Here is a 57,671-nt window from a genome sequence, read left to right on the forward strand (position 1 = left end):
TTGAAACCGGACAACCTGCCACCTGGGTGTCAGAAGGAGCCATCAGCGACTTCAATGGAAAGGCTCACACCGCCTACCTCGGTAAAAGTTCTTCCAGCTACCCGGCAGGAGGCTACTGCTACCAATACAGTACCAGCGGCAAATCGGCAGGTGAATGGTATTTACCGTCGGCAGGCGAGTTGACTTTGTTGTGGGAACTTCAAAAAGCCGGAATCATTTGCAAAGACAAACAAGATTGTTTCAATGATTTCGCACGCAAAGCGTACTGGTCTTCTTCCGAACACTCGGCAGAATCCGCCTGGCATCTGAATTTTGTAAGTGGTGCGATAGTTGCCAACAGTAAAGCCAGCAACTACGCCACACGCCCTGTCGCACAATTCTAAAGGTCCGATGGAGGCACAGCAGTTCCCATTGGCTATAAATGGTTGACAAATTGATTGTAAAGCCCGGTCCGTTCACCACCAAACGGACCGGGCTTCTTTTTTTTCATATTTTCCACTCTTCCTTTATCAACCCGGACATTTTCCGATCTTTGCAACACACTAATTCTTATGCCCATGAAAATACGCCCCACCTGTAAATTACAAGCAATCATGAAGAAAACGGAAAGATTGGCAACAAGCATGGGAACCAGCCTGAAGAGATGTAACGTATCATCGCCCGCAAACTGAACATGCCCGTATAGAAAGTGTATGGCATGGTTACTTTCTATACGTTCTTTGCCATGATCCCCAAAGGAAAACATCCCATCTCCGTATGCATGGGAACGGTCTGCCGTGTACGCGGCTCCGAAAAACTACCGGAAGAATTTAAACGGATATTGGGAATAGAAGCAGGAGAAACAACTCCCGATGGTAAGTTCTTTCCGGACTGTCTGTGGTGTGTAGGCGCCTATGGATTGCCCCCTGTAATAATGATAGAAAGTCTATGACCGACTGCAACCTGTGGATGTGGAGAAGATTATTGAAGACTTGGAATGAAATGCAATCTTTTTTTCTTATTATTAAAATCTTTCTTTTTAATCATTAAGCGTTTTCTTCCTTTTATGTTCTATCTCCCAAGCTTGCGGAGTTAACTCCATAGCCTTTGGAGTTATCTCCATAAGCTTGGGAGTTAACTCCAAAGGCTTGGGAGATAGAACACATCCTTTCAAAAAGGCTTACTCTTACGGTCAAAAAGAATTAGCTATTCCTATACTATCACTAAACCCTACAATAAAGTTAAATGAGGAAAAGCCGCATAAACAACGAATAATGCAAAAGTTTGATAAACCGGTGAAAGAATACCACAAGATATCAGAAGAGTTCCCCGTTTTCCAAACAGATGGAAAGCGGGGAACTCTTCTGCATTAATAAATGCATTCAGTTTAAACAGGTTATAAAAACAAATATAAACTATTTTATAATGAAACGCAGACAAGTTATTCTTTATCCTGGTCTGCCGGAAGCCTTTCTATCCGAACTCTGCCTGCCTTGCCCTTGTTTGCTTTGAGCCTGTTTCTTCCTGCGCCAATAATCACCATTGCTTTTGCTGCCCCGGTACACCTTATTGGCTTTTGCTTTTTCTTTCAGTTCTTCGGTCTTGCCGGCCTGCGCTTTTTCCCCTTCCACGGTCACCCAAGGATGGTCTTTCACAACAGGAATCTGTAGTCCTATCAGTTTTTGGATATCCTTTAAATAAGGCAATTCTTCCGATTCACAAAAAGAGATGGCTATTCCGTCGTGTCCGGCACGCCCGGTACGACCGATGCGGTGCACATAAGTTTCCGATATATTGGGCAGCTCATAGTTGATAACGTGAGAAAGCTGGTTCACATCAATGCCTCTGGCTGCAATATCTGTGGCTATCAGCACTCTTGTGGTATGATCCTTGAAGTTTGTCAACGCCCTTTGGCGTGCGTTCTGCGATTTGTTTCCATGAATAGCTTCCGCCCCGATCTCACTCTTGTTCAAAATCCTCGCCAATTTATCCGCACCATGCTTGGTACGGGTAAAAATCAACACTGACTCTATCTCAGGATTCTTCAGCAAATGCAGCAACAAGTCCTTCTTTTCCTTCTTCTCTACAAAATAAACACTCTGCCGGATAGTATCAACAGTAGATGAAACTGGAGTCACCTCTATCTTCTCCGGATTAGTCAACATGGAATCTGCCAGCTTCTCTATTTCAGAAGGCATGGTAGCCGAGAAAAACAAAGTCTGTCGCCGGGCAGGAATCAGTTTCAATACTTTCTTGATATCGTGTATGAAGCCCATATCAAGCATACGGTCTGCCTCATCCAATACAAAATACTCCAACCCCTTCAATGAAATACAGCCTTGCGACTGCAAATCAAGCAAACGTCCGGGAGTGGCAATCAATACCTGCACACCTCGTTTCAAAGCATCAACTTGCGCCTTTTGGGGCACTCCACCGAAAATGACGGCATGCTTCACTCCGGTATATCCGGCATATTGGTCAAAGTTCTCGCCTATCTGTATAGCAAGCTCACGCGTCGGGGTGAGTATCAATGCTTTGATACCTTTTTTATGGTCTGATTGATAAAGTCGTTGTATAAGGGGGATAGCAAACGCTGCTGTTTTTCCTGTTCCTGTCTGGGCGCATCCCAGCAAATCTTTACCTTTTAATAATACAGGAATTGCTTGTTCCTGAATGGGGGTCGGCGTTGTATAGCCGGTTTGTTGTAAAGCCTTCAAAATAGGCTCTATAAGATCTAATTCTTTAAATGTCATGTGAAATAATTAAATTGGGCCTCACGGCCTGTATCTATTTTATGGGAACAAAGGTACAGTAATGATTCTGCCCGGAAGTATTTCCGGGCAGACTTTATGGTTATTTAACTACACCGAATGATATTCTTTACAACTACCTGAATGATACCTATAGATGCGATTATCAAGTTCTGTTTATCTATGATTTCCTCTTTAAGCGTAAATTCCATTCTGCTCTATTCTTTTAAGCAGTAAATCACGAAGATTGTCACGCAAATGAAACACATCAATCTTAGACTCACAACTCTTCTCCAAAATGTCCCGAATATCAAACATGATAAACAGGTCTGCTTCTTCCAGTTCGACAAAGACATCCAGGTGTCACTGCCAAAGGTAGCAATCGCAAGATTTGGAATCGGAAATGTTAACGAATACATAAGATTTTCTTATTGCTTCAACCGCGACTTTACTTCCTCCACTATCTTTTCGGCATGCCGACAACTCATTACATATTTTTCCCTATTATTTATTTTAATCAAAAAGGCTTGACTATAATCTCCTACATATGCTGTATAAAACCCTATTTTACTATTATAGAATTTTCCTATATACCCACCTAATCCACCTATGCCGAAAATACGAATTTCTGCTACATTTTCCCTATGGTATAAGGAAATATCAGTTATATCGGAATAGAGATATACACCTGCCCCAATATACGTTCCATAATTATATGCGTTTCTGACAAGATAAGTTTCCGTGGTTGATAGGCAACAGTAAAAATCAAAGTAAAAAAGATAAGACATAAAACGGAGGCACCAATAACCTTTGACATCATATCCTGATTTACCCAAAGTATTAGGACAGGAAATACTATTCCGGCCATAAGAATAATAAAAGAAACTATCCAAGTTATCAACTTGACATATTGACTACGTTCTACTCTTTCTTCTATAATCATACTATTTTAATCGAATCTTCTACTTACAGAACAAATAAACATTTCCACCAAAGTCCGAAACCACCAATGCATTACCCGACAGGGCTACCGACCCGAACATAGGAGCTCCTGTAGCATGTTTCCATACCACCTTGCCATCCTCTTTATTAATTCCGTATACCGTACCGTCCGAAGCGGCTACATAAACAATATCTCCCGCCCATACCGCACTGGTTTCAATCGTAGCGGAAGGCTGACGGCTATAAGGACAGGTATAAACCAAAGCATCCCCCACAGGACAAGTCCATTTTTCTTCCAATGTCTCACTATCCAAGGCTATCAGCCCTTTCTGTGCAGAACCAAAGATAATCTCCTTGTCAGTGAGTAAAGGAGTAGAAGTAACGTCCACATTATAAGGTAATGGTTTACGGACTATCACTTTTCCGGTAGCAGCCTCTAATATAAAGAAAGACTTATCTGAGATCAGATACAACAAGGCACCATGCATGGCAGGAGATGCTCCCCGATTACGCAAACCGTTATCGCTGACCGCCCAAAGTTTCTCACCTGTTTTGGCATCATTGCCGTAAAGGGCATTCCATTGTGCACCGGCAACCAGCAGGTTGTTACCCAAAGTCAGCGTGCTCGTAGTCCCTTCTCCTTGTCCCCAGCCTTCATTTTTCCAAAGTTGTTTGCCCGTTCGGGCTTCAAAAGCACAAAGCCCCTTTCCGGTTCCCGCATAGACCACTCCTTCACCGGCCACCAGTCCGTCAATAAGGGCCGGCAAGCCATTTACGGGCAATTGCTTTTCCCAACACAATTTACCGGTTTCGGTATCAATGGCATACAAAAAGCCTTGGGCATCCTGGGCAAACACGATGTCACTATCAACCGCAATGGAGTTTTTAATAGAATTACGAACAGGACAACTCCAAAGAATTGTACCGTCCTTCCCATTCAAAGCATACACATGGCCTGCACCTTTCAGATCCTCATCCACAGAGGCAACAATTACTTTTCCCTTGTGTATCAGTGGAGAAGTCATATAAAGATTAGCTCCGACATTGTTAGTCCATGCCAGCTGCAAAGGCAAATTCAATGGAGCGGAAACGGGGGCGGAATGTTTCGCATTGCCTGACAGATTATCCCAGTCAGCAGAAAACAAAGGAACGGTCTTTTCAGTCCGGCAGATAAAATTACTTTCTGCTTCAGCTATCTCTCCGTTATTAAAACGGGCTGTTACCCGCAAAGTAAGTTCCTTACCCACATATTTATGAGACAAGGGAAGCTCCCCGTTCCATGACCAGTCAGTACTTTGCAGCAATCGCTTGTTTTTCAGCACAGGTTTCCCGTCGGCCAGACAAGTATAGAGCACTTCTCTCACCGGCGACACGGAAGAATACACATTGACAGCCACCGGAAGGACACCCGAAGCCATTACTCCGGCAGGCGAAGCGATACAGATATTCTTGTCCAAATAGGTATAACGGAGCTCGGAAGTGAAATCTCCTTTACTATCTACGTGCATCACACGAAAAGCAGTAGTGGAATGATCTATGCCTCCTTTATCCAATGAAGAGGTACAAACACTGTAAACATCTCCCTGTTTCTTCATATAGTTAATATGCCAATGACCATATACCCATGCTTTCAAGTTGTACTCATTCAGATTAATGCTTCCGGCATTCTTGCTCTTAAAAATAAAGGTATCTTCGTATGTCAGCAAATCATGATTGAAAACAACAACAGGAGTTCCGGGGCGGATATGAGCCAGGTCGTTCTTCAACCAACGACAGACGTCATCGGAAGTATAGCCTGGAGCATGGTCTCCTCCGGGCATCGGCGTAACAACATAGTGCACATTACCTGCATCAAAAGAATAATATACCGGCCCATAAATGCTTTCAAAAAGTTCTTCGCCATACTTCCCCTTTACCAAATCATGATTTCCGATACAATAAAAGACAGGACAGTCCATATTTTCCGTATTCATCAGTTTGATATGAGCCTTCAAGCCTTTTTCATAGCAGAGATCCCCGGTATGAATGATAAAAGCCGCCTGTTCATTCCTGGCATAGTCATGCACATTATTCACCCAGTCTGCATGATTTTCCGTATTAAATATCTCTGTATCAGTAATATGAATATACCTGTGGGAGCCGTCTTTACGAATCCGTCCACTGTAAGGGATCAAACCGAAATCATAACCGGACTGTTTCTTTTCTATTTTATGATAATGACGGTTAAATGTTTTATACCCCGAAGGAGTGGTAATGAAAATAAAACGTTCACGCTCATGACCGGGTAAAGTAAAACTACCGTCGGCAGCCGTTTCAACCACATTCAAGCCATCGGATACTTTGATGCCCGCCAGCGGTTTTTCACTTTGGTCAAATACGCCATTCTTGTTTTTATCTACATATACATGGCCCGTGTAAGCAGCCATCACCGGCATTGCGGCCAACATCAGGCACGATAATAAAAAGGTCTTTTTCATGAATATCTATTTTTATCAACTCTTATTTTAATCAAGTTCGAATTTCGAAAGGACAAAACCATGATCTGAAGGATAGAAAAAATCTTCTCCTTTAAAAGTAAAAGTTTTACCCAAACTATTGTCATAACACTCAGATGCTATCGCCTGAATGGTTTTTCCCTGATAATAAATAAAATCAATGCGGTCCATACGACACTCGGTTTCCAACGAATCCGCATCTGTCAGCCACGTTACTCCCAGATTGGCCACCGGATTGGGGTTCATCTCACGGAAACTATCTTTAAATCCCGCCTCTTCCATAGCAATGGAAACAGGCCAATCCACCACTGCACCACCATGAAGATACAGGTTACGGGTAGCTTCCGTCCAATCCAGATGAGAATGCACGTTAAAATCACCGCCCATTATAATTGGAATACTGTCGGCCTCTGCCAACAAGGGTTGAAGAACAGACAAAATCTTATGTATTTCCTCATCACGTGTTCCCTCCATCTCCCAAGCCAATATTTCTTCCTTGGATTTATCCGTCGGGACCAAACGCATATCAGGAAGATAATGCAACCAAGTATTAAAAACACGGACAGGTTTCCCATCCACATCTATCATCACTCCGCCAAAATTAAAGGTACTTATGCTGTCGGCAAAAGCATATTTCCGAATAATGGGATAACGGCTATAAATAGAAAGATTATCAGAAATGAGATTGTACGAATATCCCAATGAGTCGGCTACCATCGGGGCAGCTCCATAAGTTTCAATCATCAAGACCACATCAGCCTCACTTTTTTTCAGAATATCAATAGTTCCCTCACACCCTTTTCCGGAATAAGTTTTTGAATGACCGCCATGCCATACATTCCATGAAAGGACAGTCAGCGTCTTTTTCGACTCTTTTGAAGATGTGCAAGCTGCCAATGCACACAAGCAAAGGGCTAGTACCCCAATAAAATTTCTTGTTATCATCATAGATTAGACTTGTTAATTCCGGACAAAGATAGTGAATTATTCAGGAGACAACACTATAAAATATACCCTAAATAGGGTATTTCCGCCATGAACATCTTCCCCTATCTTTGCATTATAAAATCAGAACCCACTAAATGAAAAGATTATGGCAAGAATAAAAAAAGAATTGACCGAACTCATCGGAGGAACTCCCTTGTTGGAACTGTCACGCCTTAGTAAAAAACACGATGCGAAAGCGCAAATAATTGCCAAACTGGAATACTTCAATCCCGGAGGAAGTGTAAAAGACCGTATAGCCCTGGCAATGATAGAGGATGCAGAAGCCAAAGGAATCTTGAAACCCGGAGCGGTTATCATTGAACCAACCAGCGGCAACACCGGCGTAGGGTTAGCATGGGTTGCCAGCGTGAAAGGTTACAAAGCCATACTGACCATGCCCGAAACCATGAGCGAGGAACGCCAGAACCTGTTAAAAGCCATGGGAGCACAATTGGTACTGACCGAAGGTGCAAAAGGAATGAAAGGAGCCATAGAAAAAGCGGAGGAATTGCGTGACCGGACTCCGGGAGCCGTCATTTTGGGACAATTCGAAAACCCGGCGAATCCCGCCGCCCATGCACGTACCACTGCACAGGAAATATGGAACGACACGGACGGAAAGGTAGACATCTTTGTTGCCGGAGTCGGTACAGGCGGCACTTTAAGCGGAGTAGCGGAAGGATTAAAAAAACAGAATCCCCATATACAGATTGTAGCTGTAGAGCCGGATAACTCCCCCGTCCTTTCGGGAGGAAATCCGGGACTGCACAAGATACAAGGTATCGGAGCCGGATTTATCCCTCATACCTACAATGAAAAATTAGTAGACAAGATAATCCGGGTGAAAGACGATGACGCCATCCGCACAGGACGCGAACTCTCTCTGACGGAAGGGTTATTGGTCGGAATATCTTCGGGAGCAGCCGCCTATGCCGCATTGGAACTGGCCAAACTCCCCGAAAATGAAGGAAAACAAATTGTAGTGATCTTGCCCGATACGGGGGAACGATATTTGTCTACCGTGCTTTATGCTTTTGAAGAATACCCATTATCATAAAATGAGATGAACATAGCTGCATTAATTTCAGGAGGAGTAGACAGCGCGGTTGTCGTACATCTCCTCTGCGAACAAGGATACAAACCGGATCTTTTCTATATTAAAATCGGAATGGACGGTGACGAAGATCTCACCTGCACGGCAGAAGAGGACATTGAACTATGTACCGCCACCGCCCGCAAATACGGTCTGAGCCTGAATATCATTGACCTGCACCGACAGTACTGGGATAATGTAGTGGCATACGCCATCGATAAAGTGAAACGCGGTCTTACTCCCAACCCGGATGTAATGTGCAACAAGCTCATCAAATTCGGATGTTTTGAGCAGGAAGCAGGGCATTTATATGACAAGACAGCTACCGGACATTACGCCAGTATTCTTGAAAAAGACGGGAAAATATGGCTGGGAACCGCACAAGACCCCGTCAAGGACCAAACAGATTTCCTGGCACAAATAGATTATCTGCAAATTTCAAAACTGATGTTCCCTTTGGGAGGTCTGATGAAGAATGAGGTCAGGGATATCGCCCGCATTGCCAAACTGCCCAGTGCACAACGCAAGGACAGTCAAGGTATCTGCTTTCTAGGAAAAATCAACTATAATGAGTTCCTCCGCCGTTTCTTGGGTGAAAAAGAAGGGGATATCATTGAAATGGAAACAGGAAAACGGATTGGCACTCACAAAGGATATTGGTTTCACACCATCGGACAGCGCAAAGGATTGGGATTAGGTGGAGGACCATGGTTTGTTATCCGCAAAGATATAGACGAGAATATCATTTATGTCTCACACGGTTATGATACAGACAAACAATATGGGACAGACTTTGCCTTGCATGATTTTCATTTCATCACAGAGGACTTATGGAAGGGAGCACCTTCCGCAGATGTTTCTTTCAAGATCCGGCATACAGACACTTTCATGAAAGGAATATTGACACGGGAAGATAACTTGTTCCGAATCCACAGCCACGTCCCCTTACAGGGTATAGCCCCCGGACAGTTCGGTGTGCTGTATGACAAGAATGCGGAAATCTGTGTGGGAAGCGGTGAAATCACTTTATCCTAAATATAATATTCCACCACATCCACAATCCCTGCACGAAGGGCATATTTTGTTGCTTCGTGCACATTGTTCACTTCCAGCTTGCGAAAGATATTTTTGCGGTGAGTCATTACCGTATATACACTTAGGAAACGCTCAGCCGCAATCTCTTTCGTAGTCTTGCCCAATGCCATCAGTTTCAGAATTTCACGCTCCGTGACCGTAAGCGGTGAAACTAACTTATCTTTTTTGTCTTCTTTATGCTGCAACAGCCAGACTGCACGCGTACACATGTATTGTAAATGCTGTTTTGCCTTCCGCAGCCCTTCCTCTATCTCTATCATCGGCGCATCTTTCATCACCACGCTGAATGAAGTTCCGCTAAAAACCATACGCCGGATGAAATCCTCACTCAGATTATCGCTGAACAGAACAAAATGTGCCTCCTTAAACCGTTCCTGCAATATAAGCAAATATTCAGCCGAAGTATCAAACAATGTATAGTCCAACACTGCAACGGCATTGGGATTATCGACAAGAAGCCCGGTTAATTCACTCTGACTGCCGGCTTCCTTTATTGCGGCGAACCCTCCTATCCGACCGGCCACCGTTTTCATACCTTCACGGGTAATATCCTGATTATCGATAAGTAGCAATGTTTTCATGCCCATACATTTTAACTAGGGAAACTTACTGAAACAAAAAAGCCTTGCATCATTGTGTGCAAGGCTTCATTCTTCGGTGGGCGTTGACGGATTCGAACCGCCGACCCTCTGCTTGTAAGGCAGATGCTCTGAACCAGCTGAGCTAAACGCCCGATAGTGCTTTCTCGTGCAATATTTAATTTCTTTCTTCGGTGGGCGTTGACGGATTCGAACCGCCGACCCTCTGCTTGTAAGGCAGATGCTCTGAACCAGCTGAGCTAAACGCCCGAAGGTTGCTTTTTATAAAACAAGAGGTGAAGATGGAGTGGGCGTTGACGGATTCGAACCGCCGACCCTCTGCTTGTAAGGCAGATGCTCTGAACCAGCTGAGCTAAACGCCCGATAGCCTCTTGTTTCAAAAGCGTTGCAAAGATACGGCTATTTCCGATAACTGCAAATTTTATGCACACTATTTTTTCATTTATTTTTCAATTAAGCACTTAACACACTGAAATACAGAGGATAAATTACAAATCCTGTCTTATCATTCAAGAAACAAAAAAGGGAAACTATACCTTATTATATATAGTTTCCCCTTTTTCCTTTTGAATTTATTTTATTCCTGCCCGAAACGCTTTGCCTGTTCGGCAATCAATTCCACATCATCAAAATAGTTAATCTTCATCGCCTTGCGTACTTCATCCAATGTAGCGGTTGCCGTAGCACGGGCTGTTTCGCATCCCTTACGTAACATATCGTAAATAGCCGGAATATCCTTTTCAAACTCTTTACGACGTTCGCGGATAGGCGTCAATTCTTCTTGCATAATAGCGGCAAGGAACTTCTTCACCTTCATGTCTCCCAATCCACCACGGGTGTAATGTGCCTTCAGTTCATCCAAATTAGGATAATCGGGCAAATAACGTCCAAAATGCTCAGGCTTACAAAAAGCATCCAGATAAGTGAATACTGTATTTCCTTCCAATTTACCCGGATCGGAAACTTTCAGGTGAGTAGGGTCGGTATACATGCTCTTCACTTTCTTTTCCACCTCGTCGGCTGTGTCCGACAAATAAATACAGTTACCCAATGATTTGCTCATCTTAGCCTTTCCATCCGTACCCGGCAGACGCAGACAAGCCGCATTGTCCGGCAATAGGATTTCGGGTTCTACCAACGTATCACCATAAATATGATTGAAACGACGTACAATTTCACGGGTCTGCTCAATCATCGGCTCCTGATCTTCACCCACCGGAACGGTAGTTGCTTTGAAAGCGGTAATATCAGCAGCCTGACTGATAGGATAAGTGAAGAACCCTACCGGGATGCTGGTTTCAAAATTACGCATCTGGATTTCGGTTTTCACTGTCGGGTTACGCTGCAAGCGTGACACTGTGACCAAATCCATATAATAGAAAGTCAATTCGCACAATTCGGGAATCTGAGACTGGATAAAGATGGTGGACTTCATCGGGTCCAGACCGACAGCCATATAATCAAGCGCCACCTCAATCACATTCTGACGCACCTTCTCGGGATTTTCTATATTATCGGTTAATGCCTGCGCATCGGCAATGAAAATAAAAGTCTTGTCATACAGTCCGGAATTCTGAAGTTCAACTCTGCGCTTCAACGAACCTACGTAATGACCGATATGCAATCTTCCCGTAGGACGGTCACCGGTCAGTATGATTTTTTCTTTTCCCATATCTCTTAAATATTATCTTATATTAAAAATTACGCAAAGATAGGAATATTCTGACACAAACACTTAACTTTGAACCGCTATTTCACATATAATAATTGTTTCGATGAATAAACTAAGACCGACCATTAAACTAGCTCTATTTATTTCTGTAGCAAGCCTGTTCTTTGCCGCATGTTCCGATGATGACGATAAAAGTATTCCCGTACCGGAACCTTCACGGATGATTACCGGAATTAAAGTGCATAAGATTTCGGATGTTATCACTTATCAGGGAATGATAAGCCTCACTTACGACAACAACAAACGGCTGACCCGCATTTATAGCAGTTCACCGTTAGCGGCAGTAAATTACACGTACAAAGAGAACTCTGAAGTCAGTTATACTTACTCTACGGAAAATTCTCCTTTGGTAGAAATAAGCACCTCGTTGGAAAACGGCAGAAGTTATGTATGCAAATTCTCCAACCGGGAAAATCCGGTAACCTATTCTTATGACAATGAAGGTTATCTGAAAAGCTGCAATAACAATGGAACCGTATTGGAATACAATTGGGAAAGCGGAAATCTATCTTCCATAACCACTACTCCAAGAGGAACTTACAACAGTGATTACAGAGTTTCCAATATCGCCAATGATTATAGTCTGGACTTGAACACACTGGCACAATGGATTGATGACCGCGAAAACTATACCACCGTAATGAACACTTTCGGACAGATGGCCGAAATTCTAGGGAAAAGAAGCGCCAATATTCTGGAAGACACTTATTATATATACGACTATAGTTTCCGGCAGGATGGAAGACTAAAAGATATGACCCTGATGGGCGGATCGGAAAATATAGGATATTCATTCCGCTTTTCGTATGCCGATGATACAGAAGTATCCGAATAAATATACAAAAAACAGAACATTCGGAGAGGATTTCAGACTTTTATTTTAATTTGTGTTGACAAAGATCTTGATTTATTTTGTTATCTTGGAAATAAGTCGTTACTTTGCACAAAATTTAGTAATGCTATGTATCCTACAGGAACAAAGATAATATAGACATACGAACAAATGCGTTAGTCCTCGTACGAGGATGGACGCATTTTTTTTAATATTTAGCGACATTAAAACAACTATTATAATAAAAGAAACTTTCAATGAAAAAGGATTTAAAGAAAGTCCTGGTATTGGGTTCGGGTGCACTCAAGATAGGCCAGGCAGGAGAGTTTGACTACTCAGGTTCACAAGCGCTGAAAGCATTGCGCGAAGAAGGCATTCATTCGGTGTTGGTAAATCCTAACATCGCAACTATCCAGACTTCGGAAGGCATAGCCGACAAGGTTTATTTTCTTCCTGTCACTCCCTTCTTTGTTGAAGAAATTATCAAAAAAGAACAACCGGACGGTATTTTATTGGCTTTCGGTGGACAAACTGCATTGAACTGCGGTACCGAACTTTACCTGAACGGTACACTGAAGAAATATGGTGTAGAAGTATTGGGTACTTCGGTAGAAGCCATCATGTACACTGAAGACCGTGATTTATTCGTAAAGAAGCTGGATGAAATTCCGATGAAAACCCCGAAGAGCCACGCCGTGGAAAGTATGGAAGAGGCTCTGAAAGCTGCCCGCGAAATCGGTTATCCGGTTATGGTACGCTCCGCATACGCACTAGGTGGTTTAGGCAGCGGCATCTGTCCGGATGAAGAAGCTTTCATCAAACTGGCTGAAAGTTCATTCGCATTCTCTAAACAGATCCTGGTTGAAGAGTCATTGAAAGGTTGGAAAGAAATAGAATTCGAAGTAATCCGCGATGCCAACGACCATTGTTTTACAGTGGCAAGCATGGAAAACTTCGACCCGCTGGGAATCCATACCGGTGAATCTATCGTGGTGGCCCCCACTTGCTCTCTGACAGAAGAACAAGTAACAATGTTGCAAGATTTGTCTACAAAATGTATCCGTCACTTGGGTATTGTGGGTGAATGTAATATCCAGTATGCTTTCAATGCAGAAACGAATGACTACCGTGTTATCGAAGTAAATGCACGCCTGAGCCGTTCTTCTGCCCTGGCTTCTAAAGCAACCGGATTCCCTCTGGCATTCGTTGCCGCCAAAATCGCTTTAGGCTACACACTAGACCAGATTGGCGAGATGGGTACTCCCAACTCAGCCTACGAAGCTCCCCAGTTGGATTACTTGATTTGTAAAATCCCCCGTTGGGACTTGACTAAATTCGCAGGTGTATCACGCCAGATTGGCTCCAGCATGAAGTCTGTGGGTGAAATCATGTCTATAGGCCGCTCTTTCGAAGAAATCATTCAGAAAGGTCTTCGTATGATAGGTCAGGGTATGCATGGTTTCGTAGGAAATGACCATACTAAATTTGAAAACCTGGATGAGGAACTGGCCAACCCGACAGACCTCCGTATTTTCTCCATCGCCTCGGCATTGGAAGAAGGATACAGCATTGAACGCATCCACGAACTGACCAAAATCGACCCGTGGTTCCTGGGTAAGTTGAAAAACATCGTTGACTATAAGGCCAAACTTTCGACTTATAATAAGATTGAGGATCTGCCCGAAGATGTGCTTCGCCAAGCTAAAGTATTAGGCTTCTCCGACTTCCAGATTGCACGCTTCGTATTGAAAGCCAGTGGCAATATGGAAAAGGAGAACTTGGCTGTACGCGCCCGTCGTAAAGCTTTGAATATCCTTCCGGCTGTCAAGCGTATCAATACCGTCGCATCTGAACATCCCGAATTGACCAATTACCTGTATATGACATACGCTACTACGGGTTATGACGTCAATTATTATAAAAACGAAAAATCGGTAGTTGTATTAGGTTCAGGCGCTTACCGCATCGGTTCATCCGTGGAATTCGACTGGTGCTCTGTAAATGCTATCCAAACCGCACGCAAGTTGGGTTACAAATCCATCATGATTAACTATAACCCCGAAACAGTTTCTACCGACTATGATATGTGCGACCGTCTGTATTTTGACGAACTTTCATTTGAACGTGTACTTGACGTGATTGATCTGGAGCAGCCGGGTGGTGTCATTGTATCGGTAGGTGGACAAATACCTAATAACCTGGCGATGAAGCTTCACCGTCAGTCGGTACCTGTATTGGGAACTTCTCCGCTTTCTATCGACCGTGCGGAAAACCGTCATAAATTCTCGGCCATGCTTGACCAACTGGGTATTGACCAACCGGCATGGAAAGAATTGACCAGCCTGGAAGACATGGAAGAATTTGTAAACAAAGTAGGTTACCCGGTATTGGTCCGTCCTTCCTATGTGCTCTCGGGCGCTGCCATGAACGTATGCTATAACGAAGATGAACTGAAGGAATTCTTGCAGATGGCTAAAGAAGTTTCTAAAGAATATCCGGTAGTCGTATCCCAATTCATGCAAGATACTAAAGAAATAGAATTCGACGCTGTAGCCCAAAACGGTGAAGTAGTGGAATATGCCATCTCCGAACACATTGAATATGCAGGTGTCCATTCAGGTGATGCCACATTAGTATTCCCGGCTCAGAAAATTTATTTCGAAACAGCACGCCGTATCAAGAAGATTGGTCGCCGTATCGCTAAAGAATTAAACATTTCCGGTCCGTTCAACATGCAGTTCCTGGCTAAGAACAATGAAGTGAAAGTGATTGAATGCAACCTGCGCGCATCACGTTCATTCCCGTTTGTTTCCAAAGTATTGAAACGCAACTTCATTGAAACCGCAACCCGCATCATGTTGGGTGCTCCATACAGCCAACCGGACAAGTCGGCATTCGATATTGACTGGATCGGTGTGAAAGCTTCCCAGTTCTCTTTCTCCCGTCTGCACAAGGCAGACCCTGTATTGGGCGTAGATATGTCTTCAACAGGTGAAGTGGGTTGTATCGGTGATGACTTCCATGAAGCTTTGCTGAACTCTATGATTGCTGTCGGTTTCAAGATTCCTACAAAATCTGTCATGTTCTCGTCAGGTGCCACCAAATCCAAAGTAGATTTGCTGGAAGCAAGCCGTATGCTGGCAGAAAAAGGATATGAGATCTATGCAACTGCCGGAACCGCAACTTTCTTGAATGCACACGGAGTAAATACCACACCGGTTTACTGGCCGGATGAAAAGCCCGATGCAGAAAACAATGTCATGAAGATGATTGCCGAACATAAATTCGACCTGATAGTCAACATTCCGAAAAACCATACCAAACGTGAGCTGACTAATGGTTACAAAATTCGTCGTGGAGCAATCGACCACAATATTCCTTTGATTACCAACGCCCGTTTGGCAAGTGCTTTCATTGAAGCATTCTGTGAAATGAGTGAAAAGGATATTCAGATAAAGAGCTGGCAAGATTACAAATAATCTTTCTTAGGGATATTCAAAAAGGAGCTGATTCGTTTTTCCTGAATCAGCTCCTTTTTTATCTCCTAACGGGAAAGATCATTAAAACGATAAGTAAAAGTAGCCATCGCATAACGTCCCAATCCCCAAGTCCAAGTTTCTCCCTGTCCGGTATCATTCATCCAACGATTGACAAAATCCCGTTGTTGCAGAATATCAACAACCTGAAATTTAAGCAACCCTCTTTTCCCTTTCAGAAAACTGTAAGTCAGCTCACCGTTCCAAAGCCACTGCGTCGTATTGGAGGCCTCATCCTTATATCCCCTGCGATTCATACTTCTCACAACGGTATAAAGATTCAAGTTGAGAGGTAACTTCAGTCGACACTCCGCGCCATAATAAAAATCATACGTCCTGTAATCCGAATTGTTTGTATAACTGTTATCGGCTTGCTGATAAGTGATTGCTCCATTTATCTTAAACTCATGCTCTTCCAATTTATAGGCAAACTCCACATCCTGCATCAAGGAAAGCATTTGGGAGGTGTTACGATCATTCTCATTGGCTTCTCCCATTATCTGCACATACGAAACCCTCCGGTTATAATTTGCATTGGTAGCAAGACGAGCGAAAATTTTCTTGAATAATTTATTCGTATAATATATATTCCCGCCAATGCCCCAATTACCATTTATATTCTCGGGCCGACTGGTATATACCCCACTCTTCTCATCATAGGTTCTTTTCCGGCTTATATCATTTATCGTATTATTATATCTCAAACCACAATATAACATTTCCTGCTTTTCCATATTTCCTCCTCTATAATTCACAGATATACTTTGCCCGAAAGCGGGTTTCAGCCCCGGATTCCCCATTGTTATGTTCAGAGGATTAGTATAATCGGGCACAGACAACAAATCATAAATGGAAGGCTGCCGGGTGTATCCGCTATAATACACACTCATATTATGGTTATTGCCCAAATCATAATCAAAATGCAGTTCGGGCACTATGTTCAACACGGTAATGGTCGTATCTATCTTCACTTTTCCCCTGTTGCTTTTCGTCGTAGACTTCTGAGGCGACAGCCCAAACCGGATATTCAACCTCACTTTTCTCCAATTAAGTGTGGTGCGCAGTCCGAATTCATTGGAATGAAGATCATTACGAGTATAATCACTTAAACTATCCACCCTTCCTGCCTCATAACCAGATGGAAGACTTCCCCACAAAGCATCCTCATCCAAATTGTACGTAACCGCATTATTACTCTGCCGTTGATACTCATGCCGATAATAAACCTGAAGCATTTGTTTTCCTATTGGCTCCGTATAGCTGACCTCCCCCGCCAATAATAAATTTCTGGCAGGTGACTCCCGGTATTGATTTCTATATAAAACCGAATCTGCCCCCAGGTCATTCTTCAATTGATAATAAGTAATAGACGATTGCTGATAATTACCACTCGCCTGATTACTATAATCATTTCTTAACTCTATGGAGAGTTTCCGGCCGATATCATTCAATTTATGAGTGAGCAAAAGATTATTGCCTATCATCAGATTGTTCGTCTTATTTTGAGAATTTCCCGTATTTTTATTTATCCTGAACTCAGGAGGAATCATTGCATCGTCCCTCCAAGGCTCTGAAACATAGTCCAAAGGATTGGTACTGAAAGTCGCCGAAATATTTTCTGATACCGAATTTAACCGGCTATGATTGATGTTATGCCTGAAATTAATTTCCGTCCGGTCACTCAAACTTCCCGTCAGATATATATTCTCCCAAAAAGAACGATTCCTACCCGTACTCAAGCCATTATTATAGGCATATTGGCTACCGTTAGGCAGATATTCTTCTGACTGGCTTCGCGATTCATCCGCGCTTTTATTATTATTATATGAAGCACTGACATTGAGGTTGAGTTTCTTTATTTCCGTTCCCAAGCTAAAACCAATATCCTTCATTTGAGCAGGATTATCGGCCATATCACTGATAAAATTACCATATCTGGGGAGTTTTCCTAAATCACCATACAAGGACATCCGCCATTTTCCGACAAATTTATTCAAACTCATTTTCGCTCCATACATATCCCCCGAACCTTTCAAAGCTGAAACGTCCCCCATTAATCCATCTGTCAAATCCTTCTTGGTCTTCACATCCATCACCGTTTTCTTCTTACCGTCTGACACCCCTGTCATTTGCTCTTTATCCGACTGCTGCTCGTATACCTTTACCTCTTTCAAAGCATCTACCGGCATATTGTTCAAAGCAACTTTGCTATCTGCAAAAAACTCCTTTCCATTTAATAAGATCTGAGTGATTTCCTTTCCATGAAAATTCATCTTGCCGGATTTCTCGTCTAATTCCAATCCGGGAAGCTGCCTCACCAAATCCTGCAGAACAGCTCCTTCCGATGTCTTAAAGGCTCCGGTATTATATACTAATGTATCTCCGGACATCTTCATTTTCTGCAGTTCGGCCTTTATAACCGTTTCATCCAATACAATACTGGAAGGTTTCATCATCAGAGCACCTCCATAAACTTCTTTCCGATAAGCAGGAATATTCACTTTTTTTTCAATGGTTTCATATCCTAAAAAAGAAGCCCTTATTAAATAATTACCGGGATTCATAGGGTACAAACGGAAAACACCCTTCTTATCGCTCACCGTACCTTCTATAAAACTCGTATCAGGCAAAGAATAAAGTTGGATATTTACATCCGGCAAAGGATCGGGATAAGGGCGTTCTCCCTGTTCTCTGACAGAACCCGTCAAATGATAAGCTTTTTCTTTTCTTGCTTTATCTGAATCAAGCTTTTCCTGTCCACTAACCGGGAGAACAAAAGACAATATAATAAACAACGAGAACAGTTTAGTCATCTTGAAATATCAACAGGGTCCTATTTCAATGCTTCCGCAATGGCATTCATCAGATATCCAAATTCTTCTTTCTCATACCCGATGGAAGTATAAACGGCTTCTCCTTCTTTATTGAAAAGATAGGCGCGAGGAATTGACTTTTCAGCAAATAAAGAGAACACCTCACGTTTAGGATCGGGATATAACGGGAAAGTGAATTTCTTCCGTTCATTATAAGCCCTCAACTGTTCATCCGTATGCTCACGACCAATTACTAATAATACGAAGTCCTTGTTATCTTTATATTCAGGCCACAAAGTCTTCTCTATTTCAGCCAGTTCCAGCTGACATGGCCCGCACCAAGTGGCAAATAAGCTCACCAAAACGACCTTACCTTTCAATTCAGCCGAAGAAACATCTCCATATACCGCAGATTTTAGATGAAAATCAGGTAATTTATCTCCTTTTTTCAATTCTTGAGCATTTACGGCAAATACCATGCAAAGCATCATGAACAATAATCCTAACTTTTTCATTTTCATAGTTCTCAATATTTAATTATGGAATAACAAAGACAAATATATCTGTTTTTCTTATATTTGCCGCCAGAAAATATTATTTTTTAGCCTATGATGACTTTTATTTCATGTGCCAAAACAATGACCGGACGGAGCAAAATGCAAACTCCTGTTACCAGTACACCACAATTCCAAACCGAAGCGATACAGAATGCACTTGATATGTCCCAATTCTCTGCTGAAGAACTGGAACGACTTTTACGTGTGAACAGCAAAATAGCAGCAGAGAACTATATGCGATTTCAAGATTTCTGTTCGGACTCTCCCTCGGCTTTAGCTGCCTTACTGGCTTATACCGGTATAGTATATAAACGTATCCATCCACAGGACTTTACTCCTGAAGATTTTCAATATGCACAGGATCACTTGCGGATCACTTCTTTTCTTTACGGATTACTCCGCCCGTTAGACCAGATCAAGAATTACAGAATGGAAGGAGATATCAAACTGCCCGAACGTGGAGGAATATCCATGTTTGACTATTGGAAGCCGATTCTGACCGACACCTTTATCAAAGAAATTAAAGCAAGAGGAGGAATACTAATCAATCTGGCAAGTGGGGAGATGAAAGATTTATTCGACTGGAAACGCGTGGAGCAGGAAGTACAAGTGATCACGCCGGAATTTCAGGTATGGAAAAAAGGGAAATTAACCACCGTTGTGGTTTATGCAAAAATGTGCCGTGGAGAATTGACACGCTTCATCATTAAAAACCGGATAGAGAATCCTGGGGATTTAAAAGGATTCAAATGGGAAGGATTCAGTTTTGATGCCGGACACAGCACAGATACCCACTATCTTTTTAGCCTTCTTTCATAAAAAAATATTAAATAGTCAACCTACTCAAACTTTTTATCAGCACTCATGTTATTTAGTTGAATTTGGGAAGATAAACCTGGACAATAATTAACTAATAGAAATGAGTATGAAAAAATTAATGTTTTTGCTGGCTGCGGCCAGTTTAAGTTCTGTAGCGTTTGCGCAACAGAAAAGCAATTCACAAAACGTCCTTGTAGGCGAGAGTGTAGATGTAATGGAGGTACCTGTGGATAAGTACAAGGTAGAGACCAATCACTTCTTCGATAATTGGTTCTTCTCTGTTGGTGGAGGTGCACAAGTACTGTTCGGCGATCAGTCCGATCTTGGTAAATTCAAGAAACGTATTGCTCCCGCTCTTCAAATATCAATCGGCAAATGGTTTACTCCCGGCTTAGGATTACGTTTGCAATATAGTGGTTTGCAGTCGAAGAGTTTTTCCAGTGAACCTTCCGCATATTCCAAACCTCACATGTTAAGCGAAGGATACTATCAGGATAAGTTCAACTACATGAATCTGCATGGTGACATCTTATTTAATGTCAGTAACATGATAGCCGGATATAATGAAGACCGCATATACGACTTCGTGCCATTCGTAGGTTTCGGTTTTGCCCACTCATATGATGCTCCACGTCGTAATTCACTGGCATTCAATTTCGGTATCATCAATACATTCCATCTGGCCAGTGCCTGGGACTTGAATCTGGAACTTTACGGAATGGGTACAGAAAACAAATTTGATGGAAAAACCACCAGTAAAGGCCCTGATTTTATGGCAGGTGCTACAGTGGGTATCACTTATAAATTTCCACAAAGAGGATTCAAACCTGCTCCGGATGTAGATGCTATCATGGCACTTACCTCTTCACAAATGGATGCCATCAATACCGCTTTGGCTCAACAGATAGAACAAAACCGTCAATTAAAGGCCCAACTTGCCAACCAACCCACTGAAGTGGTTACAGAACAAGTGACAGTGAACCAAATTGCTCCGGCTCCTCAATCTGTATTTTTCCAGATCGGTTCAGCGGTTCTTCCTACCAACTCTACTGTAAATTTGCAACAAATCGCAGATCTGGTAAAAGACAACCCGGGACTAAAATTGAAAGTAACCGGTTATGCTGATAGTGATACAGGTAGCGCTGCATGGAACAAGCAGTTAAGTGAAGACCGTGCCAACAACGTGGCTAATGAACTGGTTAAATTGGGTGTCAACAAAAACAATCTGATTATCAGCGGAATGGGTGGTGTCAACACCTTAACTCCTCCGGCATTCAACCGTCGTGTAATTATCGAAGCCCAATAATATACACTGATTTCTGTCAGCAGAAGATAATCATGCCCGCAATTCCTTATAAAAACAGAATTGCGGGCATTTATTTTTTAGATGGAATAGCCCCACTGATCCAGTGCAAACTTCCAATTCTCTTCCACTAACCGGACCGTACGGTCGTCATACTTATACTTATTCTTCTTATATCCCTTCTTTCCGCCTATATATTGGCTGATAGCCGGAGCAGCTGCTTCGAATCCGGGAATAGAAAGAGATTTATAGATATGCTCGGTCATAGCCATTGCATCCGCCTCAAAATCCTCGAACTTCACTTCCATCAAATTTCCTTCAGGAATGAATTGTTTATCCGCCTCATATTTATGATACAGCTTGGCATAAATGGAAAGCACATTCTGTTCCAACGCCTCTGGAGAAATATCCTCCAGTTTCAACGGCTGGATTGTATTGGTGAAGAAATTCCTTGTAGATTCGAATACCGTATACGGATTACGCATCAAATAGATGAATTTGGCATTCGGAAACATCTTGACCAACTCTTTTACACGGCCTGTATGAGGCGGATTCTTACTTAAGAATTGTGTTCCGCCTGTATTCCAAAGAGAAATTTTAATAAGTTTGGTGAATATATCCTCAAACACTTTCAATTCCTCATCACTGATATCATTGAATAACAAATATTTATCAGCATATTCCTGCTGGTACTTAGGCAGGAACCAAAAGTTATAATAGGTATAGGGCATCATATTGGCCAATGCAAACTCTTCCTCCTGAGGCAAGTCTACAGCCAGTTCCATATTATCCGTCGGACGCTTGTCGGGCATCAGCCAACTCATATTCTTCTTGAAAAAAGGCTGTCCCCACATCATCAGGTGAGGAAACACCGTCTGATAAGTAGTATTATATCCGAAATGTTTGTCACAAGAGAACACATTATGCATAAAGGTAGTCCCGCTACGCCAATGTCCGAGGATAAAGACCGGATCGTGTTCCAAAGGCTTGTCGGCCAACAGTTTCCTGTATCGCTTTTCCTGCAATGGAGCCAAGGTGGAAAGCAAACGGCATACTGCTTTCGTCAAACGGTATTTTCCTCTATATGCCGGATCAATTTCCCTTCCCGCAGTAATCGCCTTGAACGTTTTCCAATCGGCGCCTACCAATGTATTAATCGGCAGCTTGTTGAATTCAAGTAATCCCATTACTTTTCTTTTTTTAATTGTACGCTGTTATTTTTCTATCTTGACTGAAATGCCTTGACGGTCCAATTCTTTCACCACCTTTTCTATGGCTTCATAATGTTCCTCACCAATACCCATAGCTGCCAGATTCAAAGTAGGAACTTCCATGGCATTCAGCATATCTTTGGCTTCCACTCTGTCTATAATCATCCCCACCGCACTGGTGTTATTGGTAATGGGGTCAATCAGAATAAAAGAACCGCAAGCTTTATTCTTTTGATAAGAATCAAAGAAAAGCGGCTTGGCGGTAGTAAATGTCACACGGGCAATCTGATTCAATTGCAAAGGCAGATCCTCCTTTTTCAATTTACCGTTTTCAACAGACAGATGCTCCATCGTATTCACATCCACTTTATACTTAATGCTATCTATACGGGTACGTCCTGTATTGGTGGTATGCTTGATAAAGAAAGATTTGTCAAGGTCCATCGCCTCCTCATCCATCCATACCAACATGGCTTCAAAGTTACGATCTATCACAGGCACATTATCGGCATGCACCAACATATCTCCGCGAGACACGTCAATCTCATCCTCCAAAGTCAATGTCACTGCTTGCGGCGGGAAAGCATACTCTAACTCACCATCATAAGTAACAATACTCTTGATATGAGATTTCTTGCCGGAAGGCAAAGCCATCACCTCATCTCCTTTATGGATGACACCGGAAGCAACCTTTCCACAGAAACCGCGGAAATCCAGATTCGGTCTTAATACATACTGAACCGGGAAACGGAAATCAGTCAGATTATGGTCATTCTCGATGGAAACCGTTTCAAGCAATTCCAATAAAGAAGTACCTTTGTACCATGGCGTACGTTCAGATTTCTGCACCACATTGTCACCGTCAAGTGCCGAAAGAGGAATACAAGTCACATCCGGGATTCCCAATGGCTCTACAAATTTCTTATATTCGGTCACGATTTCGTTGAAACGCTCCTCCGAAAACCCGACAAGGTCCATCTTGTTCACCGCCAGCACCACATGCTTTATTCCCAATAAAGATACCAGAAAAGTATGGCGGCAGGTCTGCGTAATCACACCCAAGCGAGCATCTACCAAGATTATGGCAAGATTGGCAGTAGAACCTCCGGTAATCATATTGCGGGTATATTGTTCATGTCCCGGAGTATCGGCTATGATAAATTTACGGTTGTTCGTTGAAAAATAACGGTAAGCTACATCAATCGTAATACCCTGCTCGCGCTCTGCTTTCAACCCGTCGCACAACAAAGCGTAATCTATATGGTCACCTGCATTCCCCACACGTTTGCTGTCACGTTCCAAAGCGGCAAGCTGGTCCTCGTACAACTTCTTGCTGTCAAACAACAGACGTCCTATCAGGGTAGACTTTCCATCGTCTACCGAACCGGCTGTCAACAGGCGTAGCAAGTCTTTCTGTTCATCCTTATCTAAATATTCCTTTATATTCAGTTTATTCTCCATCACCCATTCCTTCATTTTAAATTCCTACTTATCCATTTAAAAATATCCTTCACGTTTCTTCTGCTCCATACTGGCATCCTGGTCGAAATCAATGACACGGGTAGTACGCTCGCTTTTGGTAGTGGTCATCATTTCCTCTACAATTTTCTCAATCGTATCGGCATCACTCTCTACGGCCCCGGTCAAAGGCCAACACCCCAAAGTACGGAAACGCACTTTCTTCATTTCAATACGGTCCCGATATTCTTCGGGCAGTCGGTCATCATCAGCCATAATCAGATTTCCATCTATATTCACCACAGGACGTTCCTTGGCAAAATAGAGCGGCACGATAGGAATATTTTCCAAACGGATGTACTGCCAGATATCCAGCTCAGTCCAGTTGCTTAATGGAAACACACGGATACTTTCCCCTTTATGAATCTTAGCATTATAAATATCCCACAACTCAGGACGCTGGTTTTTAGGATCCCACTGATGAAAACGGTCACGAAAAGAGAATATACGTTCTTTGGCACGTGACTTTTCCTCATCACGACGTGCTCCACCAAAGGCGGCATCAAACCTGTATTTATCCAGCCCGTGAAGCAACGCCTGTGTCTTCATTAAATCGGTATGCACTTTGCTGCCATGCGTAAAAGGCCCTACTCCGGCATTAAAAGCCTCCATATTACTTTCCACTATCAAATTCCATCCATGTTCTTTGGCGTATTGATCACGGAACTCTATCATTTCCCTGAATTTCCATTTAGAATCGATATGCATCAAAGGGAAAGGCACCTTTCCCGGATAGAAAGCCTTCTCTGCCAAACGTACCATGACAGACGAATCTTTACCAATACTATAAAGCATAACAGGATTCTCAAATTCAGCTGCCACTTCACGAATGATATGGATAGACTCCGCTTCCAGTTCCCTTAAGTGGCTCAATTTATAATTTTCTTCCATTTTATAATGAATTATATTTTTTCTCCTTTTTTACCAACAATGGGGAGCACCAACTCCAACAAAGTATTGACCGACTCTTCCAAACTCAGCTTAGAAGTATCCAAAGATAAGGCAGGATGCTCCGGAGCTTCAAAAGGGGCGGAAATTCCGGTAAAGTTCTTGATTTCACCCCGACGTGCTTTGGCATAAAGTCCTTTCACATCACGTTTCTCACACTCTACCAAAGGAGTGCTGACATAGATTTCCAGGAAATCCTCTATCCCGATAATACGGGCAGCCATCTGCCGAAGCTCATTGCCGGGACTGATGAAAGCGGCAATGGTAATGATTCCCGTATCAACAAACAACTTGCCTATTTCGGCTATGCGACGGATGTTTTCCACACGATCCTCTGCCGAAAAGCCCAAATTATTATTGATGCCACTACGAATATTATCCCCGTCCAATATACGGCAGAGCAAACCACGTTTATGTAATTCACGTTCCAAAGCTATGGCAATAGTACTCTTACCGGAACCGCTAAGTCCCGTCAGCCACAGCATAACTCCCCGTTGTCCCAGCAGTTCTTCTTTATCTTTCCGGGAAAGCATACGGTCAAAGATAGGATATATATTTTCCTCTTCCATTCTCTATTTTCATTTTGTCTTTAACTTCATCAAAAAGGCCATATCAGCGGTATCAGAATAACCGAAATTATAAATGTCAATATATTCAACGGCAAACCGATACGTACAAAATCCGTAAACTTATAGTTTCCGATACCCTGCACAATCAAATTAGTCTGATAACCGATAGGAGTGGAAAAACTGGCAGATGCAGCGATGCAAATGACAACAAAAAAGGGCATCGGACTTACCCCCAACTGATTGGATAAGGAAAGGGCAAGCGGAAAAGCCAATGCGGCGGCGGCATTATTGGTTATCAGTTCGGTAAACAGATTTGTAATGATAAACAAAACAGCCAGCAACACATGCGGACTGTAGTCATCACTCATATCAATGATTCCATGCGCAATGATATCCGCCACTCCGGAATTTACCATGGCGCGACTTATAGCAAACGCACAGGCAATGGTTATCAAGATATCCCATGATATATATTTTGTATATTTACGTGCCGGAAAAAGTTTGGTCCATGCCATTATCACAGTCGTTACAGCTGCAAAAAAGAACATATCAAGATCAATACCGGGAAGTAATTCTTCCATAAAAGGCAACTCTCCTACTGTTGCCCCCACAATCATCAGCACCAATAAAGTCAATGCAAACCAACGTTTCTTTCTCCCGGCTTTCGGCTCGGTATCTTTGCCATTGGCCAATAACACGAATACAGAAGAATCTCCCCATGTAGAGATAAATGAATCATCCGCCCATAGCACCAACGTATCTCCCTCATGAAACTTCACCCGTGACAGATTCTCTACAATACTAACTCCGCTTCGTTTTATTTCTTTTACTTCAGCACCATAATGACGGACAAAATTAAAATCCCCCACCCTTTTATTGATACCCGGGAAACGAGCACCTATCACCGCTTCAACACGATGAAAAGAAGACGCATCCGCTTCCCCATGTTCGTCGCCTACCGTGTCTTTCCGGACCTCCGGCAACAACCTGGAAGAAAAAAACAACAAATAAACAATTCCTGCCAAAGCAATGAAAATGCCCACCCGGCCTAATTCAAACATACCAAAGCCCTTATATCCGGCATCTAAAATCATACCATCCACCACCAGATTAGTAGAAGTCCCGATAAGCGTACACATTCCCCCCAGTATGGTAGCATATGAAAGAGGGATCAAGAATTTAGTTGCCGGAATGCGGACAGATTCCGCCCAACGTTTAATAATAGGAGCAAAAATCACAACCACCGGCGTATTATTGAGAAAAGCAGAAACAAAAGAAATAGCGGGCAGCATACGTGCCTGCGCCTTCATGACCGTTGTCTTCTCTTGAGGCAGAAGTTTCTTTATCAACTGTCCCAACGCTCCCGATTGCCGGACTCCTTCACTGATCAGGAAAAGCAACGCTACGGTAATCATCCCTTTATTACTGAATCCCTCCAACATCTCTTTCGGAGTCAATATACCGAAACAAAGAAAGAGTACAGTAACAGAGAACAGAATCATTCCGGGACGCATTTTATCAAGGACTAATGCAGTCACCATCCCTATTAATCCCAAAAACACAATAATCATTTCGAATGTCAGCATCGTTTCCGGATATTAATTTCGTTTAACGACAAACCAAGGATTCAGCAAGTCCGGCTTGTTATATTTCAACGGTTCTTCTTTTCCCGCCTGATATATTTCTGCTCCGGATGCCTTGGCTATGGCATGACCGGCAGCCGTATCCCACTCCATGGTAGGAGCAAAACGGGGATATTCATCGGCCAGTCCCTCACACACTTTGCAAATCTTGATGGAACTGCCTACAGACACCAACTCCACATGAGGGTATATCTTTCGCTTTTCCTCAATATACTCTTCCGTTTCGGCCGACAGATGGGAACGGGAAGCAACAATGACAAAAACTTCATTTGTTTCGGCACAGGGCATACGAAATGCCGATGCCTTCATTTCTTCCAGTGAACGGCCTGCACGTCCGGTCACTCCTTCCATTTTATAAGCGCCGGTTGCCACTTCACCCCAATAAAGCGTTTCTTTGACAGGAACATAAATCACTCCAAAAACAGGAACTCCTTCTTTTACCAAAGCAATATTGACAGTAAATTCCCCATTCCGTTTTATAAATTCCTTTGTTCCATCCAAGGGATCGACTATCCACAACGTATCCCATTGCGCCCGTTTCTCGTAAGGCAAATGCTTTCCTTCCTCACTCAATACCGGATAGTCTGTTTCCTGCAAATAAGTCATAATGGTTTCATGCGCCTTACGGTCTGCAAGAGTCAGTGGAGAATTATCGGCTTTCCTTTCAACCTGAAAATCAGAAGAAGGATCATTATAAACGTTCAGAATTTCCTTACCGGCAGCTAAAGCCGCATCCATCGCTTTTAATATATATTCAGTCTGCATAGTGTTTACTTCCATTAAAATGCTTCTGTCATATTGAAATAGAACAAACTTTGATCATTGGCAAAATTACGTCCGAAATCCAGACGTACATTCATACGCGGCTGCACCTCGATACGAAGTCCCACACCGGCATTAGGAAGCACTCCTTCAATCTTACCCATGGTAGGCCCCATAAAACCGCACCCTCCCCATGCAACAAAACCCAAATGATGCAACATACGCTTTACCCATGTACTTTTATCCGTATTGAACATCTGACGATATTCGGCAAGCACCACATGAGAGGATTTATCACGATACTGCCCCATATAATATCCACGAAGATCAAAAGGAGTGCCACTTAAAGCATATTGGTTCATAGGAACATCCCCAAACACATTCTTGGTTTGGGCAGTCCAAGCTATAACTTTTCTATTTCCTACCTTTTTGTATTGGCGGTAGTCCACTTCCAAGCGGTAGAAGTTATTATCTCCTCCCAAAAACTTCTGGTACATCAGCCCACGAAAATCCAGATAAATGCCTTTATAAGCATTGGCAGGAATATCCCGGCTGTCATAAGTCAGCAGAAATCCCACTCCCGAACTGAAATTGGAATATCCGTGAGCAGTGCCTCCCAACCTTTTGTAATCAGGCTGATCTACCAAATACTTGGCAGGCTCGGATATTTTATCATAACTCAAGTCAATCTGGGGACCGGCAAAGAAATTACTTTTACCCAAACGGAATAAAAACCACGGATTAATCTGGAAACCGCTATAACGATATTCACTGGTAGAGTCACTGCGCTCATAATGCTTATTGGTAGCATAGCCGATACCATAAAAATTCTCCAATGTATTCTTGTAAGTGAATTTTCCAAAAATACGGAATTTATCATTTTTGAAAAACAACTGAGGCTTCACCATCAGATTCAAGCCCCCCTCGAACATTACCGCAACAGCCATCGGCAACACAGAACGTTTCTGCAAGGTATCCGACGGATTCATACGAAATGTAACAAGAGCACTACCTCCTATTAACGCACCAAAGTCCGGAGTATAACTCGGTCCTCCCAATATATTATAATGTATATTGCGCTTAGCCACCTTCCGGCGTCTTAATTCTTTTTTTGAAAGTTGATGGATGGTGGTATCCTCAGGATTACTACCTATGTCACTTCCTTGTGCCGCCATATTCAAAGAACAAAGCAGGCACAGGACCAAGCTAAGTAATGTTATTTTCATATAATAGTTTATTGTCTGCCCAAAGTCCTTACTCAAAAAAACTTTCTACGGCAAATGAGTTTTCAAAAGTACAAAAGTCCTGCCAAAGAATAACGGTGTGTTGAATTTGTTTTTATTTAGTTCAAGAATCTTCACGTTCTTTATAATGTAACAATGTGTCAATATGCCAATGTGTCAATTACCATGCGGACATAGAGCAGCACATTGGCAAACCAGCACATTGGCAAATTATTTAAACAGTTTTTCCAAATCATCCTCATTAATCACGGAAAGAACCGTTTTACCATCCGGAGTATAATTAGGAGTAGCCACAGCAAACAAGCCATCCACCAAACCTGTCATTTCCTCATTCGTCAACACTTGTCCGGGAACAATTGCCGCCGCTTTAGCCAAAGTCAATGCCAGAATACTCTGCACCTCTTCTTTTACCTTGCCACCTTTTTCCATAGCTGTATGCACCATATTTTGGATCAAGTCTATCGGGTTAAGGCCTTCAATACCTGCAGGAACACCGTTTATGGCATAACTTCCTCCTCCCAAATCAGTCAGTTCAAATCCCAGGAAAGACAAGTCTTCCATAATTTCCTGCAAAATAGCCACTTCGGAAAGCGGAAACTGCACAATATCCGGAAACAGCATTCCTTGAGAAACACCTTGACGACGACTTATCTGGTCTATATACTTGTCATATAAAATACGGATATGGGCACGCTGCTGATCAATGATCATTAAGCCGGACTTTACAGAAGTCAAAATAAAACGTCCTTTAAACTGATAATGCTGGCCAGATTTCTCACTGACTGAAGAGTCCTCCACATGATCATACAATCCGGGATTTTCCTCCGCAGGAGAAGCCTCTTCCGCCCTATAATCATTCTCGTCAGGATGAAAGTTTTGAGAAGAAGCATGACGTTCCAGCCCCGCATACAGTTGTTCCCAGTCCTTACTAGGCTTTGAATAAGAAGAGGGAGGAGCAGCCGAAACATTAAAAGGATTATAATCAGGATTATAAGTCGTCTTTGGTGGCTGTATACCAGTGTATGGAGATGCATCAAAGGCTGGAATATCCGGCATTCCCTCCGTATCAAAATCAATGGAAGGTACCGCATTGAACTTACCTAGAGTTTCTTTCACGGCAGCTGCCAATATCTGCCAGATGGCTTGCTCGTTCTCAAACTTTATCTCTGTTTTAGTAGGATGTATGTTCACATCAATATTAGCAGGATCCACCTCAAAATAAATGAAATAAGATACTTGCTCACCCACGGGAACCAACTGCTCGTATGCATCCATGATAGCCTTATGAAAATAAGGATGGCGCATATATCGCCCGTTTACAAAGAAATATTGGCGGGCTCCTTTCTTACGGGCTGTTTCAGGTTTTCCTACAAACCCGGAAACACGGACCATTGTAGTATCTACATCCAGCGATAACAACTCCTGATTTATTTTCTTTCCGAAAACTCCCATGATACGCTGGCGCAACTGAAGTGCAGGAAGATTGAACAGTTCCGCCCCATTATGATGCAAAGTGAAAGACACCTCCGGATTAACCAATACAATCCGTTCAAACTCCGTCAATATATTACTCAGTTCCGTCTGGTTCGACTTCAGGAACTTACGACGCGCCGGCACATTAAAGAATAAATTCTTCACACTGAAGCTACTGCCTTTCGGGCAAGAAACCGCCTCCTGTCCCTCTACCTTGGAGCCGGATATCGTCAACATCGTTCCCAATTCCTCCCCTTCCATACGAGTACGAAGCTCCACCTGAGCCACAGCAGCAATAGAAGCCAAAGCCTCTCCACGAAATCCCATGGTATGCAAAGCAAACAAATCAGCAGCTTCACGAATTTTAGAAGTCGCATGGCGCTCAAAAGACAAACGTGCATCTGTTTCCGACATACCTTTTCCATCATCAATCACCTGAATGGAAGTCTTTCCTGCATCCACTACCAACACGTCAACGTGCTGAGCACCTGCGTCGATAGCATTCTCCACCAATTCTTTAATCACTGATGCAGGACGCTGAATCACCTCTCCCGCTGCTATCTGATTGGCAACGGAATCCGGCAGCAAACGGATAATATCGCTCATATATCTTATAAACTTACGTAATTAAAAAGTAAACTCACCGGTCACCAGGTAATGCAGAATATACAACAAAACCAAAATGGCCACAAACAAAGCTCCATAAGTCATCGGCTTACGCCCGCTTTCTTTTCTGCGTTTTAAATGCTTGGTACCTTGAACGAACTTTCCACGGATATCTTCCGGAGAAAATTCTTTGGGAGGAAGCATACCCAACTCGCGTTTGGCTTTCTCCTCCAGTTTTTGCAGCTTCTCCTTCCGTTCATCCACATAAATATATTGATGGTTGAAACGGCGGGGCTTTTCCATCTTAAACATTCCCATAGCTATTTCTTTTTATTAAATAAATTATGATTGGGCAAAGGAACAGCGCTCCGGTTACTCTTCTTCAACCCCTGACCGGCTTTCTTTCCACGCCACTTAAAGATATCCTCTTTATCAAGCGGACGGATATAGTCAAACCACACAAAGTTATCCAACTTCATCTTCTCCGGCGGACGTTGGAGCATAGGATAAAGAGTACCGTTCGATTTCGGACTCATAATCATTTTTTTCATCTTCCGGTTTTCCAGAAACATATTCAGCAGACTGGTTTCAGAAACATTCATTCCAATCAGTGTACTGTCGCTTTCCATCGGATAATATACCAGACGAACCGAACCGATCACATCTACTTTGCGCATCTCACCGCCTTGAAACCAAGCCTTCATCTCTTTTCCTGTCACCTGATTATAACTAGTAGAATCCAGTTGTTCTACAGACAAAGCCTGATTCTGAATATGTGCCCAGTCTATCGTACTGTCATTCATATAAATCATGATTTTCTCTCCCAGCAACTGCTGGTTGTTATTCCACAGTATAGGGTCATAATACATGGTCAGGCAGCTATCCTTGGAGGAAAAGACCAACGAATCGCATACCCCCTGCACATCCGTGCGATACATACGTACTTTATGATACGCCCGCGTTTCCCGGAACATAGAATCAGTATTCAAATAGTAGGTATACATTTGCAATGTATCGGCATGCATAAACAAGCTGTCACCTTGTGAATAATCCACTGCCACCGCTTTTTTAGTAGCAAAAGCATACTTGGTCAATTCATTATAATAACAATAATCACCAGTCAGCATATTCTTGTTTACAGTATCTGTCATGATCACATTATCAAACGCCTCCCCGTATCCTTTTACACGATCATAAAACAGACTGTCTCCAGTCAAACGCTTCCCCTCATTGGTCAGCACGGACCGGTCCAACAATTCCGCCTGCCCTATCTGAGTATTATAAAAGCCCAATTCCGAATAAATATGGTTAGCATCACTGACAATATCGGACGGACCAAGGATATTGGCTATTTTGGTTGCTGTGCTGTATCGTAATGTATCGGAAGTCAAAGTAAACTTAGGATTGACCAACTTCACATCATAATTGAACACAGATATTTTGGTAGCCGGACTATATTCCCCCCATTCCGAAGTCAATACATTCTCCTCGTCCATCAATGTCCCGCCATCAAAGTAATATCCCAAATTATAAATACGATCGTAGTTCAGGCTATCCGTCAACAAAGTCGTATTCTTGTTTTCCATGCGTACATTATAGCGTACCTGGGCAATCTGGGTATTTCCGTCATAAAACAAATAGTCCCCATACAGAAACAAGGTATCCCCCTGCACCATCTTCACATTGTCAAAAGCTTCCAGCGAATTCGTTTTCTCATAGAAACAGGCACTGTCACAATACATATATACACTGTCGTGACGGAACGCAACGTTTCCAATCAGAATCTGTGCATCCGGGTCCGGATTCAACGGACTTTTCTTCAACACATCCGAATGCAACAGATACACCTTGCTTTTAGCCGGTTTCTGTTCCCCTTTTTTAGCCGGTCTCACCTGAGCCAGCAAGCAAAAGCCGAACAGGCACAGGACACTTACCACAAGTATCCTATGCCTGCCCGAAGAGTATTTATTCTTTCTTTTTCCAAGCATATACTTTATACACTACATTATTTCTTTACCCAACCCGGATATTTGAAATCGCATTTCTGCCACTTCTCATTAATACGCACGTAGGTATGTTTTTGTTTATCCCTGATCCACTTATCAAGTTTTTCTTCGCTGCGTTTTTCCATCACGATGCCTTTCAGCCGTTGGTAGTCTTCCGTTATGGTTGCCTTATGCCCGTTCAAGCGGGTTTTCAATTTCACGATAGCGCAAATTTCCTTTCCTTTTGCATTAATCATGGTAAAAGGTTTGGAAATTTCCCCCACATTCATGCCTTCCACCATCTTTGCAGCCTCTTGTGACACCTGTGCCAATTGTTGCATTTCAAAACGCGCCGTACCAGTCTGCGGATTCGCCATCAAACCATGGTTATTACGCGTGTCCTTATCGTGAGAGATATAAGTAGCGGCATCATCAAAAGTAAATTTCTCATTACGGATATCATTGGCAATAGAATCCAGACGTAACAAGGCTGCTTCCAGATCTTTTTCATCCACTTTCGGTTTTAACAAGATATGGCGGGTATTGATACGGTCACCACGTTTTTCGATCAACTGGATAATATGGAAGCCGAATTCAGACTCCACAATCTTGGATACCTTGTTAGGATCTTGCAGATTGAATGCCACATTCGCATATTCAGGTACCAGCTCAGCCCTGCCCATAAAGCCGAGTTCACCACCACGGCGGCGCGAACCTTCATCTTCCGAATACAGACGTGCCAAAGTGGAGAAAGCTATTTCACCGGAAGTAACACGTTCCGTATAGTCACGCAAAGTCTTCTTCACACGCTCAATTTCTTCCTGCGGAATCTTAGGTTCCATAGTAATGATCTGCACTTCTACCTGAGTAGGAATAAAAGGAATACTGTCTTGAGGAAGATCCTTGAAATAACGACGGACTTCGGCCGGAGTAATCTTGATATCCCCCACAATCTGCTGCTGCATTTTCTGCACCGTTTTTCCATCACGTATATTCTCGCGGAGCATTTCGCGTATTTGTGTAGAAGTCTTATTATAATATTCTTCTACTTTTTCCTTAGAACCAATCTGATCAATCAGCCAATTTGTACGTCTTTCCACATCACTGATAATTTCCTGTTCGGAAACCTCAATACTATCAATAGCAGCCTGATGAAGAAACAATTTCTGGATGGCAAGCTGCTCCGGAATAATACAATACGGATCACCGTCAAACTTGCGGCCTTCATACTGGGCATTCAGACGTTCATTCTCCACGTCCGATTTTAGAATGGCCTCATCACCTACTACCCATACAACCTCGTCTATCACATTGTCTTGCCCGTATACTGAAACAACGGCAAACAGCATCAGCATCAGTGCATAAACTTTGGTACACATCAATTTATTCATTTGAATTCAAATAATAGTAATTAATCTTGTTCCTGTCCGAAGCGTGTCGGTATAACTCTTCTTTGACTTTATTTATAAATTCAACCCGCTTCAGGTTTATTAAAATCTCCTTAATTTCCGTCTTTGCAAAATCCAGCGGCCTCTGTTGGTCCTTACCCAAGAATTCCTCTACATGCAGGAAATAACAAAACGCCGTGTCTTTTACCTCTATATTCCGGTTCTTGTCCAAATAGTTCTCATCCGTATCAAGCGCTTTCAAAGGTATTTTGACAGCAATATCGGACAATGGCATCCAACGGTCATAAAAATAATCATAGCTCACCGCATTGCGCAAACTGTATTTTTCCAGGCTCTCAATAGCATCCCGGTTATTTTTTTTATACCATTTGCGTACACTTGCCAAATCCTGAGAATGAAGAGGAACTTTTATAAACAGCCCTTTCACAAAAGGATGTTCTGTATGAAACAACTCCTTGTTTTTCTCATAATAAGCGCTGATTTCCTCATCACTTATCTCATTGGCCAGTTTCTGATTAACCAGTTCCTCCTGATACGTATGCATGATCAATGCCCTGCGATAGTTCTCCACTAACTTGGCAATCTTTGCATTATCAGGAATATTTCCTTCCGCTTTATCAAAAAGCAGCACATCCTCCACCCAGTTTTTTATATAGTGCTCGGCAAACAAGACACTATCGTCTTTTGAAATATGGAAAGGCAACGCCGCCTGCAAATCTTCTTTATAGAGATATTCACCAGCAACTTCCACTAAAGGAGTCCTCCCCTTATGGTCGTGCTCCTGGCCGCATCCCGACAAAGCACCTGCTATAACAAGTAACACCCCCCAGTTTTTCACGATATTCATATAACATTAAAATAGTGAACGAAGATACTGCAATAATTAATTACTTCCGTTATTATTAACTGTTTTTAAAACCTCTTGGTTAATTTCAACCTTATATTTCCGCTTCAAATCTTTCAACCAGGCATCCTCATAGACAGTCAGATAATCCTTGACAACCGCTTCTCTTACATCCTCATAACTTTCAGGACCTTTCTTTAACTTCTTTCCCATCACAAAAGTATAAGGTAAATCCGGCTCAGGCTGAAAGCTACCGCATTTAAAGACCAATTTATCAATATACCTGTTGGTCCCTATCTGAAAGACACCTGCTTCCATACGAACTTTGGAGGAAGCATCATCTCCAGTCAGTGTATGTAATATATCTTTCCACTGGGATACCGGTTTTTTTTTCAATTGTTTCTTAATAGCTGAAGCCGTTTTTCTATCTTTACAATGAATCACTGCTCCCCGATAATGCGGCAATTCCCAGGCATAGTCTGATTTATGTTGCTTGAAGAAGCGTTCCAGGTCATCCTCATTCCAGGCTTCATCACCCGATTGATATTTTTGCGACAAATAAGCCGCAAGCAAACCATCCTGCAATTCCTGCACCCGGAACTCCAGTTCTTCCTTCTGTTCTGCAGAAAGCTCCTTCCATGTACAATTGCCATTCTTCTCCAGATAATTCAATAACTGTTCCCGTTTTTCTTCAAAACTGACACCCTGCCTGCGGTCTATCCATTTCACTATATGAATGCCCATAGGTGAATAAAAAGGAGCTGAAATCTTATTTCTTTCCAAAGATTCCAGTTTGTCTATCCATTCCTGCATATTCTTGTTCACAGGCATCCACGGCAACACTCCTCCCACATTTTTACAAGCTTCATCATCCGAGTACCGGCGGGCCAGCGTTGCAAAATCCGCGCCTTCCCGCAATGCTTCATAAACCGAATCCATTTGCTGCCGCACCCTCATTTCCTCCTGACGGCTTGCATTCTGGGATAAATATTTGCTAATATGGGCAATTTTGATCCAATCATTTGCCTGCAAACGTTGTTCACCTTGCAGGTATAACCGGCGGGCAGCCTGTTCCTCCTTTTCTGCATCTGCCAAATAAGTTCTTAAAAGTTTGCCCCGATACCAGTCCACCTGCCTGCGGAAAACAGACAACGTATCTATTCCCATATCATGTGCATAGCGTACTTTTAATTTATAGTTGATAAAAGAAGGTAGAAAAGAAAGCGGGGTCCGATGAGAAGATTTACGAAAATAATATTCAAACTCGGAACGTTTTACAGGTTCACCGTCAATAGATAACACAACTTCTCCTTGCGCCCGCATTTCCAACGCGAACACAAGGAGAAGTGACAGAATACCGACCATTCTATGCGGCATCATTCATACATTTTATTGAGGACGGCTGTAGTTAGGAGCCTCGCTGGTTATGGCCACATCATGCGGATGACTTTCCAATACACCTGCGTTAGTAATACGGGTGAATTTGGCATCATGCAATTGTTCTATATTAGCAGCGCCACAATATCCCATTCCCGCACGAAGACCACCTACCAGCTGGTAAATCACTTCATACAAAGTACCTTTATAAGGTACACGGGCTGCAATACCTTCCGGAACCAGTTTCTTCACATCGGCAGTTCCGCTCTGGAAATAACGATCCTTCGAGCCGTTCTCCATCGCTTCCAAAGATCCCATTCCACGATAAGATTTGAATTTACGTCCGTTAAAGATAATCGTATCACCCGGTGACTCTTCCGTTCCGGCAACCAATGAACCGATCATTACACTATAACCGCCGGCAGCCAAAGCTTTTACCACATCCCCCGAATAACGCAAGCCACCATCAGCAATCAAGGGTATACCTGTACCTTTCAGCGCCTTGGCAACATCATAAACGGCAGAAAGCTGGGGAACACCCACACCGGCAACCACACGGGTAGTACAGATAGAACCCGGACCGATACCGACCTTCACACCATCCGCACCGGCTTCCACCAACATTTTGGCAGCTTCGCCCGTAGCGATATTACCTACCACAATATCAATATTCGGGAAACGTTTCTTAGCTTCTTTCAATTTTTCGATCACATACATGGAGTGGCCATGAGCCGTATCAATAACGATTGCATCCGCACCGGCATCAACCAAGGCCTGCATACGGTCCAGCGTATCGGCAGTAACCCCTACACCGGCAGCCACACGCAAACGTCCTTTGGCATCCTTGCAAGCCATCGGTTTATCTTTCGCTTTTGTAATATCTTTATAAGTAATAAGACCTACCAGTTTACCTTCCTTATCCACCACCGGCAACTTTTCAATCTTATGCTCTTGCAGAATCCGTGAGGCAGCCTCCATGTCAGTGGACTGGTTGGTAGTGACAATATTCTCCTTCGTCATTACCTCATCAATACGTTTGTCCATATCCTTCTCAAAACGAAGGTCACGGTTCGTCACAATACCTACCAAATATCTTTCATCGTCTACTACAGGGATACCGCCGATTCTATATTCAGACATCAACGCAAGTGCATCTCTCACAGTAGATCCTCTCTTGATAGTCACAGGATCATAAATCATACCGTTTTCCGCACGTTTCACTATGGCTACCTGACGTGCCTGCTCTTCGATAGACATGTTTTTGTGAATCACACCGATTCCCCCTTCACGGGCAATGGCAATGGCCATTTTCGCTTCTGTAACCGTATCCATAGCGGCAGTCACAAAAGGGACTTTCAACTCGATGTTGCGTGAGAACTTAGTCGTGAGTTCGACTGTTTTTGGTAAAACTTCAGAATAGGCGGGGATCAACAATACATCGTCGTAGGTTAATCCGTCCATTACGATTTTATCTGCAATAAATGACATAGGGCTTTATGCGTTTAGATTTTATTGCGTGCAAATATACGCATTTTATTCAATATGGGAAAACGATAGAATATTTTTTTGCTAAGAGAATACGAAATTTTGCAGAAATAAAAAGAATCAGTCCCCCAAATGGCTCACATAAAACAATTACAAAAAAACAGGGAGTTCATGAAACAAATGAAGCGCTTTTATTCTTCAGGTCCAGTGTTTTTCATTAAATTTGTACTTTGAACAAAAGAAACAAAAGAAACATGGAAAAACAACCGCAATTTCCCTTTGCACCCAAAGACTTCGCACGCTGCCTTAACGCCACATGCCCCCGTTCCCAAAACTGCCTGAGACGAACTGCCGCCCTGCAGGATACGGATGAACATCTATTTCTCAAAGTGGTAAACCCGCTCCGTTATCCCAAGGAGGGTGAAGAATGTGAACTGTTCCGTTCCACCGACAAAGTGCGGATGGCATGGGGAGTCACCCACCTGCTGGACAATGTGCCCTACAAAGAAGGCAGCCTGCTGCGCAATATGATCATCAACCACCTGGGCAGAAGCCAGTATTACCGGTGCTTCCGCAAGGAACGCCCTTTTGCGCCACAAGACCAACAGACCATTCGCATGCTGTTCCGCCAGAGAGGCATCAGCGAAGAGCCGTCATTCGACTACTACACAAATGAATTTAACTGGTAATATCCGTCACACTGTCACAGCCGCATGCAACACATTGTACGACAATAGTTTACCACTATGACAGATGGTGTAACGGATGGTGTGACGGACTTTTATCTGTCACACCGCCGCCTCCGGATCTCACCATGCCCTTACCAGCTGATACACAGTGCCTTTACGTGTATGCCGTGAAGGAATACCCTGTTTCCTCAAAATTCGTCCGAATGCCGCCACCCTCTTGGCGTTCAATGGAATATCCACTTCCTGATGCAATATCTTCAATATTTCGGCAGGCGCCATCCACTCGCCCTCTTCCCCCGCTTCCGCCATGCGGAAATAACGGAAAAGGAACTGCTCTTCAGGAGAATATTGCTGAAATTCGCGGTTCGCCTCCGTCATGACATACTCGTCCGCATCATTAAACCAGTAACGCTCACCGTGCGCCAGCTCGTGCATGGCCTGTGCATACAACTGATCGTAGTCTATGGGACGCGAGGTATCAATCACCCCCTTCACCTCAATGCAGATGAAGCGGCGGCTGCCCGAAGGATCGGTCAGCAAATCCTTGTGGTTACTGGTGGCAATGAACGAAGCATAGCGGCGCATCTCCACCACCGATGTGCCGTAAGGCCGGCGCGCATTCACCACCGGCTTTTGCAGAATGTGCTTCAAGAATCCCTGTTGTGTGGCGCTCACCTGGTCGAACTCGTCAATATTGATCAGCGCGAATCGATTCAGGCTTAGTTCGACATCTTTCTTGCGTGAGAAATCGAGGCTGTCCGTATAGTAGGAGCATTCGGAAGGCGGCATGATGCTGCGGCAAAATGTTAAGTTGTTAAAGTTATACCTTGCTATTGAAAATACTCTTTATCTTTGCATCAAAGATAAGATAAACAATGAAAAGAGTTATAGGTTATATTCGTGTTTCTACTGATAATCAAGACCTTGAAAGGCAAAGGGTGTTGATTAGAAAGTATTGTGAGAATAAGGGGTACTCTCTGTTAAGAATAGAAGAAGACTATGCCATATCTGGAACAGTCAGCAACAGAAACGGATTGAACAGTATTCTAAACATTACCAATAGCGTTGCTGACATGGTAGTAGTTAGTGAGTTGTCTAGACTGTCACGTCAAGATGATATATTTGAAACTTTGACACAGATTCACACAATCATTAGAAACGTGGATTTAGTAATACTAGACGAACCAGACAAGGTATATGAAGCTGGAAAAACTATCATTCTTTCTGACTTTTTAATGCTTGCAATCAAAGCCTATGGAGCAGCGGATGAAAGAAAGAAAATAGTAAGCCGTATGACTACAGGTAAAGACAGTAAAGTACAAGCGTTTCCGTTAATGCTTACAGACAGTAATATACCAACTGGCTTTAAGGCAGTGCCCAATCCGAATTATATAAAGGGAGCAACCCCCAAAATGTTATTGGTGGAAGATGAGGAACGTATGCAGTTAGTCAGAGATATATTTAACTATGTGGCAAACGGTCTTTCTCTAGGAAAAACAGCAGAAAAACTGAATATGCTTGGATATAGGACAGCAAGAAACAAACCGTTCTATGAACAGTCTATCAGAACAATTATAAATGATTCCATTTATAACGGTGTCAGATATTGGAAAGGCATGAAACTGGAACTTCCCGTAAAATTCATATCAGATGAAATCTGGAATCTGGCACACAAGAAAGTGCAGGAGAACAAGAATTATAGCGGTGAGGCACAAAAACATTATAACCCGTTGAAAGGCATTATCAAGTGTCCTTGTGGGCAAACCTCAATGTATGGCAGAACCTCATCCTGCATTACCTACAGATGTCTTGACAGAATAAAGATGGGAATAAAAAGCCCATGCACCAATGTTGGCATAAAGGCTGAAACTTTAATATATGCGGTGTGGAAAGATGTCAGACTTAGAACTCTGGATGAAACTTACCAAGCCAAGAGCAATGAGAAAATTGCAGAAATAGAAGCTGAAAATATAAAACTGACACAAAGCATAAAAGAAAAGGATTCTGAAATAGCCAAACTACAGTCTGATTTGAAAACAGTCATAGATAATGTTATGGCTTCCACCAATATAACAATAGTCAAGGCATTGAATGGCAAGGCGGATTCAATAGACAGCCAGATAAAGAGTATAGAAGCGGAAAAGACAGCCATTGATGAAGAAATTGCATCCAATAACAGAAGAATAGCGGATGAAATAAAGAGCCAGTCAAGAAAAGAACTTGACAGCCTTTCTCTGGAGGGCAAGGGAGAAATGTTCAGAGAATTACTTAGTAAAGTAGTTTATTATTCCGTTTCTTTAAATAGCGGATTCATAGTCATTACTTACAAGAATGACTTGGAAACTATCATAGCGTATCATAATAGGAACAAACCATTTTTATGGGCACTTCCTATAACTTTCAGATTCAACAAGGTAAAACGGACTGTAATAGTTCCAACTTTACCAGAGCAACCTAAAATGACTTCTTTTGTCTTGGAACGTATCAAAGAGAAAGAATACACATTTAAACAGTTGCAGGAAAGTTTCAATCTGGAAGAATATAAAATATAAAAGTCTGTATTCTACAAACTTTTCTGTTATTTTGCAGTAGAACTAATAATGAATGTACCATGCTAGAAGAAAAACTATATCAGATAGAGGAACTTTCAGATTTGAAAGTTAATTGGACTGAAAGCTACAAATGTCTGGATGAGCCACTATTAGAATATGTGTGGGAAGTAGCCAACCACTTTCTACCAGATTATGAAGAAACAGATAAGGGAATGATACCAATAGAATCTACAGCACCTGCTATATTTGCCAACAGATATGCGGAAAGAAACTTGTCCGTTGAAGAAAGATACGAGAGAAACAAAGAAATGAACACTTTCAAAGGAACTTTGGAAGAATACAAAAAACGGGAATACAGAAATCTGGATGATTCTTTCAAAGAGAAGTTTCTAACTAATGAAGATTTACAGAATACCATTGAAGCATATAAGCTAGATGTTAGCAAGTTTTGGTATCTACTTCTGTTCGTATATGACTTTATAGAGGATATTGGTACAAACGCACCTGCATTAAATAAGTCCGTATTAGAAGATTTTAGCTATTTTCATGCCAATCTATTGGAAGCTACAAGTATCACCTTAAAGAAGAACAACAAGAAAAGCTATGTTGTTGAAAGAGAGGACACAATTAGAATCATTCAAGCAGCCTTGCAGCATTTTATCAATACATACAGTGATATTATACATAGTGAACAAGACAGAGAAACCATGATTAAACAATTAAAGAACATAGGTTTGGGTGGATTTATCAGAAATGACTTATCGTCAAAAATCAGCTTTACGGACAAGTTCAGTCTTGACATATCTTATAAGAAATGGAAGTTTACGGATATGTTTCTGTTCTTTATTGAAAGAAGAAAGGCTACCACCATACCCAATAAAAGGGTAAAGGTATCTAAAGACAAGATGATGCTTGTTTCAAGGCTTATCTATACAGTGGGCTATGATGGCAAGAGATATAATGAAGAATACGATTCGGAGGGCAACAAGAACAGAATGTTATCCAATCTCCTTAGAAGATACAAGAACGAGAAATTTCCGTCTGTCATAGCTAATAACTACATGGTAGTCTCATAAACGACATACATACAACCATAGCAGGAATGCGTACTGAAAGGATTTCCCTTTTTGGTACGCATTTTTTTTGCGTACTGGAATGGGCACGTTTTCTACACACATGGGCATTAGGCAAAATGCTTTGTCTATGGGAATTTCCACTCTACTTTTGCATCATCAAAAAAATAATAACGGCGTGCCAGAAGCCAATATAAATCCGCAGGGCAGCGGTAATAAATTATGAGAAACGAAATTATGACATTAACAGAATTAACTAAGAATGGTGTAAAAGTAGCAAGATTGGCAGGTAACAGAGATTTGAATGAAAAGGCAGTCAAGGCTAAAATGAAATCAATGAGGGAATACGGTCAGCTAGTTCCTGCAATCATTGTGGACGCTTCCACTGCAATTAAAGACGGTTTGAAAGTGGTTGATTTTACCACTGGTGAAGAAATCAAGGATGGAAATAACTATGTTGTTCTATTGGATGCCAACCACCGTTACAGTGCCCATTTAAGACTTCTGGAAGAGAATAAAAAGATTGAGCCGGAAAAGCAGTACGAAAGAGAGTTCTATTTCATGTATTCTTTGAATCCGTCTGTTAGCATTGAAAAGACATTGGCGGAAATCAACATTGCCACTACCCCATGGAAAGGTGCGGATTATGTAAAGGGTGTGAAAATGATGGTTGAAGAGGATTTGCCGACATTGGACTTTGTGTCTGATTTGACTACTATGGGCTATTCTCTGGATGCGGCTTCCAAGTGGGCTACATTTGGCAGTAAGATAAGCAAGGCAGTTCTTGTCAGGGCTATCAGCGGCAATATTGATGAAGTGCTTAGAAAATCAAACACCATCAGTAGAGGGAGAACACTTGTTGAAGCCGCCAGAAAATCATTCAGTGCGGAGTTTTTGAAGAGCCGTACACTCATTGACTGGATTATTGGCAAGTATGAAGATACGGATGATAGCGAAAAAAGTACGTTCACTAACAATATGAACCACTTTCTAGCTAATGTTCAACGTGAAAATACGGAGAAGATAGAAAAAGCTAAAGGTACAAGAGGTGGAAAACCAAAGGAAACTATCATTTATGAAGAACTGAACATTCTTTGGAAAAAACACATGGAAGAGAACTATAATTAATCAAATAAATATAAATATGGGAAAGAATGAATTTACAAAGCTATTTACTTTTTTGGAGAAGTATGGCATAAACTTTAATGAGTATATGTTGGCAAAGATGTTGGCTTGGGCACAAACCAAGCAAAATGCAGAAGTGGTAAATGAATACTTTTCAATGAGAGTGTGCTGTCGTGGGTTTACCATTCAGTCATTGCAAGGTCTTAAAGATGCAAAACTAATAAATGAATCATACGAAATGCCAAAGGCAGGAAGCGTTTTTGAGCCTTGCGGTGTTCCTCTGGATAGAGATTTTATGCAAGATATAGTTAATAATAACTTTAAACATTTTGAATTATGAGTACAAGAGGTTGTATCATTGAATTAAAGAAAGATGTATGTAAAGTTGGTTACTTACATTATGGCGCAAACTTCGCTTCCAAATTGATACACTATGGAATGCTTGGTTTGACTTTTACAGAAGATGTTCTGAAAACGGATATAGAGATGGAACAGAAAGAGGGAGTGGTGGGAGTATTTTATCAAGAAACCAATGATGCCGGAATAATTGAAAGGCTGTTCAGATATGACACTAGTGTGATAAATATAGATGCGGAGATATTTATATTTATTGAAAAGAGAGGAAATGATTCTTTTGATGTGACAATAAAAAGAACTATGGACGTTGAAGAAGAAGATACAGAGGAAGAGTGGGCTAAAGTTCCAGAAAAGCTCAAGGTACTGCTACTTGAAAACAGAAAAGAAGAAACGAAGTTCATTAGAACTTGTGTCGGAATAGATTAGACACAATGAAATAAGAAAGCCAGTTTAATATTAATTTGACTGGCTTTTTGCATTATATTGTTTGAATCAGTATTCCACTGGTTCACAAGGGCAGCAGGATAACTGACTGCCTTTTTTTATTGCCGTTTTTCATCTACTAGGCAAGTTATATAGCACCTACTTCGATATATCCGCTAGTCGCTAATATACAGTTGTTTAACTATCTATTCCGAATATCACATATCCGTAAATAGCCATAAATATAAACTATTGTCAAAAGAACTACATAAAGTCACTATTCTTGTCTGTTAGCTTATTGACAGAAGAAAATAACGGCAATATGGAGATAAAGGTAAGCTGGCTATAGAAAGTGCCCCTTTGATTAGGTACACTGCCCAGAGGTGAGTATAATCGTACATAGATAAAAAGATTGGAATTACCACGAGCAGAGGCATAACCAGAACTGCCCAGAGTAATTCAAGCACTATAGATTTTACAGTATATAATGAAACTAACATTGAATCATGGAGTATTACACGTTTGAACAATTAAAAGAAATGGCTTTCAAGGATGGCATTACCGGCAATAAGGTAGCTGTTGGTATATGGGCAAAGATGAACGGCTTTCTAAAGAAAAAGAAGCAGATAAACAAGCGTAGAATTACATTCTACTTTAAACTGGATGATTGGCAACCTCATAATGTATGACTGCAAAGCCTTTCTGTAAGGCAGCATCAAAAACGGTACATAATACCTATTTCGGCATACATGGTTAGCCAGATAACACAAGAAAGTAAATTACAGATGTTTTTTAAAGATAATCTTAGTGAAGTGGTACTAAGGAAAAATGAACCGTAGTCTATGGGAAATTTGACACCAAGTATAGGGGAAAAATGATACTCTATACATTACTACAATACTAACATTACAACTTAGATAATTCAGTGCTTCGCACTTCATTATCAAATTTCTAGCTTTCGTAGATAAGTAACTAATAACAAAAACGTAACATTATGATGATATACAACAACAGACTGTTCAATACCAGAAAGGAATTGAAACGGTATCTAGGTGGAACACGTAAATACAACAAGGCTCTGAAAAACGGAGAGATTTATAACATATATCAAGAAGAATCAAATAACCAACCGTTTGCGCACAATGGAACAACAATATACGACACTGACAAAAGACATTAATAATGTAGATAATAAGGATGCCATAGTATATGCCTATATAAAGTCAAGGATGAATTATAAAACTTCCATTGCAGATAATGTTACGGAAAAGGAGATTTCCGAAAAACTAGGCATATCATTAAGCACTGTAAAAAGAAGCGTTTCAAGGCTAAAGAATAATAAGAATCTTATTGATAAAGTGATAAGTAACAATGTAATAGCAGAAGGAAGCTACAAGACGTACAATAAATATCATGTGGCAAAATGTAATGAAGACTTCTTTTATATTTATAACAGTTTCTTTAATGATGATATGAACATTGCAAAAGCCAGTGAGAGAATTAAGATAAAGAACTTCTTGCTTAAATTAAAGGCAATATGCAAAAAGGAAACGAACAAGTATATAAGTGAAAGTCCGTATATGGATGGGCTTAACAAAGCGGAACTGTCTAAGAAACTGGGCATTATTGATACAAAGACATTAAATAAATATCTGGAAATGGCAGTCAATGCAGGACAGATAAAATATATAACTAATGGTTTGCTGATATTGAACAAGTCCATTATTCCAGATTTTAAGAAAGATGATACAGATACAAGAATCTATCATATTATTTATGACTGGTGCATTGATAACGATGTTGTTCCACCAGACAGAAACGATGAAATAAAAATAATGGAAGATGGCAGTGTCAGAAGAAAAAACAGCTTACTTCTTGAAATAGCAGGAAAGCTAGGTTATATGAAAGATGAAGAAATTAGGAGTTTGCTAACTAATAGAATAACTTCCGAAGAAATAACTTTGGAATATATAGCTAAAGTGCTGAATATAAAAAATAAAAAGAAGAAGGAAGAAATAGAGTGGCCACCCATCATCATGCTTGACTAAACTAGCTAATCACCTATATTCAGTTTAGCTAAAAGTCAAGAGAGCAGATATATAAAGTACTTAGTACAGAAAGCCCCCTCCCCATTCAGCCAGTAACCTTAAATATATAAGAGTGCCTGCCTTTACGGACTACGTGCCCCTTAGTCCCCCCTCTGTATATTGATATAAAAAGAATTATTAATCATTTAAACTTTTATCAATATGAATAATTTAGTTATCATGCCAACAGAGAACAGAGAGAGAATGAATTTAGGTGAGTTTGCAGAAGAAGCAACCATTATTGAAGAAACTGCAATATCTAACAAGTCTTTACATTTCATAGAGGCAAACACACAAGAAGTTTCTTTAAGTCACTTGAAAAATGACTGCATTACTCCAGTGTTTGCCAAAGACAATGAGCTTACAGTAAACCATGCTGCATTTATTGAAACTGTTTGGGAAGCTGCAAACTCCTACTACAATGGTGAGGCTATTGGAACACCCAATATTCGTGTTAGTCATGTGATTAAGGGGCGCATTCCGGAAGCGATACATAAGCCAGCCAATCAGTTGTTAGAATCTGACAAAACTATCTATTATGAGAGGGCAGCTTTCAGTATTGACATTCCTACAATCTATGAAACGGTTGAGGGTAACAAGTTGAACCTTTCAATAGTAGGGGTTAGAGCCTATAACCAAATGAATCTGTATTCAAAGAAAGTTCCAGAGTTGTTTAGGTTGGCAATAGGCTTTAAAAACCAAGTTTGTTGCAATATGTGCATATTTACAGATGGTTACAAGGATGATTTAAGAGTGAGCAATACAAGTGAACTTTACCGTTCTGCCTTAGAGTTGTTCAACAACTACAATCCTGCCAAACATCTGTATCTGATGCAACAGTTGGGCAATACTTCCATGAGTGAGCATCAATTTGCACAAATATTGGGTAAAATGAGACTTTATCAGTGTTTGCCCAATGGTTACCAAAAGAGACTGCCAAGAATGTTATTAACTGATACACAGATTAACAGTGTTGCAAAAGCCTACATTAATGATGAGAACTTTGGCAGCTTTGGAAATGACTTGAATATGTGGAAATTTTATAATTTGCTCACTGGAGCAAATAAAAGTTCATATATTGATAGTTTCTTAGACCGCTCTTTAAATGCTACTGAAATGGCAGTTGGAATTAATGCAGCCTTGCATGGGGATGAGCATTACAAATGGTTTATTGACTAATTAATGAGAGGACATCTATTTATTAGGTGTCCTTTCTTTTTTAACAACTTAAAAATACTACAGAATGGAAGATAATGGAAAACTAGTACTATGGGGTACATTGGTAGTTCTACTACTAATAATAATTGGTATTATCAATCCTTTTTTGCTGATACTGATTATTGCAATCTTTACTTATCTGCAATCATAAATACTCACTAATATACAAAGTGAATGTTTTGCTATAAATCAACACATTAGCTAATTAGCTAGTATGTTGGTAATGGTGAAACATTCACTTTTATTTATTTACATATAAAACAGAACATTATGAGTTTAAAGTATTCAAGCACTACAGCAGATTATCTAGTTTGGTCTGATGCTATGAATTTAATAAGGAAATTGGCTAAAGATGGTAATTACAAAATTTCACTTCTTATAGCTTTGGGTTGTTTCACAGGATTGAGAATATCAGATATTTTAGCTTTGAGATGGAAACAGATATTAAATACCAGTGAATTTACAGTAATAGAGAAAAAGACAAATAAGGTGAGAACTATTAGGATAAATGCCCAACTTGGGCAGCACATTAAAGAATGCTATGAACAGATAAAGCCTATAGGAATTAACTCACCTATTTTAGTGAGCCAAAAAGGAACTGTTTTCACTATCCAGAGAATCAATGTGATACTAAAAGAGGTGAAAAAGAAGTATAAATTAAAGATTAAGAACTTTAGCTGTCATTCACTTAGAAAGACTTTTGGCAGACAAGTTTATAATATGAACAGTGACAATTCAGAACTAGCCTTAGTCAAACTGATGGAACTGTTTAATCATTCCAGTGTAACTATAACTAAAAGATACTTAGGTTTAAGGCAGGAAGAACTGTTAAATACTTATGACTGCCTAAGTTTCTAATCTGTTGGAATGTGACAAAGTTTGAAATTTCTGAGCTATTTACAGAGATAGAAAGTTTTGTCACATTCTGATAGTCCTATGCAAACCAGTTCCGAAATGAAGTGGGAACCGTCTTTTTAAAAAGGCATGGTACGGCTTGTAGTTTATGGTATGTGCGATTTGTGGGAACTACTAATAAAGTTTGAATGGTTATATCAATCTGCAATATTAGCTATAATCTTTCTAGCTAACAGTAAGTATGAGTTCCGTCTTATATGCCCACTTCTAATTTTTATACTGCAATGAAGTTACAACTAAAAGAAACTGATACTAGCTAATTATCTATTACAGATATGTTTTGGAACACTTGGAACTGCATTTATCAGCGTTTTATCTTTAGCTATTCAAAACCTTTCATTAACTTTGCAGCAATTTCAGAGGTCTTAATGCGTTAAGACACTGGAAGGACATATTTTAGTAAAGGGCGTTTAGCAAAGTTATCCTTCACTTGAATCTGGACAATTCTTGACTGTGGGTAATGAGCAAGAAGCGTCCGCGTCTATGGTATTTTATATCCTAGCTATAGGAATATCATATCATTAGGCGTGGACTTTGCTTATTATACAGTCAAGGCAGTCCAGAGCCTAAGTGGAATAATAAGTTAAAGTTTCCACGCCTTATTTTTATCCGCTTCTGTCTGGAAACTGGGAAGCATGGATTTAAACAAGATGAAAGCCTACTTATTGGATATTCCTAACAAATACCACAGATTCAGTAAGAATCTGGATGTTAAGGCTATTCTATGTAATAAGTCTTGGTTGGTATTTAATGATTCTGGAGATAAGGAGTTATATATCTTTCAAGAAAACGGTTCTCTCATTACTTCTGTAAATGGTAGTGTTATAAATGCTACATGGCAATATATTTCTGCCAATAATTCCTTAGTGATTTCTTTCAAAGAACAATCTTATATGCTTCATCCATCATTCAAGGATGATGTTACATTTGTTTTACAGCTAGACGGAACAGAAAAATTTGCCTTTATGATAGAAGAAAGCCAAAGCAATTCTTTTCATCCAAAATCACTAAAAGAACTTACTGCCTATTTTGAAAACAAAGAACGTAGAAATATAGAAGAAAGGCAACAAGAAAAAAGATTCTTATTGCAACAGCAAGAAACTAGGCAAAAAGAAATAAGAGAATTTCAGATAGACCAGAAAAGACGAAGAAAAGAGGAAGAACGAGAAGAAGAAATTTTGAAGAATTGTAACTATTACTTGAAATTCAGCATAATTGCAGGGAGTATATTCGTAATATATACAGTTCTGTTTATTATTTATTATCCTCCAACACAGAACCTTAGAAGTTTTATAGATATGCTTTTTACATTCTGTTCTCCAATATTATTTTTCAGTGTCATTGCAATAATAATTGATATTAGATTAAGAAGCAGAATACTTAGACGCTATAACCAAAGATAAATATCCAGTGATTTAATCAACATAATTAATAACTTAAATATCAAACAGAAATGAAAACTTTTAGATTAATTGGAATGGCTTTACTAGCCATAGTCATGTGTGTGAATTTCACTTCTTGCAGTGATGATGAAGAACCTAGTAAAAATGATGATGGTGTTATCACCAATCAAAAGCTACTTATTGAATTAAGAATGACAAACGAAGATGGGGTATCTATTACTGAATATTCCTACGGTAGTAATGGTAAGCTAATATCAGCTACAAACACAGAACAATACGATGGTAGCACACACACCAGTACTTATACAGTCACTTGGGGAGCAAACAAAATCATTGAAAGCAGAAATGGAGAGGCAATCACATATACATTAGAAAATGGATTGATAACACATACTTCTGATAGTGACGGAGGAGATTTGGATAATACAGACTTTACTTATAATGCAAACAATCAGCTAGTAAAATTGCAATATGATGAAGAGGACTATCTGTCTTACACATGGCAAGGTGAAAAATTAACTAAAATGGCATGGAGCTTTAGCGATGAAGATATTCACGAATTGTCTTATAGTGGAAAAACTTGTAAAGGCTATCTCCCGATAATGGTATGGAGTGTGGATGATTTGCGTCCGTTATTGGAAGCACATCCCGAATTGGCAGGAATGAGATGCAACCAACTTCCAGACAAAATATATAGCAAAGATGAAATTGACGAAACTACAGAGCAATATACCTATACATTTGATAAAGACGGATATGTGGAAAGCTGTACTGAAGTATCTACTTACAAACGCCTAGATAATAATGAAACAAGAACAGAAACTACAATTTATACTTTCACATGGGAATAGTCTAGTGAAACTGTAACTAATGCAAAAAGCCAGCCTATCCAATTACGGATAAGTTGGCTTTTTCAGTTCTGAACACTTAATCATTAACATCTTTTCTTGGACTTCATTATAGGAACAAGTCCAATAGTAGAGAAATAGTTCCGCATTATCTCTCTGTTACCAATTGGTTTCTTTATTAATTTCTTCATAGCTATAAATTTTAGAGTTTCACATATCCAACTGTATTCAATATTACAGAGAAATCAAAATGAGAATACACTCTATATCTCATAACATTCTGTATTTCTTTATTTTAAGCAAGGTATAACTTTAAAAAGTCAAATAAGGTGGACTTGCGCGTTCCCTGCGCTCCCACCAGCAGGGGCGAAACACTGTTGGCATAGCGCTTGTCCATCCCCCGCCAATGAGCCACCATGTTCAGAAACCAGCGATGGAACAATTCGGGCCAATGCGGATTGTCACAAGGTACGGTCTGCGCCAACGGACGGATGCGGTCGCGTCCGTCCCACTCCGGAAGGTTGAACAAAAAATCCTCCAGCGGATTATACACCGGCACACGATTGGAATACACATAGCGGCTGATATCCCTGTCCCACAGGGGGATACCTTCGGCCTGTGCATCCAGGGCGATGCTGTTCAGCGCACGCTTGTCCACCGGCTGAAAGCGGAAGCAGAAGGAATGCCGCTCGCGGAACTCCGCCTCTCCGGTCTGCACGTTAAAGCGAAATTCATAACGTCTTTTCATAAACTCGGCAATGAGGACCGACAATTGCTGCTCACGGCTCAAAGCGCATTTGCTTCCGAAATCCTGACGCCGGCTGTACACATTCCGCACCACCTGACGCACCAGTTCCAACGGTTTGCGTACAAAATGACGGAAACGCGCCCTGCTGACCACCGCTTCCTCCGGAATGCCCGACCGGAAACAGTTCAACGCCAGTTGCGAAAGAAGGGTATCCCAGCTATAGGAGGACTTTTCATCGGCCGGATCGGGCTTATCCAAATCAATGTAAGCCTGCCTCAAGGCCGCCTCGAACAGCATGGAGAGCGCATCTGCCGTTTCATAACTCCCCAAGGCACGTTCCAAAGGACGCTGGCCGGAGACAGCAGGTTCGGTATGCAAGGCCATTTCATCGGGCATCCCCATAGGCTGTGACAGGTAGAACTGCACGGAGTCCGGCCGGTAAAGCACATCGGGGTCATAGGAAAGGCGTGAATATTGTTCCAGGAAAGGTTCCTTGGGACGGATATCGAATGACAACTGGGGCTGGTAGCACTTCACCGCCATGATGTAGGCATGAGCATGAAACGCTTCCGCCTCCGCACGGGTAAGGGGCAGCGTATTGTCGGGTCGGGTGAAAGCCACCAGGATTTTCACCGAATGTCCGCTGGCGCCCATAAAGGCGCACCGCGTCTGCGGCAACTTCCATGCCTCCCGTTTCACCTGCTCCACTTCCGCCCTGCCCGCCAAGGGGCCTACGGTCAGTTCCACCAATCCGTTATAAGCCTTCATGCACTGTCCGCCCTCCGTCTTGCGGAACTCGGCGGCAGGCATCATCTTGGGCAGTTTGTCCGCCGCCTCGCAATGGTCGCCGGGGAGGACATGGCGCAACTGGCTTCTGAACATGGTGACGGGACAGGTTTTCACTTCCTCTTTCATTCTCTCTACCCATGCATCCAGTGTAAGAGTGCTCTGGGTTACATGGTTTCCGCCGTCGCGTACCTGGGTAATCTTTATCATTTATCGTGTATTTATTCGTTTTTTCCAATCTATAAAGATACGGATAAAATCGGGAAACAAAGCAATATACAGGAAGGTTTCTTTCAAAAAAAAGGACGCGAAGGGTACAGGAATTTCCGATAGGGAGGTGAAGCGGAAAGATATTGAAGGAATGCATTCGCGACAGGTATAATCCAGACCATTATATGCTATGATACAATGTATTGCACCATTTGGAACAATGAGTTTTTCTAATAGAAACCATTAATTCTAGCGCATGGTACAACCTGTCTTTACATATAGGAATAAATTGTTCCACTGATAGGAATAATTTGTTCCATTAGCATGAAACTATTTGTTCCACTGGACGGAACAAACTATTCCACTGGGTGAAACTACCCACATCATGCATGTAAAAAGAGGCTGTAGCATATGTGCAAGATTGACAAAAGTCTGTCACCGTATCCGTCACGCTATCCGTCACCATCGCAACACGTTGTAATTCAAGCGCATAAACTGCTGTGTGACAGATGTGACGGATGTGACAGTTTAGATTTCTCATAATACCAAATTTAAGGTTTATGCAAATACAACGGATATTTTCTCCCGAAACAAGAATATGCTATAAAAACATATGAAAAGCCGGACAAACATCTCTGTCGCCCGGCTTTTTTATTATCAAAACAATCAAAGAAGCATCAATTTGCCATTTCAGAAATAAACTTGATGCGGACCAACCGGATTTCATCCTCCGTATAGTCATCACCCAATTCATCCATCGCGTCATCTATTTTGTCTGTTGTAGACTCCTTGAAGTAATCATAAATATCGTTCAAATGGTCTTCATCCATAATTTCCTCCAGGAAGTAATCAATATTCAGCTTGGTTCCTGAATAAACAATAGCCTCCACTTCATCCAATAATTCACCGAACTCCAACCCCTTTGACACTGCAATGTCGTCCAAGGCTACCTTCCGGTCAATAGCCTGAATGATGGATACCTTCAGTTTGGATTTATTGGCCACCGTACGGACACGCAAATCCTCCGGACGCTCTATTTCATTTTCCTCACAATGCTTCTTTATCAATACACAGAACTCCTGGCCATAACGTTTTGCCTTTCCGGCACCTACGCCCGGAATATTCTGCAATTCTTCCAAAGTCACCGGATAAATGGTAGCCATCGCCTCCAAAGAAGGATCCTGGAAAATAACATACGGCGGCACATCCAGTTTCTTGGACAGCTTCTTACGCAAATCCTTCAACATAGAGTAAAGCACGGGGTCTACTGCACAAGAGGCACCTCCCCGAACCGGAGTTTCTTCTTCCTCCTCCTCAAAATCATTGTCTTCAACAATCTTGAAGGATTTCGGTTTTTTCAAGAATTTATGTCCTTCAGGGGTAACCTTCAACAGACCGTAATTCTCTACGTCTTTACTTAAATAACCCGCTATCAAAGCCTGACGAATGACAGCATTCCACATTTTTTCTTCTTCTCCCATGCCTGAACCGAATACTTCCAGTTCTTCATGTTTATGAGCAAGTACTTCTGACGTTTCCTTACCCAAAAGAATATCAATTATATAATCTGCTTTAAAGTTTTCTTTCACTGCTATGATTGCTTCAATCACAGCGCATAATGAATCCTGAGCCTCCACTTGCTTTTTAGGATTTAAACAGTTATCACAATTTCCACAATTCTCCTCTGTATATTCTTCCCCAAAATAATGTAACAATGATTTACGACGGCATATAGAAGACTCTGCGTATGCAGCTGTTTCCAACAGCAACTGTTTACCGATTTCCTGCTCTGCCACGGGCTTTCCCTGCATAAACTTCTCCAGCTTCTGCAAGTCCTTGTTGGAATAGAACGTAATACACTGACCTTCCCCTCCGTCACGACCGGCTCTCCCCGTTTCCTGATAATAACCTTCCAGACTTTTCGGAATATCATAATGTATCACAAAGCGCACATCGGGCTTATCAATTCCCATTCCAAAAGCGATGGTAGCTACAATCACATCTATATCCTCTTTCAGGAACCCGTCTTGATTGGCTGTGCGTGTAGCAGAATCCATTCCGGCATGATAAGCACGCGCATTGATTCCGTTAGCTTGAAGCACTTCGGCCAATTCTTCCACCTTCTTACGGCTCAAACAGTAGATAATACCTGATTTACCAGGATTAGCCTTGATAAACTTGATAATATCCCTGTCAATATTATTTGTCTTCGAGCGCACTTCATAATACAGGTTCGGGCGATTGAAAGAGGACTTGAACTCCTGCGCATCCTGCATACCCAGATTTTTTTGAATATCCATACGCACTTTCGGAGTTGCAGTAGCAGTAAGGGCAATCACCGGCGCCTTTCCTATTTCATTAATAATAGGACGGATGCGACGGTACTCCGGACGGAAGTCATGCCCCCATTCCGAAATACAGTGTGCTTCATCCACCGCATAAAATGAGATCTTCACTCCTTTCAGGAAATCTACATTCTCCTCCTTTGTCAAGGATTCGGGAGCTACGTAGAGCAATTTGGTTTTGCCGCTCAGGATATCCGATTTAACCTGGTCTATAGCCGATTTGTTCAATGACGAATTTATAAAGTGTGCTACTCCGTCTTCCTCACTGAAATTACGCATGGCATCCACCTGATTCTTCATCAATGCAATTAAAGGAGATATAACGATTGCTGTTCCATCCATGATAAGGGATGGCAACTGATAGCATAACGATTTACCACCGCCCGTAGGCATCAAAACAAATGTATCATTTCCGGCAAGCAGATTACGGATAATCGCTTCCTGATTACCTTTGAAAGTATCAAATCCAAAATACTTTTTTAATGCGTCCGTTAAATTTATATTCTCCGTCATTGTATCAATAGTTTTTCACGGTTTTCCCGATTTCTTGTTTTACATCTTTTGTTGCCTAACAAAGTTATAAACAAGTTCTCAAATTACACGAATATTTCGGGTAATATTTTTCAGAAGAATTGCATTTTTTCTTTCTCTCTCCCTTTATATCTTGATACTAAGCTGTTTGCATTCGCGAAATATTTGCCTTTCCCATCTGCTGTTTTGCAAAATCAAGTGTCACTTCGTACTTTTTCGCTTTCTGAGAGGGAATTTCAAACATAACGTCCATCATGATCGTTTCCACAATGGAACGTAATCCGCGTGCTCCTAACTTATACTCAATAGCTTTGTCTACAATATACTCGAATACTTCGGGTTGAAACTCCAGCTTGACCCCATCCATTTCAAATAATTTAACATACTGTTTGATAATGGAATTCTTCGGTTCCGTCAAGATATTGCGCAAAGCGGTTCTATCCAACGGATTCAGATAAGTCAAGATGGGCAGACGGCCTATGATTTCAGGAATCAGCCCGAATGATTTCAAATCCTGAGGGGCAATATATTGCATCAAGTTGCCGCGATCTATCTTCACCACGTCCTTTGCCGCGCTATAACCTACCACATGCGTATTCAAACGTTGCGCAATTTTGCGTTCAATACCATCAAATGCCCCACCACAAATAAACAGAATGTTTTTCGTATTGACCGGAATCATTTTCTGGTCGGGGTGTTTACGTCCTCCCTGAGGTGGTACATTCACGATAGATCCTTCCAGCAGTTTCAACAGACCTTGTTGTACACCTTCACCACTTACATCACGAGTAATGGAGGGGTTATCTCCTTTACGGGCAATCTTGTCAATCTCATCAATAAATACGATGCCTCTTTCAGCTTCCGCCACATTATAATCCGCTACTTGAAGCAGACGGGTTAAAAGACTCTCAATATCTTCACCCACATATCCGGCCTCTGTCAGCACGGTGGCGTCAACAATGGTAAACGGCACATGCAATAATTTGGCAATAGTGCGTGCCAGCAAGGTTTTTCCCGTTCCCGTACTACCTACCATAATGATATTGGACTTTTCAATCTCTATATCATCCTTATCCACTTTTTGGAGCAGACGCTTGTAATGATTGTAAACGGCAACGGAAAGATAGCGTTTGGCGTCATCCTGACCAATAATGTATTGGTCAAGAAATTCCTTGATTTCCTTTGGCTTCGGAAGTTCCTTCAAGTTCAACTCACCCGGTGCACCTTTTTTTTGATGCATGGCTTCCTGCATAATTTCATATGCCTGCTCCGAGCAACTGTCACAAATGCAGCCGTTCATTCCGGTTATCAGAAATCCGACTTCATTTTCCGAACGTCCGCAGAAACTACATTTCCTTCTACTGTTTCTAGGTGTTTTATTATCTTCCAATGTTTATTCCTTTAAATATCCAAGTTTCCTAATGCGTCTTTAAGAAAGAAGCCTGCATGAAATGATAGCGGAAACCTGGGTTGTTTTTAGTACTGTTATTCTTATCGAATGGAAATAAATACATTATAGAGCAGCCGGTTTGCGTGACAGCACCTCATCAATCATACCATATTCCTTAGCTTCCTGAGCTGTCATCCAGTAGTCACGGTCAGAGTCTGCCCATACTTTGTCAAAATCCGTATGAGAGTGGTCTGCAATAATGGTATACAGTTCTTTCTTCAACTTTTGGATTTCACGGGCCGTGATCTCAATATCCGAAGCTTGTCCTTGCGCGCCTCCCATCGGCTGATGAATCATCACACGTG

At 41.6% G+C, this 57,671-nt stretch carries 46 protein-coding genes, 3 tRNA genes and 3 pseudogenes (2 of these 52 only partly in view); 21 read left to right on the plus strand and 31 right to left on the minus strand.

Going from position 1 to position 57,671, the window contains the following annotated elements; all coding sequences use genetic code 11:
• Both BVU_RS02010 and BVU_RS02020 read left to right on the plus strand, forming a co-directional pair.
• Nucleotides 1-383, plus strand: the final stretch of a protein-coding gene (locus tag BVU_RS02010) for a DUF1566 domain-containing protein (protein ID WP_005852876.1). The gene continues 1,168 nt to the left of window position 1, outside the view; only the last 383 of its 1,551 coding nucleotides appear in the window; the start codon falls outside the window, past its left edge; its stop codon occupies nucleotides 381-383.
• 266 nt (nucleotides 384-649) lie between these two features.
• Nucleotides 650-980 (plus strand): annotated as a pseudogene (locus BVU_RS02020) (NAD(P)H-dependent oxidoreductase subunit E); the annotation flags it as partial.
• A 447-nt stretch (nucleotides 981-1,427) separates the two neighbouring features.
• Here BVU_RS02020 and BVU_RS02030 read toward each other — a convergent pair.
• The 4 genes from BVU_RS02030 to BVU_RS02050 form a co-directional block, all read right to left on the minus strand.
• On the minus strand, nucleotides 1,428-2,732 hold the full coding sequence (locus BVU_RS02030; protein WP_011964739.1) for a DEAD/DEAH box helicase: 1,305 nt from the start codon (nucleotides 2,730-2,732) through the stop codon (nucleotides 1,428-1,430).
• A 425-nt stretch (nucleotides 2,733-3,157) separates the two neighbouring features.
• Nucleotides 3,158-3,517, minus strand: a complete 360-nt coding sequence (locus BVU_RS02040; protein WP_227225127.1) for a PH domain-containing protein — start codon at nucleotides 3,515-3,517, stop codon at nucleotides 3,158-3,160.
• Between the two features lie 174 nt (nucleotides 3,518-3,691).
• A complete protein-coding gene (locus BVU_RS02045; RefSeq protein ID WP_011964741.1) occupies nucleotides 3,692-6,148 on the minus strand; it encodes a PQQ-binding-like beta-propeller repeat protein in 2,457 nt (818 codons plus the stop codon).
• 27 nt (nucleotides 6,149-6,175) lie between these two features.
• A complete protein-coding gene (locus BVU_RS02050) occupies nucleotides 6,176-7,114 on the minus strand; it encodes an endonuclease/exonuclease/phosphatase family protein (RefSeq protein ID WP_005840141.1) in 939 nt (312 codons plus the stop codon).
• A 145-nt stretch (nucleotides 7,115-7,259) separates the two neighbouring features.
• On the opposite strand from BVU_RS02050, the gene cysK reads away from it, so the two are divergent.
• Both cysK and mnmA read left to right on the plus strand, forming a co-directional pair.
• The gene (cysK, locus tag BVU_RS02055; RefSeq protein ID WP_005840143.1) at nucleotides 7,260-8,210 is read left to right on the plus strand and encodes a cysteine synthase A; all 951 of its coding nucleotides are present in this window, start codon (nucleotides 7,260-7,262) and stop codon (nucleotides 8,208-8,210) included.
• Nucleotides 8,211-8,216: 6 nt separating this feature from the next.
• Nucleotides 8,217-9,281 (plus strand): tRNA 2-thiouridine(34) synthase MnmA, encoded by a 1,065-nt coding sequence (gene mnmA / locus BVU_RS02060; protein WP_005840146.1) that lies wholly within the window; start codon nucleotides 8,217-8,219, stop codon nucleotides 9,279-9,281.
• Here mnmA and BVU_RS02065 read toward each other — a convergent pair.
• The 5 genes from BVU_RS02065 to trpS form a co-directional block, all read right to left on the minus strand.
• Nucleotides 9,278-9,922, minus strand: a complete 645-nt coding sequence (locus tag BVU_RS02065) for a helix-turn-helix transcriptional regulator (RefSeq protein ID WP_008667703.1) — start codon at nucleotides 9,920-9,922, stop codon at nucleotides 9,278-9,280. The genes mnmA and BVU_RS02065 overlap by 4 nt on opposite strands.
• Before the next feature lie 77 nt (nucleotides 9,923-9,999).
• Nucleotides 10,000-10,074: transfer RNA gene (locus tag BVU_RS02070), tRNA-Val, on the minus strand.
• A gap of 40 nt (nucleotides 10,075-10,114) precedes the next feature.
• Nucleotides 10,115-10,189: transfer RNA gene (locus BVU_RS02075), tRNA-Val, on the minus strand.
• A gap of 38 nt (nucleotides 10,190-10,227) precedes the next feature.
• Nucleotides 10,228-10,302, minus strand: a tRNA-Val gene (locus tag BVU_RS02080).
• Nucleotides 10,303-10,517: 215 nt separating this feature from the next.
• Complete coding sequence (gene trpS, locus BVU_RS02085) at nucleotides 10,518-11,612, minus strand: tryptophan--tRNA ligase (protein WP_005840166.1); 1,095 nt, start codon at nucleotides 11,610-11,612, stop codon at nucleotides 10,518-10,520.
• 103 nt (nucleotides 11,613-11,715) lie between these two features.
• Here trpS and BVU_RS02090 point away from each other — a divergent pair, with 103 nt between their 5' ends.
• Together BVU_RS02090 and carB are read left to right on the plus strand one after the other, a co-directional pair.
• Nucleotides 11,716-12,507, plus strand: coding sequence for a hypothetical protein (locus BVU_RS02090; protein WP_005840169.1), 792 nt, complete (start codon nucleotides 11,716-11,718; stop codon nucleotides 12,505-12,507).
• 254 nt (nucleotides 12,508-12,761) lie between these two features.
• The gene (gene carB, locus BVU_RS02095) at nucleotides 12,762-15,983 is read left to right on the plus strand and encodes a carbamoyl-phosphate synthase (glutamine-hydrolyzing) large subunit (RefSeq protein WP_005840171.1); all 3,222 of its coding nucleotides are present in this window, start codon (nucleotides 12,762-12,764) and stop codon (nucleotides 15,981-15,983) included.
• A 65-nt stretch (nucleotides 15,984-16,048) separates the two neighbouring features.
• On the opposite strand, the gene BVU_RS02100 is transcribed toward carB, so the two are convergent.
• Nucleotides 16,049-18,853 (minus strand): TonB-dependent receptor, encoded by a 2,805-nt coding sequence (locus tag BVU_RS02100; RefSeq protein ID WP_008667711.1) that lies wholly within the window; start codon nucleotides 18,851-18,853, stop codon nucleotides 16,049-16,051.
• A 20-nt stretch (nucleotides 18,854-18,873) separates the two neighbouring features.
• Nucleotides 18,874-19,374, minus strand: a complete 501-nt coding sequence (locus BVU_RS02105; RefSeq protein WP_005840175.1) for a TlpA family protein disulfide reductase — start codon at nucleotides 19,372-19,374, stop codon at nucleotides 18,874-18,876.
• 87 nt (nucleotides 19,375-19,461) lie between these two features.
• On the opposite strand from BVU_RS02105, the gene yaaA reads away from it, so the two are divergent.
• Together yaaA and BVU_RS02115 are read left to right on the plus strand one after the other, a co-directional pair.
• Complete coding sequence (gene yaaA / locus BVU_RS02110; RefSeq protein WP_005840177.1) at nucleotides 19,462-20,229, plus strand: peroxide stress protein YaaA; 768 nt, start codon at nucleotides 19,462-19,464, stop codon at nucleotides 20,227-20,229.
• 106 nt (nucleotides 20,230-20,335) lie between these two features.
• The gene (locus BVU_RS02115) at nucleotides 20,336-21,535 is read left to right on the plus strand and encodes an OmpA family protein (RefSeq protein ID WP_005852854.1); all 1,200 of its coding nucleotides are present in this window, start codon (nucleotides 20,336-20,338) and stop codon (nucleotides 21,533-21,535) included.
• 77 nt (nucleotides 21,536-21,612) lie between these two features.
• On the opposite strand, the gene BVU_RS02120 is transcribed toward BVU_RS02115, so the two are convergent.
• The 14 genes from BVU_RS02120 to guaB all read right to left on the minus strand — a co-directional run bounded on the left by BVU_RS02120 (nucleotide 21,613) and on the right by guaB (nucleotide 38,609).
• Nucleotides 21,613-22,719, minus strand: coding sequence for a sulfotransferase family protein (locus BVU_RS02120; protein WP_005852853.1), 1,107 nt, complete (start codon nucleotides 22,717-22,719; stop codon nucleotides 21,613-21,615).
• 27 nt (nucleotides 22,720-22,746) lie between these two features.
• Complete coding sequence (gene cysN / locus BVU_RS02125; RefSeq protein ID WP_008667718.1) at nucleotides 22,747-24,204, minus strand: sulfate adenylyltransferase subunit CysN; 1,458 nt, start codon at nucleotides 24,202-24,204, stop codon at nucleotides 22,747-22,749.
• A 36-nt stretch (nucleotides 24,205-24,240) separates the two neighbouring features.
• Entirely contained in the window at nucleotides 24,241-25,152 is a 912-nt protein-coding gene (cysD, locus tag BVU_RS02130) for a sulfate adenylyltransferase subunit CysD (protein WP_005840186.1), read from the minus strand.
• 11 nt (nucleotides 25,153-25,163) lie between these two features.
• A complete protein-coding gene (gene cysC / locus BVU_RS02135) occupies nucleotides 25,164-25,778 on the minus strand; it encodes an adenylyl-sulfate kinase (protein ID WP_005840188.1) in 615 nt (204 codons plus the stop codon).
• A gap of 29 nt (nucleotides 25,779-25,807) precedes the next feature.
• Nucleotides 25,808-27,361 (minus strand): SLC13 family permease, encoded by a 1,554-nt coding sequence (locus BVU_RS02140; protein WP_032935137.1) that lies wholly within the window; start codon nucleotides 27,359-27,361, stop codon nucleotides 25,808-25,810.
• Between the two features lie 15 nt (nucleotides 27,362-27,376).
• Nucleotides 27,377-28,186 (minus strand): 3'(2'),5'-bisphosphate nucleotidase CysQ, encoded by an 810-nt coding sequence (gene cysQ / locus BVU_RS02145; protein WP_005852847.1) that lies wholly within the window; start codon nucleotides 28,184-28,186, stop codon nucleotides 27,377-27,379.
• Between the two features lie 14 nt (nucleotides 28,187-28,200).
• Entirely contained in the window at nucleotides 28,201-29,409 is a 1,209-nt protein-coding gene (locus BVU_RS02150) for a BamA/TamA family outer membrane protein (RefSeq protein WP_005840194.1), read from the minus strand.
• Nucleotides 29,410-29,637: 228 nt separating this feature from the next.
• Entirely contained in the window at nucleotides 29,638-31,506 is a 1,869-nt protein-coding gene (mutL, locus tag BVU_RS02155; protein WP_005840196.1) for a DNA mismatch repair endonuclease MutL, read from the minus strand.
• Between the two features lie 21 nt (nucleotides 31,507-31,527).
• Nucleotides 31,528-31,824 carry a hypothetical protein gene (locus BVU_RS02160; RefSeq protein WP_005840198.1) on the minus strand — a complete coding sequence of 99 codons (297 nt, stop codon included), beginning with the start codon at nucleotides 31,822-31,824 and terminating at the stop codon, nucleotides 31,528-31,530.
• 2 nt (nucleotides 31,825-31,826) lie between these two features.
• Entirely contained in the window at nucleotides 31,827-33,494 is a 1,668-nt protein-coding gene (locus BVU_RS02165; protein ID WP_005840200.1) for an OstA-like protein, read from the minus strand.
• Nucleotides 33,495-33,511: 17 nt separating this feature from the next.
• On the minus strand, nucleotides 33,512-34,870 hold the full coding sequence (locus BVU_RS02170; RefSeq protein ID WP_005840202.1) for a peptidylprolyl isomerase: 1,359 nt from the start codon (nucleotides 34,868-34,870) through the stop codon (nucleotides 33,512-33,514).
• 4 nt (nucleotides 34,871-34,874) lie between these two features.
• Entirely contained in the window at nucleotides 34,875-35,747 is an 873-nt protein-coding gene (locus BVU_RS02175; protein ID WP_005852843.1) for a peptidyl-prolyl cis-trans isomerase, read from the minus strand.
• A gap of 36 nt (nucleotides 35,748-35,783) precedes the next feature.
• Nucleotides 35,784-37,121, minus strand: coding sequence for a peptidylprolyl isomerase (locus BVU_RS02180; RefSeq protein ID WP_005852841.1), 1,338 nt, complete (start codon nucleotides 37,119-37,121; stop codon nucleotides 35,784-35,786).
• Between the two features lie 12 nt (nucleotides 37,122-37,133).
• Entirely contained in the window at nucleotides 37,134-38,609 is a 1,476-nt protein-coding gene (guaB, locus tag BVU_RS02185; RefSeq protein ID WP_005840208.1) for an IMP dehydrogenase, read from the minus strand.
• A gap of 227 nt (nucleotides 38,610-38,836) precedes the next feature.
• Here guaB and BVU_RS02195 point away from each other — a divergent pair, with 227 nt between their 5' ends.
• On the plus strand, nucleotides 38,837-39,295 hold the full coding sequence (locus BVU_RS02195) for a DUF6078 family protein (RefSeq protein WP_224205190.1): 459 nt from the start codon (nucleotides 38,837-38,839) through the stop codon (nucleotides 39,293-39,295).
• Between the two features lie 120 nt (nucleotides 39,296-39,415).
• Here BVU_RS02195 and BVU_RS02200 read toward each other — a convergent pair.
• Nucleotides 39,416-40,102 (minus strand): annotated as a pseudogene (locus BVU_RS02200) (DUF3874 domain-containing protein); the annotation flags it as partial.
• Nucleotides 40,103-40,170: 68 nt separating this feature from the next.
• Between BVU_RS02200 and BVU_RS02205 the strand changes: the two are divergent.
• The 12 genes from BVU_RS02205 to BVU_RS02255 all read left to right on the plus strand — a co-directional run bounded on the left by BVU_RS02205 (nucleotide 40,171) and on the right by BVU_RS02255 (nucleotide 51,299).
• Entirely contained in the window at nucleotides 40,171-41,847 is a 1,677-nt protein-coding gene (locus tag BVU_RS02205; protein ID WP_011964745.1) for a recombinase family protein, read from the plus strand.
• A gap of 59 nt (nucleotides 41,848-41,906) precedes the next feature.
• Entirely contained in the window at nucleotides 41,907-42,923 is a 1,017-nt protein-coding gene (locus tag BVU_RS02210; RefSeq protein WP_011964746.1) for a hypothetical protein, read from the plus strand.
• Between the two features lie 219 nt (nucleotides 42,924-43,142).
• On the plus strand, nucleotides 43,143-44,048 hold the full coding sequence (locus tag BVU_RS02215) for a hypothetical protein (protein ID WP_105093526.1): 906 nt from the start codon (nucleotides 43,143-43,145) through the stop codon (nucleotides 44,046-44,048).
• Nucleotides 44,049-44,064: 16 nt separating this feature from the next.
• On the plus strand, nucleotides 44,065-44,385 hold the full coding sequence (locus BVU_RS02220) for a hypothetical protein (RefSeq protein WP_011964748.1): 321 nt from the start codon (nucleotides 44,065-44,067) through the stop codon (nucleotides 44,383-44,385).
• Nucleotides 44,382-44,828, plus strand: coding sequence for a hypothetical protein (locus tag BVU_RS02225; RefSeq protein WP_011964749.1), 447 nt, complete (start codon nucleotides 44,382-44,384; stop codon nucleotides 44,826-44,828). The genes BVU_RS02220 and BVU_RS02225 overlap by 4 nt, the downstream gene beginning before the upstream one ends.
• Nucleotides 44,829-45,331: 503 nt before the next feature.
• Nucleotides 45,332-45,514: a hypothetical protein gene (locus tag BVU_RS02230; protein ID WP_005837375.1), complete on the plus strand. Its 183-nt coding sequence runs from the start codon at nucleotides 45,332-45,334 to the stop codon at nucleotides 45,512-45,514.
• A gap of 305 nt (nucleotides 45,515-45,819) precedes the next feature.
• Nucleotides 45,820-46,005 (plus strand): hypothetical protein, encoded by a 186-nt coding sequence (locus BVU_RS21195; protein WP_008770063.1) that lies wholly within the window; start codon nucleotides 45,820-45,822, stop codon nucleotides 46,003-46,005.
• Between the two features lie 49 nt (nucleotides 46,006-46,054).
• Entirely contained in the window at nucleotides 46,055-46,873 is an 819-nt protein-coding gene (locus BVU_RS02235; RefSeq protein WP_011964750.1) for a helix-turn-helix transcriptional regulator, read from the plus strand.
• A gap of 201 nt (nucleotides 46,874-47,074) precedes the next feature.
• A complete protein-coding gene (locus BVU_RS02240) occupies nucleotides 47,075-48,091 on the plus strand; it encodes a DUF3871 family protein (protein ID WP_011964751.1) in 1,017 nt (338 codons plus the stop codon).
• 309 nt (nucleotides 48,092-48,400) lie between these two features.
• Nucleotides 48,401-48,988, plus strand: a complete 588-nt coding sequence (locus tag BVU_RS02245) for a tyrosine-type recombinase/integrase (RefSeq protein WP_011964752.1) — start codon at nucleotides 48,401-48,403, stop codon at nucleotides 48,986-48,988.
• A gap of 707 nt (nucleotides 48,989-49,695) precedes the next feature.
• Entirely contained in the window at nucleotides 49,696-50,448 is a 753-nt protein-coding gene (locus BVU_RS02250) for a hypothetical protein (RefSeq protein WP_041174507.1), read from the plus strand.
• A gap of 50 nt (nucleotides 50,449-50,498) precedes the next feature.
• The gene (locus BVU_RS02255; protein ID WP_011964754.1) at nucleotides 50,499-51,299 is read left to right on the plus strand and encodes a DUF4595 domain-containing protein; all 801 of its coding nucleotides are present in this window, start codon (nucleotides 50,499-50,501) and stop codon (nucleotides 51,297-51,299) included.
• A 325-nt stretch (nucleotides 51,300-51,624) separates the two neighbouring features.
• Here BVU_RS02255 and BVU_RS02260 read toward each other — a convergent pair.
• From BVU_RS02260 to clpP, 5 genes and pseudogenes are all read right to left on the minus strand, one after another.
• A pseudogene (locus BVU_RS02260) lies at nucleotides 51,625-53,040 on the minus strand (BT4734/BF3469 family protein); the annotation flags it as partial.
• Between the two features lie 319 nt (nucleotides 53,041-53,359).
• Nucleotides 53,360-53,581: a hypothetical protein gene (locus BVU_RS22120; protein ID WP_016271405.1), complete on the minus strand. Its 222-nt coding sequence runs from the start codon at nucleotides 53,579-53,581 to the stop codon at nucleotides 53,360-53,362.
• A gap of 136 nt (nucleotides 53,582-53,717) precedes the next feature.
• Entirely contained in the window at nucleotides 53,718-55,898 is a 2,181-nt protein-coding gene (gene recQ, locus BVU_RS02265; protein ID WP_005840213.1) for a DNA helicase RecQ, read from the minus strand.
• Between the two features lie 157 nt (nucleotides 55,899-56,055).
• Entirely contained in the window at nucleotides 56,056-57,306 is a 1,251-nt protein-coding gene (clpX, locus tag BVU_RS02270) for an ATP-dependent Clp protease ATP-binding subunit ClpX (RefSeq protein WP_005840215.1), read from the minus strand.
• 123 nt (nucleotides 57,307-57,429) lie between these two features.
• Nucleotides 57,430-57,671 carry the end of an ATP-dependent Clp endopeptidase proteolytic subunit ClpP gene (gene clpP, locus BVU_RS02275; protein WP_005840217.1) on the minus strand. Its footprint extends 430 nt past the window's final position, so only the last 242 of its 672 coding nucleotides appear in the window; its start codon lies beyond the right edge, outside the window — the gene reads right to left on this strand; its stop codon occupies nucleotides 57,430-57,432.

This window comes from Phocaeicola vulgatus ATCC 8482 (assembly GCF_000012825.1).
Classification (GTDB): Bacteria; Bacteroidota; Bacteroidia; order Bacteroidales; family Bacteroidaceae; genus Phocaeicola; species Phocaeicola vulgatus.

What these genes read in the sequence shown, in the direction of transcription:
- BVU_RS02030 (WP_011964739.1), bottom strand. Translation starts at nt 2,732, where the DNA reads ATGACATTTAAAGAATTAGATCTTATAGAGCCTATTTTGAAGGCTTTA.
- BVU_RS02040 (WP_227225127.1), bottom strand. Translation starts at nt 3,517, where the DNA reads ATGTCTTATCTTTTTTACTTTGATTTTTACTGTTGCCTATCAACCACG.
- BVU_RS02045 (WP_011964741.1), bottom strand. Translation starts at nt 6,148, where the DNA reads ATGAAAAAGACCTTTTTATTATCGTGCCTGATGTTGGCCGCAATGCCG.
- BVU_RS02050 (WP_005840141.1), bottom strand. Translation starts at nt 7,114, where the DNA reads ATGATGATAACAAGAAATTTTATTGGGGTACTAGCCCTTTGCTTGTGT.
- cysK (WP_005840143.1), top strand. Translation starts at nt 7,260, where the DNA reads ATGGCAAGAATAAAAAAAGAATTGACCGAACTCATCGGAGGAACTCCC.
- mnmA (WP_005840146.1), top strand. Translation starts at nt 8,217, where the DNA reads ATGAACATAGCTGCATTAATTTCAGGAGGAGTAGACAGCGCGGTTGTC.
- BVU_RS02065 (WP_008667703.1), bottom strand. Translation starts at nt 9,922, where the DNA reads ATGAAAACATTGCTACTTATCGATAATCAGGATATTACCCGTGAAGGT.
- trpS (WP_005840166.1), bottom strand. Translation starts at nt 11,612, where the DNA reads ATGGGAAAAGAAAAAATCATACTGACCGGTGACCGTCCTACGGGAAGA.
- BVU_RS02090 (WP_005840169.1), top strand. Translation starts at nt 11,716, where the DNA reads ATGAATAAACTAAGACCGACCATTAAACTAGCTCTATTTATTTCTGTA.
- carB (WP_005840171.1), top strand. Translation starts at nt 12,762, where the DNA reads ATGAAAAAGGATTTAAAGAAAGTCCTGGTATTGGGTTCGGGTGCACTC.
- BVU_RS02100 (WP_008667711.1), bottom strand. Translation starts at nt 18,853, where the DNA reads ATGACTAAACTGTTCTCGTTGTTTATTATATTGTCTTTTGTTCTCCCG.
- BVU_RS02105 (WP_005840175.1), bottom strand. Translation starts at nt 19,374, where the DNA reads ATGAAAATGAAAAAGTTAGGATTATTGTTCATGATGCTTTGCATGGTA.
- yaaA (WP_005840177.1), top strand. Translation starts at nt 19,462, where the DNA reads ATGATGACTTTTATTTCATGTGCCAAAACAATGACCGGACGGAGCAAA.
- BVU_RS02115 (WP_005852854.1), top strand. Translation starts at nt 20,336, where the DNA reads ATGAAAAAATTAATGTTTTTGCTGGCTGCGGCCAGTTTAAGTTCTGTA.
- BVU_RS02120 (WP_005852853.1), bottom strand. Translation starts at nt 22,719, where the DNA reads ATGGGATTACTTGAATTCAACAAGCTGCCGATTAATACATTGGTAGGC.
- cysN (WP_008667718.1), bottom strand. Translation starts at nt 24,204, where the DNA reads ATGGAGAATAAACTGAATATAAAGGAATATTTAGATAAGGATGAACAG.
- cysD (WP_005840186.1), bottom strand. Translation starts at nt 25,152, where the DNA reads ATGGAAGAAAATTATAAATTGAGCCACTTAAGGGAACTGGAAGCGGAG.
- cysC (WP_005840188.1), bottom strand. Translation starts at nt 25,778, where the DNA reads ATGGAAGAGGAAAATATATATCCTATCTTTGACCGTATGCTTTCCCGG.
- cysQ (WP_005852847.1), bottom strand. Translation starts at nt 28,186, where the DNA reads ATGCAGACTGAATATATATTAAAAGCGATGGATGCGGCTTTAGCTGCC.
- BVU_RS02150 (WP_005840194.1), bottom strand. Translation starts at nt 29,409, where the DNA reads ATGAAAATAACATTACTTAGCTTGGTCCTGTGCCTGCTTTGTTCTTTG.
- mutL (WP_005840196.1), bottom strand. Translation starts at nt 31,506, where the DNA reads ATGAGCGATATTATCCGTTTGCTGCCGGATTCCGTTGCCAATCAGATA.
- BVU_RS02160 (WP_005840198.1), bottom strand. Translation starts at nt 31,824, where the DNA reads ATGGGAATGTTTAAGATGGAAAAGCCCCGCCGTTTCAACCATCAATAT.
- BVU_RS02165 (WP_005840200.1), bottom strand. Translation starts at nt 33,494, where the DNA reads ATGCTTGGAAAAAGAAAGAATAAATACTCTTCGGGCAGGCATAGGATA.
- BVU_RS02170 (WP_005840202.1), bottom strand. Translation starts at nt 34,870, where the DNA reads ATGTGTACCAAAGTTTATGCACTGATGCTGATGCTGTTTGCCGTTGTT.
- BVU_RS02175 (WP_005852843.1), bottom strand. Translation starts at nt 35,747, where the DNA reads ATGAATATCGTGAAAAACTGGGGGGTGTTACTTGTTATAGCAGGTGCT.
- BVU_RS02180 (WP_005852841.1), bottom strand. Translation starts at nt 37,121, where the DNA reads ATGCCGCATAGAATGGTCGGTATTCTGTCACTTCTCCTTGTGTTCGCG.
- guaB (WP_005840208.1), bottom strand. Translation starts at nt 38,609, where the DNA reads ATGTCATTTATTGCAGATAAAATCGTAATGGACGGATTAACCTACGAC.
- BVU_RS02205 (WP_011964745.1), top strand. Translation starts at nt 40,171, where the DNA reads ATGAAAAGAGTTATAGGTTATATTCGTGTTTCTACTGATAATCAAGAC.
- BVU_RS02210 (WP_011964746.1), top strand. Translation starts at nt 41,907, where the DNA reads ATGCTAGAAGAAAAACTATATCAGATAGAGGAACTTTCAGATTTGAAA.
- BVU_RS02215 (WP_105093526.1), top strand. Translation starts at nt 43,143, where the DNA reads ATGAGAAACGAAATTATGACATTAACAGAATTAACTAAGAATGGTGTA.
- BVU_RS02220 (WP_011964748.1), top strand. Translation starts at nt 44,065, where the DNA reads ATGGGAAAGAATGAATTTACAAAGCTATTTACTTTTTTGGAGAAGTAT.
- BVU_RS02225 (WP_011964749.1), top strand. Translation starts at nt 44,382, where the DNA reads ATGAGTACAAGAGGTTGTATCATTGAATTAAAGAAAGATGTATGTAAA.
- BVU_RS02230 (WP_005837375.1), top strand. Translation starts at nt 45,332, where the DNA reads ATGGAGTATTACACGTTTGAACAATTAAAAGAAATGGCTTTCAAGGAT.
- BVU_RS21195 (WP_008770063.1), top strand. Translation starts at nt 45,820, where the DNA reads ATGATGATATACAACAACAGACTGTTCAATACCAGAAAGGAATTGAAA.
- BVU_RS02235 (WP_011964750.1), top strand. Translation starts at nt 46,055, where the DNA reads ATGAATTATAAAACTTCCATTGCAGATAATGTTACGGAAAAGGAGATT.
- BVU_RS02240 (WP_011964751.1), top strand. Translation starts at nt 47,075, where the DNA reads ATGAATAATTTAGTTATCATGCCAACAGAGAACAGAGAGAGAATGAAT.
- BVU_RS02245 (WP_011964752.1), top strand. Translation starts at nt 48,401, where the DNA reads ATGAGTTTAAAGTATTCAAGCACTACAGCAGATTATCTAGTTTGGTCT.
- BVU_RS02250 (WP_041174507.1), top strand. Translation starts at nt 49,696, where the DNA reads ATGAAAGCCTACTTATTGGATATTCCTAACAAATACCACAGATTCAGT.
- BVU_RS02255 (WP_011964754.1), top strand. Translation starts at nt 50,499, where the DNA reads ATGAAAACTTTTAGATTAATTGGAATGGCTTTACTAGCCATAGTCATG.
- BVU_RS22120 (WP_016271405.1), bottom strand. Translation starts at nt 53,581, where the DNA reads ATGAGAAATCTAAACTGTCACATCCGTCACATCTGTCACACAGCAGTT.
- recQ (WP_005840213.1), bottom strand. Translation starts at nt 55,898, where the DNA reads ATGACGGAGAATATAAATTTAACGGACGCATTAAAAAAGTATTTTGGA.